This window comes from Larkinella knui, assembly GCF_003858645.1.
Lineage (GTDB): Bacteria > Bacteroidota > Bacteroidia > Cytophagales > Spirosomataceae > Larkinella > Larkinella knui.
The window spans coordinates 115343-173013 of sequence record NZ_RQJP01000008.1 but is presented as its reverse complement, the minus strand read 5'-3'; the positions used below and the strand labels follow the sequence as shown (position 1 = coordinate 173013).

Below are 57671 nucleotides of genomic sequence, written 5' to 3'. Positions count from 1 at the left end.
GGGTTGAAAGCTTCAATGCAAGGATAATGATGATTGATATTAATAGTTGTCCCGATAACGGCTATACTGATGTCATAGAGTATTTTAAGGCGAAATTTTCCCAGAAATCGATTTTTCGATTCGTTTGTACGCATCCGCACAAGGATCATATTACTGGAATCAACGAGTTGTTTAACAAAAGCGGAATTTCCATCAATAATTTCTGGGATGTAAAAAATGAATTTTATCCCGAAGACTGGGAAAATGACCCTAGCCCTGAAGATTGGGAAATGTACGAGAAAATAAAAAATGGCAAGATTAGCGGTTTGACTGTTCGGAACTACACCAGTGAAACTAATCCAGTACAATGTTGGAATGAAGACGAAATTCAAATTTTAAGTCCATCCAGTGAATTGATAACGTATGCCCACACAAAACAGGATGGTACAAAACGTAGCGGTGAAGCAGTTTGCCTCAACGAAATTTCCAGTGTTCTTCTTATGAAAGTTAATGCCAGAAAGATTGTTTTTGCCGCCGATGCAGAGGGCAAAGCTTGGGAAGAAATCATAAGTAAAAAAAGGAAAGAAATTGAGAATGTACATATCCTCAAAGCCTCACACCATGGAAGAGAAAGTGGTTTTAACGAAGAAGCTGTAAAAATTATGAATCCTGAATACATTTTATTTTCTAATTCTACCGATGCCGACAAAAATCATGGGGCAGAAAAGCTTTATAAAAAAGCAGCGCCCAAAGCACAAATTCTTAAAACATCAATATATGGTAATTTAATCGCCGAAATTAGTTATTCTGCAACTATTGCAACAAAGTGGACAAATGATTAGGGATAAAATTAAATAGTACTAACTGACACCACCCATCAAGTAGGTGTTACGCGAAACACTCAAAAATTTAACTTAATTCTCATCTGTATGGACTTTGATCCAACCGAATTTATCAGAACGCTAGGCAGCATTGCAAGCATATCAAGTGCTTATCTTGCTTGGAAAAAAGCATTTATTGATGGAACAGTTGGAAAAAGAGATCAAGATTCAAAATTGCCAAAAGGGCAACTGCCACAAGAGGTAAAGCAACAGATATTAAGGTTTTCGATCAGAGCAGGAAGTGTAAATCCGAGCGATTTTCGAGCGCTACAAGCTTTATCATCTGATATTTTCGAAACCGCCACTGAGCGCTTAAAGCAAACACATCAGCGTTTTGTACAAGTGATTGCACATGGAGAACTAGCCCAAATCGAAGAAGAGGAATCAATTACACGACATGAGATGTGTTCCATCCTTGCCCTTATTTTAAGACATAATGGAAATAAATTTCCACCCGATGCAGAATTAGAAAAGTTCTGGAAAATGTTTCGTTGCACGCCACTCTATCCTGAATTTGGAATAAGAACGTTCTAGCAGGGGTTCTGACAAAATAAATAACTTTGAAATTTCAAGAAACTTTTAACAACAGAAAGTAATACAGTTTAATGAGGACATAAAAAAATAAATAAACTTTTTTGAAATCAACGATGCTAAAAACAATACCTGAAATTCTTAATAAACTACCTGGATATTCAATATTCTTGAAAGGAGTTTTAACCTTCAAAAATCAAGAATATTACATTGCTGGTGGGGCGATAAGAGATCTTATATTAAATAAAAGTTCTAACATAAAAGATATAGATATATTTGTTACTCAAGATATATATGATGAAGTATATTTTGAAAAATTTGTACACTATCTTAATGAATTTGGCAAAGTGGAATATGGCCCTTATGGTTCTCCTCGTTGGTTTCCTAATAAAGGCAATTTATTCTATTATGACATTGTTCCATATTATAAATTTAATGTGGGTTTAGGTATTGAAAATAATATTAATAAAATCTTAAACCAATTCGATTTTACTGCTAATGCAATTGCATATGATATTAAGAATAACATATTATTAGATCCAATTGATGGCATTAAGGATATAAACAATAAAATCTTAAAAGCAGTTAGATTAGACTTTCCAGATAGCTATATTTCAGATAAAATAAAATTATCAAGATTATCTGCCTTATGGTTTAGATTCATGCATTACTCATCAAAGTTAAACTTTGTCATTGAACCATTAACCTTAAGTTGGATAAAACAAAACGCTCATCGGATAAAAGAATTATCAACTTTTGAGAAATATTTTTTTTCTCCAACAATAAACGAAGATTTATTAGCGGTAATAGAAAATTAAAAGGAATGATGGTAGACTTAGCAGAAATCGAGAAAATAGCAAAGTTGGATTTAAATATAAATGCCGTTTATATTGAACCCATACAAATGGGAGTAATGACGTACAAGTATTTAATTAAAGAAAAAGATCGAGGAGAATATATTATTCGTTTTTACCCAGATAACTTACAAAGAGTAATAAATTTTGAACCTCAAATAATAAAACGTTTTTATTTATTAGGCGCAAAAGTTCCAAAAATACTTAGTGATTCACAAGGAAAGAAGGTTAAATACAATTACATATTATACAAAAAATTATCAGGTGATCCATTAATAAAAAGTATTGATAATCTTCCATTAGATTCGTTAAAATTAATAATTAGTAGTTTGTGCGACAATTTGGCAATAATGCGTAGATTGAATTTTAAAGGATTTGGGCCTCTAATATCAGATATATATGGGCAACATCCTACATGGAAGAGTTATATAGAAAGTAGTATAAAAGAAGGGGTTGAAAATTTGCATTTTCTAAGGTTAGGTAATTTTACGAATGAGAAGATTAAACAATATGTGAATAGCAATATATGCTCAATTACTAAGTTAATGTCAGAACCTAAATTAGTTTGGACAGATATTAATCCGGATAATATTATCGTAAATGATAGGCAACTAAGTGGCATAATAGACTTTGATGGCGTTATATCTGGAAATCCGATTATGGAAATTGGATATTTATATTGTCGTCAAGGTAATTCAAATTTTTTTAAATATTATCTTGAGAAGTGCAAATATGATGTAGAAATAAGGCAAGAGATCGTATATTTTTTTACCATATTTAGGGTTTTACAAATTGCAAAATATTGGCAATTTCCACTTCCTACTGGCTTAAAGAGAGATCCATTGGAAAATGTGTTTCCAGGATTTATTGATGTTATAAATAAAATATAATTCTAAATTTATGGAAGATGCTGTCTCATCAAGTGAATCAAAATCAGCAAAGGAAAATGAAAAGATATTGCCACAAAGGGCTCTTGCAATTTTAGCATTTTTAGTAATAGGTTTTACGTTATTAATCGTATGGTGTTTTTATCAATCTTTTAATAATCTCGAATCACTCAAAGCGGAAGCGTTACTAAAAAGAACTGATATAGTATTGAAGGAATACCCATCGTGGTTTTATTTCGATAAGAAGAATAGTAAAATCGTAACTGTCAAATTTATAACAAATGAAGACAAAAATAACCTATTAAAACTTATAGATATTAATAGCATTGCGTATCAAGATTTTAAGGAATCTGTAGATAGGTTAGCTTATGATTCTATTAGCTTAAGATCAAAAATACTTGTCTATCTACTTTTAATTGGAGGATTGGCAGCTACATTAGGAGTACAAATACGGACTATCTTTGATTTTATTGGTAGGGTTTGCTATAAGGAAAATTTAGATATAAATGTTTGGTGGCCATACTATCTACTTAGGCCGCTAATGGGATTTTTAGTTGGAGCTTTGGTAATTATTCTTTCAAAGGCAAAAATTTTAAGTGGAATAGCTAATGATGGTGATGAAAACTTGTTATGGATTGCAATATCGACCTTAGCTGGATTTGGCGTCGTTGATGTTGTAAAAAGATTAAGGACGGTTTCAAAAGCACTATTTGGGCGTGACGCAGACGATTAATCGATTTGAAAATTACTAGACATGGTATATTATTCTGCTATGTACAATTCAATTTAATAATTTTCTAGTTAACATAATTAAATTTATACAACAAAGAAAACACCACATTAAAATGCTAATAATCAAACGTTTATATAGAAACATCGGTTGTTTATAAGTGCCTTTCTACAACACAAGCTGTCTGGATGAAGGCCTTTTAATTCCCAATTTATGTCATGCTTTCATGCAAAATCAACACAAAAATACGTCCACCTAAACCTTGCTATTCATACCTGCACTCAATACGTTATGCCTAAGCGCTTGGCTATCCAACCCAGCGTTTTTATAGCCATATCAGGTGGATTTTTAGCAATAATTTCAGCTCGGTACTTATTCATCAGTACACTCATGTACAGCATCGTTCTCAAATTCATCTGGAAGTCCTTTCGGCGATTGTCAGTGACCTTATCCAGGACTTTACACACATCTTCAAAATAGTTTTCCATGTGTAAGGCCGGCTGGTGGGTATTCAATACCCGCACAATTTTAGCGGTTGGGTTTCTGAAACAATGGGTAACGCCTTTGGGAACCGTAAGCTGATCCCCTTGCCGGGCAGGCACCCATTTGTCATGGATATAGAACTCCATTTCCCCTTCCAGGATTTCATAGGTTTCAATGGCATCGGGGTGGATATGAACCAAGGGATCATGCATATTACAGCCGGGTAATAACTCCCAATGCAGTTCCAAAGATTTTCCCAAGGTGTCCGCACTGGCCTGCAGGACGGTAAACTTCATTCCTACAGGGGTCATATCCAGGATTTGCCCTTTGGTCGCCATCGTGATTTAGGATCGTTATGGACCGAATAACCGCAAACTAGTTTAGGTCTGTTCAATATAGCTAAAGTTGCCGTTTTTGTCGCTTTCACAAAAGGGCATCGCGTATCCATTCAATGCGGTGGCTGGTAGGACCTCCTGGAGCATCCAAATGAAATTGTAACCTGGCATCATCTCCGTAAATATTCAGGGTTGTAGTGGCGCAACCAACAAAGAGCACCCCGCTTCCCCTTTCCACTATTGGGTTGTACTAGAATGGCATACGGGAGAATAACTCGACAGTGAGAAAGCCGCAATAAGTACTGGCCACTTTTTTTAAAAGCACACGATTATTGCCTCGGCCAAGCTCTGGTAAACTGGCGGGATTTGTGAACCAAATGGCTGTTTCATAAACAAAAGCAGCTAACAAGGCTTAAACGCACATTTTTGGTAACCGAACCAGGGTAATAGGATAGCTTATTTCGGTCGATCTTTATCTAATCGTTGTGCACTCATGGCAAAGAATTTGTTACCTCTTCGGGTTCGATTGCCCATGGCATTTAAACGCTCAGCGACAGCCGCATACGTAAGTCCTTCTTTGCGATACAACCGGACCAATTCAGCCGCTTGCAAATTAGCCTGGTGTGTACGGGCGTTTTGTTGACGGATCTCCAAGCCCTTTTGCGTGATTTCCGGTGTTATATTGGGCATTCCCAGTTTATGCCCTTGGGCTTTTTTTGCCTGTAAAGCCGCTCGGGTCCTTTCCCCAATCAATTCCCGTTCGTGCTGGGCCAGCACGGCCATAATCCCCACGGTAAGTGTATTGGCATCCGGAATATCGCAGGCCACAAAATCGACCTCGGAGTTTCGTAGGGAAAAGATAAAGGAAACATTGCGGCTCAGTCGGTCCAACTTGGCAATCAGTAATCGGGCCCGGTGTTGTTTGGCGAAAGTGATGGCGGCCGCCAGCTGAGGGCGGTTGGCTTTCTTACCGGATTCGATTTCGATGAATTCGGGTAAAAGTTCATCTTCGGTTTTGAGGAACCGGTTGACAATTTCCCGTTGAGCCGAAAGACCCAAGCCACTCTTACCCTGGCCTGCCGTTGAGACCCGGTAGTAGGGTACGTATATCATACCTTATATATATAGGTGTTGGAAGCGTGAGAAAAAATGAACCACTCCTTCCCCTTTTCAATCCTTTTTGACTCTTGCAGGTGTTCCACGGATAAAAGTTAGGAAAAAATGGCTTTTATAACATTTTCGCATCGTGTATTGTGAAAACGTTATAAATCCCTAACCACGATGAAATGGACTTTGCGGGTCATGATTACTGCGATTTTCGGAATGGGGTTTCTTTGAACTACTCATCCAGCAGTCTTATTCTTTTATCCGGTTTTTTCATTCAGGTTTGACCATCCGAAGAATGAATTGCTAATCGGCTGAATCCTGGATCAAAACCTTTCCCAAAAGTAGCAGGGATTGACTCATTTGTGACAGCCTTTCCGGGCGTTGAAGCCGACCTTTGATTCATTCAAACGGACACAAAAATCAACCATCATACGCCATGAAAACGCTCATCAAATCCCTGCTCGTTGCCTTTACCTTAACAGCCGTTACCTTTTCCACTTCAGTTGCTGAAATCAATAAACCCATCGGAAAGCCCAGGAACGCAACCGCTTTTCAAAGCAGCATGTACACTACCATCGAAGGAAAAGTAAAGATTGCCGTCAAAAAACAAACCGGCGGAAAGGTGGAGGTACGACTGACTAACAGTACCGGCAAAGAGTTCTTCGTGCAATCGATTGGCAAACGCCAGGAAGCCGCCCGGCTTAGCTTGGATGTCAGCGCCCTGCCCGATGGTGTTTATCAGGTGACTATTTCCAATGGCGTTGAGACCACCACCCAGGAATTGACGCTGGCCACCACCCCGGTGGTCCAGGCGGCTCCCCGACTGGTGGCCTTCAACTAAATCTGACTCGTACTTGCTTATACCAAAAAGGCCGATCCTCTCCAGGATCGGCCTTTTTGGTGTATGCCCTAATCGATTAAACGAATACCGCTTCCAGTAGGCTCCTGAACCAAACCTGTATATTTAATTGGGCTAAACGACCGGTAAATTGCCGCCATCCACCGCGATATTCGTCCCTGTGATGTAGGAAGCCCTGGAACTGACCAGGAATCCAACCACCTCGGCCGTCTCTGCCGGGTCAGCCATCCGGCCCAGGGGCACGCCACCCACCCGTTGTAGTAAATTACTGGTCATCTGTTCGGTACTAATGCCTGCTGATGCCGCTAGTCCCTCGAGGAAATTTCTCATCGCCCCGGTATTGTTCAGCCCGGGCGACAAAGTAATAACCCGTACGCCTTTGGGCGACACTTCGCTGGCCAGCGACTTGCTGTAGGCATTGAGTGCAGCCTTGGCCGCACTGTAGGCCATCGTCGTATCCCAAAGCGGGAACATGCCGCTGGTCGAGGAGACATGAATAATCACCCCGCTTCCTGCCTGGATCATGTCGGGCAGGAAGGCCCGGTCGAGCCGTACGGCTGCAAGCAAATTGACCTGCAGTACATGGTCCCAGTCTGCGTCGCTAAGTACGCTGAACCCACCTGCCGGTGCCGTGTTGGCGCCAAGGTTGTTGATCAAAATGTCCAGGCTCCCGAATTGCTCCTGGACCTGAGTGACGACTTTCTGGGCCTCATCGGTCCTGGACAGGTCTGCCGCAATGAAGTGTCCGCCTTCCACGGCCTGATGCGGGATACTTCGCGCAGTCACGATGACCGTGGCCCCAGAGGCTTTCAATCTTTGGGCAATAGCCTTGCCGATCCCTTTTGTCCCGCCCGTCACCAGGGCAATTTTTCCTTCCAGCTCTAAGCTGGCTACTTGTTGGTACTCCATTGGATGTTAATTTTGAAATGATTGTTTCAGAATTTGTGCTGGGTTTAGCTGGTTCTTTTGTATGCTCAAGGCAATTGATCTGAGATTTTATTTTGTTTTTTTTGAAGCGGTCGTTTCAGAATAGGTCAAAAAAATTAACGCAGCAGTTGCCGGACCAGATAGGTGGCAAGCTTCTTGATCTTTACCGGATCTTGGTGCAGGATATAGAGCTCATACCAGCCCGTATAGGTGCAGATAATATGGTCGGCCACAAGGGCAGCATCGCAGTCCTGGTCAAGTTCGTCTTTTCGAACTGCTTCCCGGATAAGCCTGCTCAGGAATTGGTGGGTATAGTCATTATCCTCTTTAAGCAGGGCCTTGATACCCTTGTCTTCCGGGGAAACCTCAAAGGCAGTCTTGATTGCAAAGCAGCCTTGCACATCCTTGATCACCACATCCGCAACATCCTGGATAAAGCTCTCGAGCGCTTTTTTGGGCGATTTGAAGCTATTCGCGCGCTGCTCCAAAAGCAACCTTCTTTTGAGGGTATAATGTTTGACGCAATGGATAAAGAGCTGGTGCTTGTCACCGAGCGTATTGTAGAGGCTACTCGAATTGATTTGCATGGCATCGGTCAAATCCCGCATAGACGTCCCATGATAACCCTTTTGCCAAAAGACATCCAAGGCTTTCTCGATTGCTTCGTGCTGGTTAAATGCAAGGGTGCGTGCCATAATTATTAATTCCTTCGGGGCAAAGGTAGTTAAATTCTGAAACGATTGATTCAGAAAAGAAATTTTTTTTGCCAAACCCGCTGGTCGGGCTATTCGCGCTGGTATCCAATGAGAACGATTGACGCTGCTACCTCTAAGAAGCTGTTTGAATTAACAATTTCGAAACGAGAAAGCCGTCCATCGGGGTTTAAGTTGTGTGAAGCAACCTGAAAGTCATTATTGCCCAGTCACCAATAAGGAATCAACCTATTGATAGTAAGCTGGTTATTCATCATTGGCGGTGGATAGTGGAACGAACTATTTCTTGGCTGGACAATAACCGACGTTTGAATAAAGATTACGAGCGCACCATATTATCTTCGCAAACATTCATTTGGATTGCTCATAGCAGGCGTACTTTAAAACGAGTCTGGTAGTAACTCAAACAGCTTCTTAGAGTTTTTACGCTATAATTCAGGATCTACTGTGATTGATCTTGAGACGGAAGTGTCCCGGTTAAATCAAGGAATATTTTTATCAACCAGCTACTGGTTAACAAAGCCCTTTAAGTAACACTTAACCTGGCAAATTCAATGAAATTTGCGTTTATAGGGCGTATGGACCACACTTCTCATCCTTTTCATATTTCCTGTTAATTCAATTCAGAATGTATAACTTATTTGTAGGTAAATATCATAATGAAGTAGGTTATTGAAAAGTTAGTAGACACAGGACGTCAGCGTAAAACTTCGCTGCGGAGCGTTGTGAATGCCATCCGCTGGCTGGCTCAAACCGGCAGTCAATGGCGTAATTTGTCCACTCATTTTCCGGCCTGGCAAACCGTCTATTACTAGTTCCGCCAGTGGATACTCCAGCCCATTTGGCAAGCCATACTTGCGCATTTGGCGAAAAAGGAACGCCCGCGGCAAGGTCGGCCCCCGATGCCTAGCCGAGTCGCCGTCGATAGTCAGAGTGTGTGCAAAGGACTTTGGGTCAGGGATGACTCTGGTGTGGATGATTGATTCAAAACATATTTTTAAGAGTTGGCGGACGCACTTGTTTTCAGCTTGCGTCCGCCAACTCTTAACTCTTTAGCTCCAGTCGCGGTCGGCGGAATCGCGGGTGTTCCAGCTATCGGTTGGGGCAAACCAGGTGGCGCCTTTTTTAAGGAATTTCTTGGCAACGTCCTCGTTCAATTCAACGCCTAAACCGGGTTTGTCCGGCACTTTCACGAAGCCTTTGTCAACGATCGGCTTCATGCCGGTGACAATATCTTCCCAGCCGTCGACGTCTACGCCGTGGTGTTCCAGCGCCACGAAGTTTTCCGTAGCGGCCGCGCAGTGAACGTTGGCCATCATACAGATCGGCGATCCGGCAAAGTGCATGGCCATTGGAATCCCGTTCTCTTCGGCGTAATCACCAATCTTTTTCGTTTCGAGCAAACCGCCCGACGAAGCCAGATCCGGGTGGATCATATCGATGGCTCTGGCGTCGATGAGCTTGATAAATTCTGCTTTGCCGAAAATGTCCTCGCCGGTCAGTGTGGGCGTATCGATGGCGTCGGAAATCTGTTTCCACTGATCGGTATAAAACCAGGGCACCAGGTCTTCGAGCCAGGCCAGCCGGAACGGTTCCATGGCTTTGCCGATCTGAATGGCGGTATTGACGTCAAAGTGGCCGAAGTGGTCGGCCGCCAAAGGCGTTTCGTACCCCACAATATCCCGCACTTTACTGACGTGCAGGGCCAGGGCGTCGATCCCTTTTTTCGTCACCTGAATGCGGGTAAAGGGGTGTTTGGTCTGGGCATAATTGCCCATTTTACCGGGCTGCGAGTCATTCCACTGCTGCTTGACGCTCCAGTTTTTAGCGCCCACGAGCATGCCCGGCGTGTCGGCAATCATGCCGATACCGAAATCCATTTTCAGGAACGTGTAGCCCTGATCCCGGCGCCGAACCATGTGCTTGGCAAACTCGTCGTAGTCCTTGCCTTCGGGCGTGTCGGCGTAGAGCCGGATGTAATCCCGGTATTTGCCGCCCAAAAGCTGGTAGGCCGGTACATTATAGGCTTTGCCGGCCAAATCCCACAGGGCCATCTCCACCCCGCAGACACCCCCGGCCGCCCGGCTGTGTCCGCCAAACTGCTTGATTTGTTTGAAGATCTGCTCCACATTACATGGGTTTTTGCCCAGGATGCGGCTTTTCAGCGTGAGCGCGTAATTGGCACTGGCGCCATCGCGAACTTCGCCCCAGCCCACCAGGCCCTGGTTGGTATCGATTCGGATGATGGGGCTGGAAAAAGGAACACCTTGCAAAACGGCCACCCGCATGTCGGTGATTTTGAGGTCGGAAGGCTTCGATTCGCGTTTCACTCGCTGAGTGATGAACTCCATTTCACGCTCCGGTTTTCCGTCGAACAGCATGCCGAGCGACAGACCGCCCAGGGCGGAGTTCCGCAGAAAACCGCGCCGGTCGACGCCGGTCGACGAGCCCGTAAGGTGGGGTTGAACGGCCGTTGGAGCCGGATTCTTTTTAAGCCATTCAAGTAAAGGGTGAACTTTTTTCATGCGTTTAGATGGATTTAGGTATTACTATTTCATTCAGTCGGTTTTAACAGAAAAGCAAACTTCGGTCTGGATATAATTCAATTTATTGAGAAAGTTACTGAAAAAGCTTACTTTCCGATTTCTGATGTCTATTTTTTTCTAAACCTGCGCTCCGTCAGTATTTTGCTCGTGCCGTTGTCTTTATGAATAGATCCGTTTGGTAGCGTCTTCTGCCGGATCACTGGAATTTTAATTGTAGCACAGGCTGGATGTAATTTTACCGGTTATTTTCTATTCCTAAACAAAGCGATGATAAAGAAAACGTTAGTAGTATTGGCGATCACCTTTTCGGGAAGTTTGTTGGCCCAGGCCCAGCGCATCGGCTCATCGGTTGAATACGTTACCGCATTAACGGCCAACTGGAAAGGCGCGCGGCTGCCCGACGGCCGTCCGAATGTGCCTGATTTAGTGCTGGAACGGCTCCAGAATTGTACACTGGAGCAGATCTGGGGGTATCTGGGCAATAAAGGCTACCGCAATCAGGTCGAGAAAAACTGGATTATCCTCAAACCCGGCGAAACCATGACGGGGCGCGTCGTGACAGCGCAGTTTATGCCCACCCGGCCCGACCTCGATAGCCTGGTCAGAAAGCAGGGCAAAGCCGAAGGACGTTCGCAAAAAGGCGGTATCAACATCTGGCCCATCGATGTCCTGACCAAAGGCGATATTTACGTGGCCGACGGCTACGGGAAAATTAAAGACGGCACGCTCATTGGCTCCAGCCTCGGCAATGCGATTTACGGAAAAACCGGTAAGGGCGTGATTTTCTACGGCTCGGTTCGGGATATGCAGGAGCTGAAAGATACCAAAGGATTTAACGCCTGGGTCAAAGGCCACGATCCGTCGTACATCAAAGACATGACGCCAACGTCCATCAACGCGCCGATTCGCGTGGGTGAGGTGACGGTATTTCCGGGCGATGTCGTGTTTGCAAATGAATATGGCGTCGTGTTTATCCCGGCGCACCTCGTGGAAGGCCTGGTGTCGGCTTCGGAGATGACGGCCTTGCGGGATGAATTTGAACGCGTACTTTTGCAGCAGGGAAAATACCCATCGGGCGAGATTCACGGCGATTGGTCGGCCAAAATCAAGGATGAATTCCGGGCCTGGGTGGGCAAATACCCCAAAAAATTAGCCATCACACAAAAAGACCTTGACGCCTATCTGGCCAAGGAACATTAATTGAACCCCCGTATGAAAGTCAGGATTCCCATTTTAGCTTCGGTACTTGCGCTCGTAGTTGGTAACCATTGTGTCGTTGCCCAAACCATTCCCAAAGAGGAATTGACGTTTTTGACGTCGGAGTGGAAGGGTGAGCGGTTTCCCGACGGACGTCCTAAAATTCCGGACGCGCTGGTGGAACGGGCTAAAAAGATCGGAATCGATGACGCCTGGACGGTTTTAAAAAACGAAGGGTACACCAATCAGTTTGAAGGAGGCTGGAAGTTCATTCACAACGATGTGGTGATTGCGGGTCGGGCCGTAACGGCGATGTTTATGCCGAGCCGTCCGGATGTGGAGAAAAACATCAAGGAGCGCGGCATTTCCAAACAGGGCCGCAAGGGCAATACCAACACCTGGCCGATTGAAACGCTGACCAAAGGCGATGTGTACGTGGCCGACGGTTTTGGTAAAATTGGCGGAGGAACCCTCGTGGGCGCTACGCTGGGAAATGCCATTTTCAGCAAAACCGGTAACGGCGTCGTGTTTAACGGGGCCGCCCGCGACTTGCAGGAATTGCAGAATATCAAAGGCTTCAACGCCTTCGTCCGCGATTTCCATCCTTCATTTCTGGAAGAAATGGTGCTGATGGGACTCAATACGCCGATTCGGATGGGCGGCACGATGGTGTTGCCGGGTGATCTGGTGATTGCCCAGCGGGAGGGCGTTCTGTTTGTACCGGCGCACATGGCCGAACAGGTCGTCACCACCTGCGAGTTTGTCACCCGAAAAGATCAGTTCGGCTTCGAGATGGTCAAATCAAACCGCTACACCACCGGCCAGATCGACAGCCAGTGGACCGACGAAATCAAATCGGAATTCCTGAAATGGCTGGGCCAGCATCCCGAATTAGGAGCCATGACCCGGCCGGAACTGGATAAGGTAATGAGCAAACGAACCTGGTAATTCCGGTTTTTGATACCATCTGGAACGGTCGGAGGCAACTTCGACCGTTCTTTTTGTTGGACTGTATACCGATTATTCACTTTTGTCGCATTTCTTCAATACCGGCAGCGGAATGGCGGCTACTTTTGCAGTTGTAAACAACAATCACCATGCAAAAGTCAATCATCAATCCCTGGAAATGGCAGGACCAGTTAGGATACGCCCAGGGCGTCGAAGTTTCCCACGCAACCCACACGTTGTACTGCGCCGGTCAGGCGGCCATGAATGCGGAAGGCCAACCCGTTGATGCCGATATGGCCGGACAAATCAGTCTGAGTCTGGATAATCTGGAAACCGTATTGCACCGGGCGAACTATGCGCTGGAGCACGTCGTACGGCTCAATTACTACACCACGTCCATTGAGCAGTTTTTTGCGGCATACGGTCAGGTTATTGCCCGACTAACGGCCGCGGGATGCGTTCCTGCCAGTACGTTAACGGAAGTAAGCGCCCTGGCATTTCCGGAACTGCTGGTCGAAATCGAAGCAACGGCGGTTAAATAAGAATGCTGGTCCGGTTTTATCAACGCGTGTGACCGGTTGCGAAAATGTCGCATTTTTTCAATACCGGTTTTGTTTGCCGGTTTATTTTTACGGCATCATTCGCGGCAACCCTATTGATTGACAACTAATGAACACGAGTTATCAGGAATTTAAACCATCACCGGCCCTGGAGCCCTTTGTTGAATGCTACTGGCTGCATCATTTTGAAGCCAGCGACAACGAGGAGTCGCCCGTCCAGCGTTGTCTGCCTTTTGGGACCCTGGAGCTGATTATACACCTGGACGACACCCGCGCTTTCGCGTTGTTCAACAACCAGTGGCAGAAACTCCCGCAAGCGTTTTTTGCGGGTCTCTATCAGGATGCCGTACACTGGAAGTCGGTGGGGACGACCCGCAAATTCGGTATTCAGTTGAAACCCGAAACGTTGCCTCAACTGTTCAATGTGCCGATTGCTTCGCTGTTCAATAATTTTACGGATATGGAAACCTTCTTCGGGAAAAACAGCAACCGACTCGTTGAAAACGTCTACGGTTTGCCCGACATCCAGGCCGTCATCAGGGTAGCCGAAACGTTTCTGCTGGCACAGCTCCGGAATTTGAATGCCGGGCGGAATTACGTCTATGAAGCCACCCGGCTGATCCGAAAAACAAAAGGCAATCTGTCGATTGAGGACCTGAGTGCGCATTTATACGTGAGCAAACGGCAGTTGGAACGCAGTTTCAAAGATCACTACGGAACCACGCCCAAGATGTATCAGCGGATTATTCGGTTCCGGAATGCCTATGAGTCGTTTCAGCAAAAACCGACACTTCCCAACTGGCTGGATGCTTCGCACACGTTTGGGTATTCGGATCAGGCCCATTTTATCCGGGAATTCAAAACGTTTACCAGTGACGTTCCCACCATGGTATTTAACGGGCAGGGGCAGTATTATCGCCTTCCTGGTCGGCAACTGATCCGGACGCACGCGTAAGCGGCCACTTTTCTGCCGTTCCCGCTGGAACCGGCGCTTTTTCAACCACTTTTTTCAATGATTATACGGTCGGCTCGTCTTGGGCCGACCGCGAGAATCTCTTTTTCACTAAAAATCAAAAAACACGATGAAATGGGTTTATCTGGCGGCTATTGCCGCCATCGGGCTGACTTGTGCCTTTACAAAACCGTACGAAGCAGCCAAATCATTACCGCGTACTTCCACTGTTCCGAAACATCCGGCTCAGGATGAGCTTGTTAAGCGCGGTGAATACCTGGTTACGATCATGGGTTGTGCGGATTGTCACGCCCCCAAGAAATTGACGCCCCGAGGCCCCGCACCCGACATGGACCGCTTCCTTTCCGGTTACAACAGCGCTCAACCGCTGGGCGAGTACGATAAAAACCTCGTCAAAAGTGGTCAATGGGTGCTGTTCAATGGCCAGAATACCGCCTTCATCGGTCCCTGGGGCGTCTCGTTTGCGGCCAATCTGACGCCCGATGCAACCGGTATTGGCAACTGGTCGCTGGAGCAATTCAACAAAGCCATGCGGCAGGGGAAATTGAAAGGTCTCGACAACAGCCGCCCGCTGCTCCCGCCGATGCCCTGGCCCAATTACGCCGGGATGACCGATGCGGACATGAAAGCAGTTTTCGCGTTTCTGAAATCACTCAAGCCGGTTGCCAATGCGGTTCCCGCCCCCATTCCGCCCGCTCCCTGATCCCGCCAACAAGCCTGACCAATCACCGATCAATTTTAATCACACCAAAAACAATGAAAAAAGTAGCCTTATTCTGCGGTATTGCTTTGACAACCTTACTTCTGAATTGTACGAACGATCATTTGGATCCCGCACTGGACACCTACCGGCTTGATGAAACGTCGGTGGCGATTTGGAAGGGAAGTCTGCGAACCGGTTACTTTAATGAAGGGGCCATTACGGTCCAAAGTGACCTGCTGACGGTGAAAGACGGAAAAGTAACCGGCGGCTCGTTCACCATCCCGGTTTCTTCCATCGTGAATTACAACCTGCCCGATTCACTTAAACACCAGTTGGTGCACCATCTGCAAAGCGCCGATTTTTTTAACATGGCCTTGCATCCCACCATTACCTACACCATCACCAGCCTTGCGCCGTATGCGGGCGGGGCCGGGATTCCGGGCGCTAATTACCAGGTGAATGGCAATCTGACGATGCTGGGCACGACCCATCCGGTCAATTTTCCGGCAAAGATCAATCTGGCTGCGAACCAGTTATCGGTAGAAGCAACGCTCACGGTAGACCGGACCAGGTGGGGAATCACCTTCAGTTCGGACCCGGCGCTACCGGATGCACAATACATCCTGCCCGACATCGACATTCACTTAAAACTCGCCGGGAACAAACCGTAAGTGTAGGGATGTTCTTTGGTCGCTAGTCTTATTTCTTTTCTCAAAAATGACCGACCAAACAAAAGACATTCTGCGCCGGGCCGCTTCGTTTTGCGCGTATCAGGAACGGACGCAGCGGGAAGTTCGCGAACGACTGAAGGAATGGGAGGTGTACGGCGACGAGGCTGAGGAGCTGATTGTGTGGTTGATCGAACAGAATTACCTGAACGAAGAGCGGTTTGCCAAAACGTTTGCGGGGAGCAAGTTTCGCGTAAAACGCTGGGGGCGGCACAAAATCCGGCAACACCTCAAACAACGCGGCATTACCGGCTACAACCTCGAACAGGCCATGAAAGAAATCGAGCCGGACGATTACCGCCAGACGCTGGTCGATTTGCTCGAAAAAAAGAAGCGTAGTTTGCAGGGCGAAAGTCCGCTGGTTCTGAAACAGAAACTGGTTCGGTATGCCATCAGTAAGGGCTACGAAAGCGAGATGGTCTGGGCGGTATTGGGGGAGGAGTAAAGAGCAGAAGGGGAAGAATAAAGAGCAGAAGGGGAAGAATAAAGAGCAGAGACAAGAGAGTAGAGACTTTCTCACAAGCTGTTTGAGGTAACTAACAAGCCCTGGAAGGGCGGTCTGTTAATAGAAAAAAGCCAATTAAACGCCGGGTAGCTCCGGAGGAGCGGCCTGGGGCTATTTATAAGTAGCCCCTCCGGTGTTAATTCAAACCCATTCTTCCGGTTTGCCGTGTCGCTACTCGCTGGTCTCTGCTCTTTATTCTTTTTTCAAACCAAAGTACTCGTAAAAATAGTCCGGCGCCTTAAGATTCAGCCAGTTAGCCCGGTTTTTGGCCAGATCGTCGTACGTTAACGCCTTGATCCGGGTGGGCGTGAAGTCCAGCACCGCTTCCGGTTTTCGGCGGGTAACGATGCCCAGGCCCTGGTCGGTGTCCAGCACGAACACGTTGAGATCGGGGCGCTGGCTGCGCAGGTAGACGATGGTTTTCCAGACGTCGCCGTTCCACGGCCCTTCCACCCATTCATCGTAGGGCACGGCGGCACCGGGCGTAAGCGGATTGCAGTCGTGCATGATGATCACGCCGTCGTCGCTCAGGTAGCGGAGCGTATTTTCCACGTCGCGCAGGGCGTAATGGTATTCGTGCATGCCGTCGATGAGCGCCAGTTGCAAAGGCGTTTTCCCAATCACCCGGTCGGCATCTTCCTCAAAAAAATCATCGCTGGTTTTCTCGAAATACTGGTTCGACAGGTTCGAGGGGTTAAGAATCGCTTTGCCCACGCGCCGGAGCGTATCGAACGCAAACGCCGGATCGACCGCTAGTTTGAACGAGCTTTTGACTTTGAAAAAAATGTGACCATTGGCCACCCCGATTTCCAGGTAGTTTTTAAGCTTTTTCTGGCCCATCAGGGCTTCAATGACATCCAGTCGATTCATACCGCGGGATAAATTACAGAACCAATTCCAAAAAAAAGAGCCTGTTGGGGCAACCAGCAGGCTCAATTTATAAAATCAAACTAGATTTCGAGTTAAAAATCAGCGTCAAACGTGATTTTCTGATCTTCTTTCTCTTTCGTAGACGACATCACGCCTGCTTTCTGGTATTCACCCACGCGCTTCTCGAAGAAGTTGGTTTTGCCCTGCAACGAAATCATATCCATGAAATCGAACGGATTCGTGGAGTTATACACTTTCTGCAAACCGAGCGACACCAGCAGGTGATCGGCCACAAATTCGATGTATTGCTTCATCAATTCGGCGTTCATGCCGATGAGCGAAACCGGTAACGATTCGCTCACGAATTCCTGCTCGATGCTGACGGCGTCTTTGATCATCGCGTAAACCTCCGATTCCGGCAGTTTATTCTTGATGTGCTCGGTATAAAGCATACAGGCGAAGTCGCGGTGCAGGCCTTCATCGCGCGAAATCAGCTCGTTCGAGAACGACAAACCGGGCATCAAACCGCGCTTTTTCAGCCAGAAAATGGAGCAGAACGAACCGGAAAAGAAAATCCCTTCCACGGCCGCAAACGCCAGCAGACGCTCCACGAATGAGCCGTTTTCGATCCACCGCATGGCCCAGTCGGCTTTCCGCTTCACGCACGGAATGGTGTCGACCGCCCGCAGCATCTTGTCTTTCTCGACCGGATTTTTGATGTACGTATCGATCAGCAGCGAATAGGTTTCCGAGTGGATGTTTTCCATCATGATCTGAAAACCGTAGAAGCATTTGGCCTCCGCATATTGCACCTGCGACAGAAAGCCAACGGCCAGATTTTCATTGACAATACCGTCCGAAGCGGCAAAAAACGCGAGCACGTTGGAGATAAAATGCCGTTCTCCGTCGTTCAGATTTTCCCAGTCGCGCTGATCCTGCGAAAGGTCGATTTCTTCAGCCGTCCAGAACGACGCTTCATGCTGCTTATACATTCTCCAGATGTCGTGGTGCCGGATAGGGAAAAGAACGAACCGGAGTGGATCATCTTGCAGGATCGGTTCGATTGCTTCAGGTTGAGACATGATGCTTATAGACTTATTGGGATGAGTAACGTACGAAAAAACTAAAATGCGAGCTAACAAAGTTATCGGATTGGCGGAGGAATGCAACCGAAAAAATGAATGGTGAAAGTAAGTCGTCAACTGCTTTCTGAATAACTGCATAGCTATCAAATAGTTGTTGAATCTGAAAAATAATAAGTTCTTAGAAATCTGCTAAAATTTGATTTTTCGCCTTTCAAAACACTCATTTGTAGTCACATCCCAATTTCCAGTGTTTTTATGTCCGAGTTGCCAGTGCCCAGTTCCCCGCCGGTCAGCGCCGTGATGATTACCTTCAACTCCGCCCGCATTCTGCCGGACGTTCTGCGTGCGTTAACCTGGTGTGATGAAATTGTCGTGGTCGATTCGGGGAGTTCCGACCAAACCCTGTCGATTGCGCGCCAGTTCGGTTGCCGTGTCCTCCACCGGGATTTCGATGGCTTCGGTTTGCAGAAAGGGTTTGCCGTCAGTCAGGCCCGCAATTCCTGGGTGCTGGTGGTCGATGCCGATGAGATTGTGACGGACGAACTCCGGGCGGAAATCCAGCTGCGACTGTCGGAGGTCGAAGCCGGAAAGATCAATTTTCGTGGTTTCGAAGTGCCGATTTCACTGGTCTTTCTGGGTCAGCTGATGCGGTATGGTGGCGAATATAAAATGCCCCACCTGCGGCTTTTCGACAAGCGGTTTGGCAACTACAACACCGCCCGGGTTCACGAAGACGTTGTGCTGAACGGATCGGTTGGCAAACTGACCCACCACATGCTCCACGACAGTTACGGCAGTCTCCACGAATACTTTGAGAAATTCAACCGCTACACCACCGCCGGCGCCCGCGATTTGCAGAGTCAGGAGCAGGGGCACCGGGGTTCTGTCGGCCAGATTGTTTTCCGGCTCCCGATCACCTTTTTGAAGGAGTATGTCATCAAGCGAAATTTCCTGAACGGCTATCCCGGTTTCATCTGGTCGCTGTTTTCGGCGATGTATCCGGTGGTAAAATACGCCAAACTCCGGGAGCTGCGCAGCAAACGACGTGCTGAACTTGCGGGTCAGGATTTGCAATCCTGACCCGATGCCTGGAAGGTGCCGCGCGGGCCTGGAATTGAATGGGTTTTTTGGTTAGTGAAAAACATAAGCTACAGTAAATGCAGGTTTTAAACCAACATCCAGATTCGCAAAAAAACGCTTTCTGGCCGATGCCGTAGCAATATCAGTCTCAATATCCGGCATTTTGCTGTAGCCTGCCGATAAGCCAAGAAGACTGCCTTCCACCAGCCAGTTCTTTCCAAAAAGGTAAGCTAGTCCCAAATTGCCTCCTCCATAAACGGTATTGGTTGCCGGAGCACCCGCCATGATCCGGTTGTAGCTTACATAACCTTGCAGATAAGGAGTTAATCGGGTGGGCGCAAAATACTTTTTCACATACGGGCGAATACCGGCTAGCATTGGTTTGTGGTTGCCTTTGCTGGCATACCCTGATGCTTTGGAAATCTCAAGAATACCGCCTTGTAATCCCACATAGAGACCCGCACCAATCACCAGCCGATCGCGCACGAAAACTCCGGAAGCAATATCGATAAAGGTCGACGGTTCTCGATAATCGTTTCCGGTTTTTCCATCATACGAATAGCCTTTTTTTAGAACCGAACTAAACGTTCCCGACATGAGCCAACGCCCTTTTGCCAAAGGATACTGCGATTCAGGTATTGCGGTAGTACCGACAGCCGTTTCTGCACCCGCAAGCACAACCAGACCTATCTGTAACGAATTGAATGAGACCGGGAATAAAGCAGATTGGGCGGCAATTTCTACGCCTAACCGGTTCGTTATGGGGTAAAGGATGCCAATCTGGCTTTGCGGGGTCATTTGCCGAACAGTGGAACGCTCGTCTTGGTAGAAGACGTAATTGAGCTGTTGGATGGATGAAAATTTAGTTACTGATAGATTTACCCCGCCACCCGCATAAGCGATAAAAGGGGCTATTTTCCAGTATTTCCGTACAAAGGGCATCAAAGAGACTGATTGGGACCGCGTATCGAGCTTAAATCCTTGTGCGTTTTCCACTAGTGAATAATTGCCAGTCCACCCACCCTGAAGGCTGAAGCCAAGAGCCAGCCCATCGCGAATGAAAACGCCCGCGTTTGCATTTACTTTCAATTCATAAACCGGATTCCGGATAATAGCCTGCCAATAGCGACTGAACTGGCTGCTTACATGGGCAGTCCAGATGCTCTGATTTTTTTTGATTTGAGCCATTGCCGACAAAGAGAGCAACCACAAAAGGCAACATAGACAATACTTCACGGTGAGGTAGATTTAAGGGAAGACCGTACTAAAGTAAGCTAATAGGGGTATTGTTTCATGCATATTGCCAGTTATTTGACGGGCCGGAACTACATTAAGTTGTTCTGTGCCTTTAGCAGAGAACCGAGTCAAATCTTTGAGAAATCTTTGGCATTTTGACCCGATGCCTGGAAGGTGCCTTGCGGGCCTGGAATTGAATGTTTCTTCGTTATAAATAATAGTAACTTATTGATTATAAACCGGTAATCTATCAGAAGACTGGCCGGTTTTTTGCATCATTACTTTGGATAAAATGAACCGATCCCGAACCATTTTGACATGGAGACGTTACTATGAGAGTTATTTAGAGTAGGTTTGAGGGGTAGGATGAGGAGCCTGGAATCCTGTTTTACGATTTTATGAAACTTTTTAAATGCACGCATTGCGGAGAACCGATTTATTTCGAAAATACCCGTTGTACGCAGTGTGAATATCCGCTTGGGTTTGTGGCTGAGCAACTGGAACTGCTGCCACTGGTCGCCGAAAGCACCGATACGTTCCGGGTGTATAATCAGGGCGAAACGCTTTACCGGTATTGTGCCAATCACCAGTACGGCGTTTGTAACTGGGTGGTGGAAGACGGAAAGTCGCGGTATTGTGAAGCCTGTACGCTGAACCGGACCATTCCGAATTTGAGTAAACCGGCGTATTTGCAGCGTTGGAAAGTGATCGAAACCGCCAAACACCGCCTGATTTATTCGCTCCGGCGCATGAAACTTCCGGTCATTGGCCGATCGATCGATCCTGAACGCGGACTTTCCTTCGATTTTCTGGCCGATGGAACCCAGAAACGAATCCGAACCGGCCACATGCGGGGCCTGATTACCATCAACATTGTGGAAGCCGACGACATTGAGCGGGAAATGACCCGCCAGAAAATGGACGAGCCGTATCGCACGGTTCTGGGCCACTTCCGGCACGAAATCGGGCATTATTACTGGGATCGGTTGATCCGGAATTCGGACCGGATCGATCAGTACCGGGAGCTGTTTGGCGACGAACGCCAGAGTTACAAGGATTCGTTGCGGAATCATTACGAGCAGGGCCCTCCGGCGGGCTGGAATCTGAATTACATCAGTGCCTACGCCAGCGCCCATCCGTGGGAAGACTGGGCCGAAACCTGGGCGCATTATCTGCACATTCTGGATACGCTCGAAACCGCCTACGAATTCGGGCTGAGTGTCCAGTTTCAGCCCGTTATGGACTCGATGAGCCTGATGCAGGAAGAGAAAATCGATCCGTATGATCCGGAAAATTTCAAAACGCTAATGGATTTGTGGGGGCCGCTGTCGTTTGCCATGAACAACCTCAACCGCAGCATGGGCCACCCGGATCTGTATCCGTTTGTGATACCGCCTGGTGTTCTGGAAAAACTCAGCTTCATCCACCAGATTTGTTACCAGGCCCGGAAGTAATACCGCCTTCCGGTTTTTACACCGTCAATCGCCGGTAAAATCCTTCTTCCAGTTCCAGCAAATCCCGGTGCGTGCCGCGTTCGACAATCTCCCCGTTCTGCACCACCAGAATCTCATCCGCGTGCTGAATCGTGCTGAGCCGGTGGGCAATCACCAGCGTCGTTCGGTTGGCCATCAGCCGCGTCAGTGCTTCCTGCACCAGTTTTTCCGATTCCGTATCCAGCGCCGACGTCGCTTCATCCAGAATCAGAATCGGCGGGTTTTTCAAAACCGCCCGGGCAATGCTGATGCGCTGCCGCTGCCCGCCCGACAACCGCCCCCCGCGGTCGCCGATCACCGTCTGGTACCCTTCCTTCTGGGCCATAATGAACTCGTGGGCGTTGGCAATTTCGGCCGCCCGCATCACGTCTTTTTCCGTCGCGTCGCTGCCAAACGCGATGTTATTGAAAATCGTATCGTTGAACAGAATGCTTTCCTGCGTCACAATGCCCATCAGATTGCGGAGGGAATGCATTGTACAATCGCGCAAATCCACGCCATCGATCAGAATCCGGCCGTCGGTAGGATCGTAGAAACGCGGAATCAGGTCGGCGATGGTTGATTTTCCGCCCCCCGATGAACCAACTAATGCGATGGTTTTTCCTTTTTCGAGCGTAAAACTGATGTCTTTCAATACCGGTCGGTCGGGCAGATAGGCGAAGGAGACCCGCTGCACTTCGATGTTCCGCCGAAAACCGGGCAGCTCCATCGCATTGGGTTTGTCCTGAATAACCGGCACGGTATCAATCAGTTCCAGCACCCGCTCGCCCGACGCAATCCCGCGTTGTGAACCGCTGAAGGCGTTGGAAATCTCCTTGGCCGGGCGCGTTACCTGCGAGAAAATCAGCAGGAACGTGATAAAATCGGCCGCCGATAAATCCGATTGATTGGTCAACACCAGCGAGCCACCGTACAGCAGAATGATGGCGACAACCAGGATTCCCATGAACTCGGAAAAGGGTGACGCCAGTTCGCGCCGGTTGGCCAGCGAGCGGACCGCGTGGCGATAGCCGTCGTTTTCAACCTGAAATTTTTTAGTCACAAACGGTTCCGCATTGAAGCCTTTCACGACGCGCATGCCGCCGAAAGTCTCATCGAGCAGACTCAGAATACCGCTCAGCCGCTGCTGGCCAGCCTGGGCGTCCTGCTTCATCCGCCGGACGAGCATGGCGATAAAACCGCCCGAAACCGGAATAACCAGCAGCGCGAAAAACGTCAGATTGACCGAAATGCTGAACAGCGTGATGACATAGGCAACCAGCAAAAAAAGCTCTTTGGAAACCGCCGAGAGGCTATTGGCGATGGAATTCTCGACTTCCTGAACGTCGGTGATGGTGCGGGCGATGAGGTTGCCTTTGCGTTCGTTCGAGAAGAAACCCAGGTGCAGTTGAATGGCTTTGGTAAAAACCGTCTCGCGCAGCCGGGCCACCATCCGGGCCTTGAATCCCTCCAGTTGCCGGACCGACAGATACTTGAATACATTGTTGAGCAGGACCGTTGTCACCACAATCACACACACAAATTGCAGGGCCCCGATTTTGCCGTATTGCCGGAAAAAAAGCGCGAAATAGTATTGGAAAACCTCGGTAGGGGAGGTTTCGAGCGATAGCCTGGGAGCGGGTTGGTTCAGGAGCGCCTGCAGCTGGGCCGGATCGACTTTATCGAAGAGAACATTCAGCAGCGGAATGAGCAACGTAAAGTTCAGCACCCCAAACACGCTGGCTAACAGCGAGGTTAGCAGGAACGGGGCCAGAAATTTGCCCAGCGGTCTGGCGTACGATAATAAGCGAAAATAGGTTTTCATTGCCTGCAAAGATAGCGGCTGAAACTGGGATTACCCAGTTTGAAAATAATGCCTAAGATTTAGAGGTATATCGCTAATTTTTGTATACTTGCTTTCATGAACAGCAACCAGCAGTTACTTAAAGGCAGTTTGTCCGTCATAATCCTGAAACTACTGGAAGAACAGGAGCGCATGTACGGCTACGAAATTACGCAGAAAGTGAAGGCGTTGACGGCGGGCCAGATGGCTATTACCGAGGGCGCTCTTTACCCGGCCTTGCACAAACTTGAGGCCGAGGGTCTGTTGACGACCGAAACGCAGGTGGTGGAAGGGCGCGCGCGGAAATACTATTCGCTGACGAAAGACGGCCACAGCGAAGCCGTCAGCCGGATTTCGGAACTGGGCATCATGCTGGAAAACCTGCAACGGCTTTTGACCTTAAAACCGGCAATTTGATATGGCACTGACACCCGATCAACTCACCGCGATCGATCGCCATTTGCGCAAAGAAAACTGGCTCCTCAACGAAGACCTGATTGCCGAGCTAACCGATCATTACGCCAACGGCATTGCTGACCAACTGGCAACCGGCGTTCCGTTCGAGCTGGCGATGAGTGACATACACAAAGGATTTGGCGGCCGGAAGGGCTTGTTGAAAATGGAGGAAGACTATCAGGCTACTCAGGCCAAAGGAAACATGCGGTTGCTTCGGACTATCCTGGTCAGCTATTTCAGCATGCCACGCCTGGGAATTACCATTCTTTTTAGCCTGGTTATTTATGGCTTGAACGTAATGTTCCCGCTTTTGTTGAAATCGGATTATACCGGATTTGCTCTCGCCACGATCGCATTCATTTCGTATTGCTTTGCTTTCAGACGATTACTGTACTGGAATAAAACCGGATTTGGCCGAAATGATCTGGCTAATCTAGTCTTACAGGGATTTAATGCTTTGTTTTTAAGCTTCTTTTATCTGCGGTTATTTCTGCCGGATAAAATCTTGTTGAACCTGCACCCGGCTTTGACTACGTTACTCGGTATCGTGTTCTTCTTATACGAAGCAAGTACCCTCGAACTCCTGATGCAACACAAATCCAACCGACTGAAACGTGTAAAATCTTAGTTCCATGCTCACTCCACACCACCTCACCATCCTCCGCCACGACCTCCGTACGCTGGCCCATATCGAGTACGAAGAAGTTGAAAACGAGCTTCTGGACCACTATGCGACGCTGACGGAGCAGAAAATGGAAGCCGGGCAGGACTTCGAACACGCCAGTGCCTATGCCTGGGCAGAGCTGGGAGCCGGACCCGGTTTGAATACCATTCAGCGGGATTATGAAAAGAATATCCGAAAACAGGTTTCAAGTCGGCATCTGGAAATTCTGAAGAGTTATTTCCGCTGGCCGACGGTGGTGATGACGTTGTTGATTGGAGGTTTAGTTCATAAAATGACTCCCAGCATACCAGTTCGATTTATTTTAGCAGGTATGCATATTACAATTTTGATTCCATTTGTTATTATGGGAATTTCCTATCTGAAAAGCCAAGATTTAGGTAACGATAGCCGAAAGATTACCTGGACGCATTTGAACGCACGGGCGGCTTTTTTTGTGAATATTTTTCAAGCTTCACTTAGCTTGCAATTTCAAGGTGATGGTTCAGCTAAGGTGCTCTTTTTTCAGAACCATGCTGCTATTTTAAGTATAGTGGAAAGTATTGTGATTATTTATCTGCTCAGTTTCCTCCAACTCTACCGCGAAAATTTCAGCTACAAAACCGCCCGCTAACGTACCACCGGACTTGAGTCCGGAAGCATCGGATTGAGGAGACAAATTGAGTATGCCGGCGCTTCCGGACTCAAGTCCGGTGGTACGCTTACTCAAAATTCTCACGGTTCTACACCTTTATGCGGCCGATTTCACGTTATTTGTAGCATACAATCTTGTAACCAAACGCATGTACCATCGCTTTCTGGCCGCCGGCCTGCTTTTAACGCTTTCTTCCTGCGGGATCATTTCGCCCAATTCTTCTTCTTCCGACCGGTTTTCGACCAGTCCGGAGAAGTTTCCCATTCAGGCAGGACAGGTCGACGAAGCATCCGGAATGGTCGCCAGCCGCACCATGGATGGTCGGTTGTGGGTACAGGAAGACAGTGGCAATCCGGCCGAAATCAATCTGTTAACCACCAATGGAAAGCTGGAAAAACGGTTTCCGGTCCCGGGAGCCTCGAACCGCGACTGGGAAGATCTGGCCATCGGGCCGGGGCCGCAGGACGGCGTTTCGTACCTGTATCTGGCCGACATCGGCGACAATCTGAAGCAGAACGACGTCAATTACATTTACCGGTTTGCCGAACCTAAAAACACCAACGAATCGGTCGGCGGTGTCGAACGGATCAGTTTCCGGTATTCCGATGGTGCCCGCGACGCCGAAGCGATCCTGCTCGACCCGCAAACCCGCGACTTGTGGATTGTCAGCAAAGCGGAAGAAAAAGTGCATCTGTACCGATTGCCGTATCCGCAAAGCACTTCGGATGTTATCAAAGCCGACTATTACGGCGAAATCCCGCTGAGCCTGATTACGGGCGGAAGCGTCTCGTCGGATGGCAACGAAATCGTGTTGATATCGTATCTGGGTGCCTACCATTGGCGTCGGAAAAGCGGCCAGTCTGTTGCGGATGCTTTGCAGAAAAACACCTACAAATCGCTGGCAACCGATCCGCTGGGCATACAAAGCGAAGCGATTTGCTTTGATAAAAACAGCAACGGCTATTATACGCTGCCCGAAAAAGGAAATCAGGCGTCCGTAACTTTGAACTACTACAAACGGTTATAAGGCGTTGAAGAACGGGCAATAATCCGCCGGTTCTAAACACGTAAACACCCTATCGTTTTGTCCAGAACTGCTGCTATCGTTGGAGCCGGTATTGCCGGTATTGCAGCCGCTATTCGGCTGGCGGTCAAAGGCTACCAGGTCGATGTGTTCGAAGCCAATGCGTATCCGGGCGGTAAGCTGTCGGGGTTTACGCTGAACGGGTTTCGGTTCGATGCCGGGCCGTCGCTGTTCACCATGCCGCAATTGGTGGAAGAACTTTTTCAACTGGCGGGTCGTAACCCCAACGATTATTTCAGGTATAGCCGTCTGGATGAAACCTGCCGGTATTTCTGGGACGACGGCACTCACCTGACTGCCTGGGCCGATCGCGATTCGTTTGCCCGCGAAGTGGAAACCCAACTAGGCGAACCCGCCAGTCACCTGCTGGCTCATCTGGACGACAGCGCGGCCAAATACCGCATCACCGAAAAGCTTTTTCTGCACCGGTCGCTGCATAAACTATCGACCTGGTTCAACCGCGATGCGCTCCATGGGTATCTGAATTTGCCAAAACTGGAGATTTTCAAAACCATGAACCGGGCCAATGAGGAGCGGTTTCAAAACCCCAAACTGGTACAGCTTTTCAATCGCTACGCGACTTACAACGGCTCCGATCCGTATCAGACGCCCGCCACGATGAACATCATTCCGCATCTGGAATATAACATCGGTGCTTTTTTTCCGAAAGACGGCATGATCGGCATCACCAACAGCCTGGTTCGGCTGGCGGAAGATCTGGGCGTGCGGTTTCACTTCAACACGCGAGTGGTGGAGCTGGTGACGGAAGGCGCACGGGTAACGGGTGTCAGGAACGAAAATCCGAACGGAAAAACGGAACGCTTCGATCTCGTTATTTCAAATATGGACGTTGTCAGTACGTTTCGCCGGTTGTTGCCCACCGCCCGGCAGCCGGAGCGGATTTTACGCCAGCCCAAATCCAGCTCCGGGCTGATTTTTTACTGGGGAATCCAACGGGAATTTCCGGAACTGGGCTTGCACAACATCTTTTTCAGTTCCGATTACCGCGCCGAATTCGACCATATTTTCAAGCAGAAAACGCTGTCGGATGACCCGACGGTTTACCTCAATATTACCTCCAAACACAAGCCGGACGATGCGCCACCGGGCTGCGAAAACTGGTTTATTCTGATCAATGCGCCGAACAATTCCGGCCAGGATTGGGAGGAGCTGATCGCTAAAACCCGGCATAACGTCATTCGGAAACTAAGCCGCAACCTGGGCGTGGATGTTGCTCCGCTGATTGCCTGTGAAGCAATTCTGGACCCCATCGCCATCGAAGCCCGTACGTCGAGTTCGCAGGGCGCGTTGTACGGTAACAGCTCCAACAACCGGTTTGCGGCTTTTTTGCGCCACGCCAATTTCTCGCACCAGTTTCAGAATCTGTACTTTGTCGGCGGCAGTGTGCATCCGGGGGGCGGTATTCCGCTCTGTCTGTTGTCGGCGAAGATTGCGACGGAGTTGATTTAAACCGTCGGGTAAACGGGCGGCTTGCCGACCGAAAGGCTGAAAACCGTATATTGCGTTTTTGCAGCGAAACCCGATGGCATGGATACCTCGTACCTGATTATCATTTTCAGTTTATCGGTTCTCATTTCGTACGTTTTCGACTTGCTTAGCAGTCGGTATAAAACGCCGTCGGTGATTCTGCTGCTGGCGTCGGGCATGCTCATGCGGCAGGTAACGAATTATTTCGCGTTCCAGCTGCCGTATGTCGATACCATTCTGCCGACGCTCGGCACCCTGGGGCTGATTCTGATCGTTCTGGAAGGTGCGCTGGAACTGGAACTGACGGGCGACAAACTGGGCATGATCCGCCGGGCGTTCTGGGCGTCGCTTTCGTCCATTTTGCTAACCTCGCTGCTCATGGCCGCCCTGTTTTACGTGCTGATGGAAGCGTCTTTTTTCAAGTGCCTGGTAGCCGCCATGCCCTTCGCCATCATCAGCAGTGCGGTGGCCGTTCCGGGGAGTAACAACCTGAACCAAACGAGTCGGGAGTTTGTCGTCTACGAATCATCGCTGTCCGATATTCTGGGGGTTATGATTTTTAACTTTCTGGTTTACAATGCTTCGGGTGGTATCCTGTCGATTGTGTCGTTTGCCAAAGACACCATCATCATGGTGATTATCTCCCTGATCTGTTGCTTTTTTCTGCTGTATCTGATCAGTAAAATCAGCCATCGAATCAAATTTCTGCCCATTATTTCCGTCCTGTTTCTGGTCTACGCCGTCAGCCGGATTTACCAGCTTTCCCCGCTTTTGCTCATTCTGGTGTTTGGGTTATTCCTGAACAATACCGAACTCTTCATCCGGGGGCGTCTCGACCGGATCTTCAAAAATGAGTTGTTTGAAAAAGAATTGGATCAGTTCAAAAACCTGACGGCCGAAGGGGCCTTTATTGTCCGGACGTTTTTCTTCCTGCTCTTCGGATATGCTTCCGATGTATACACGCTCATCGAGCCTGATGCGCTGATTGTCAGTTTCTTATTGCTCTTGATTTTGTATGCCGTACGTACGGGCGTCTTGCGTCTGTCGTTGCCGGGAAGCATCAACCCGGTGGTTTTTATTGCTCCCCGCGGGTTGATTACGGTTTTGTTATACCTCAGTATTCCGGACAACCTCAAACTGGTCGGTTTCCGCGACGGTATTCTGATGGCGGTGGTGTTGCTGACCGCGCTGGTGATGATGGCAGGCGTAGTCAGCTACCGGGAAGACGTACCCACGGACTAAAGTCCGTGAGATTCGAGGCACAAGCTAAAGTCTGGAAATAGTAAAAATCTCACGGACTAAAGTCCGTGGGTACGTTGCTCCGATACGCCAGAAAACCGTACCACTTCCGTGTTTTCCAATACGTCAGATTGCGTTCATTATCAAAGGCTTCGCGTTCGAAACTAATGTTCCGGTAGGCTTCGTAATGACTGGTATATTGCCAGCGCCGGACGAGGTATTCCAGCAAATACCAGACATAGAACGGTAGAATTCCCAACTCAAGTTGCTGGCGAAGATGAATGCGTTCGTGGTGAAGCAATACCGCATCCGGTCGTTTCGTTCGTACCAATACGAAAGGAAACAAAGCCATTCCACTGACCCATAAAAACGGTATTCGTACGATGATCATGCGTTATTTTAAAAGGAACCGGAAACTTCGGTATCTCTACCGGTTCGCTCCCTGTTTTTTTTCTGTTTAAACTGGGAAAGTAACAAAGTTAAACCGCTCACCATTCATTTTCAGCCTTTTGACAAACTTTAACAGCCGGTTCTTTACGATCAGTTTTACTCAAAAAAAAACATTGTATATTTGAGAAAGACCGGGTTGCCGGTGTACCATATTCTACATTTTAGTATACATTCTATGAAAAGAACCGTGCTTTATGTTGCGTTAAGCCAGTGCCTGCTCTGGTCGGCGGTGGCGCAAACGCCTAAGAAATCGACCCCAAACCGGCCCGCTCCCAAACCGGCCGCAACGGTTTCGACGGCTCAGAAAAGCCCTTCGACTGAGTCGACAGCGCGCATCAAATTTACCGAATATGATCTGCCGAACGGGTTGCATGTGATTCTGCATCAGGATAATACCACCCCTTTGGTTGCCGTAACGATGATGTACCACGTGGGCTCGAAAAACGAACAACCCGGCCGGTCAGGTTTTGCGCACTTCTTCGAACACCTGATGTTTGAAGGGTCCGACAACATCAAACGGGGTGAATACATGAAGATTGTGAAAGGCGCTGGGGGCCAGTTGAACGCCAACACGTCCAACGACCGCACGTTCTATTACGAAATACTGCCTTCCAATAAGCTGGAACTCGGTTTGTACATGGAATCGGAGCGGCTTTTGCACGCTAAGGTGGACGAAAAAGGCGTCGAAACCCAGCGCGAAGTGGTGAAGGAAGAACGTCGGCAACGGTATGAAAACCAGCCGTATGGCAGCTTTTTTCCGCAGGTATTGAGCCACGCTTTCAAAGTGCACCCGTACAAATGGGCACCCATCGGTTCGATGGAAGACCTGAATGCCGCCAAAATTGACGAGTTCCGGGATTTCTACAAGGAGTTTTACATTCCGGGAAATGCGATTCTGTCCATTGCCGGCGACATCAATCCCGATGATACCAAAAAGCTGATCGAAAAGTATTTTGGGGAGATTCCGAAAGGAACGAAAACGCCGTACCGCCCGAACATCAAAGAACCGGTGCAGAAAGCGGAAGTGCGGGATATTGTATACGATAACGTCTCGTTGCCGGGCGTATTCCAGGCCTACCACATGCCGGCGCAGGGGGATCCGGACTACTACGCGCTGGACGTTTTGCAAACCCTGCTGGCTGCGGGCGAAAGCTCCCGGATGAACAAGGAACTGGTTGATAAACAGCAGAAAGCGGTCCAAACCGGCGTGTTTCCCCTTTCCACCGAAGATCCCGGTCTGTTTATCTCCATCGGAATTGCCAACATGGGCGTCAAGGCGGAAGATCTTGAAGCGGGGATGAATGCCGAGATCGAAAAACTGAAGAAAACGCTGGTGACCGACGCCGAATTTCAGAAAGTGAAAAACCAGATTGAGACCAATTTCGTGAACCAGAATGCGGGCGTGGCCGGTATTGCCGAAAGTCTGGCGAACTACAAAATGTATCTGGGCGATGCCAACCTGATCAATACCGAACTGGAGCGTTACAACAAGGTGACGAAGGAGGATCTGCGCCGGGTGGCCAACAAATACCTCACGAAAGAAAACCGGGTGGTATTGTATTACCTGCCGAAGGCGATGGAGCCGAAGAAAGAGAATAAAGGGGATTAATCAGGGATATTGACTCACGAATATCGAATAATGAAATCTGACGATCGAATGATGAAAGCAAAATATATGTTGGCTGCGGGCCTGGTCGCTCTCAGTCTGTCGACCCAGGCGCAAACGCTGGATCGGTCAAAATTGCCCGCCGATGCTCCGGCTCCGACCATTAAAATTGGAAAACCGGTGTCCTTTACGCTCGCAAACGGGTTGAAAGTGTTTGTGGTACAGAACAACAAACTGCCCCGCGTGGCTTTCAGCCTGCTGTTCGACTACCTGCCCATCCGCGAAGGTGACAAGGCGGGTTACGTCAGCATTGCCAGCCAGCTGATCAAAACGGGGACCAAAACCCGGACGAAAGACCAGATCGACGAAGCCGTTGACTTCATCGGGGGGAGTCTTAATACCTCGCCAACGGGGGTTTATGCCATGTCGCTGAAAAAACACACGCCCAAAATGCTGGAAGTGATGTCGGATGTGGTTCTGAATCCGAAGTTTACGCAGGAAGAACTGGACAAGCTGAAAAAGCAGACGAAATCGGGGCTGGCGTCTCAGAAAGACAGCCCGGCGGCCATTGCCACGCGCGTGAGCAGCATTCTGGTGTACGGCAAAGACCACCCCTACGGCGAACCGGATTCGGAAGAAACCGTTGACCGCATTACGCTCGACGATTGCCGCAAATTTTACGAAACCTATTTCCGGCCTAACATCGGTTATCTGGCCGTAGTAGGCGATATTACCCCGGAAGAAGCGCGTCCGATGGTGGAGAAGTACTTTGGTAAATGGCAGCCGGGCGAAGTGCCGAAGCCGAGCTATGAAACGCCAAAACCGCCCGCCAAAACCACCATTGCGATCGTCGACCGGCCGAGTTCCGTGCAGTCGGTGGTGTACATCACGCATCCCGTCGTATTGAAACCGTACACGACCGAGTCGATTCAGGCCAGTCTGACCAACGACATCCTGGGCGGTGGCGGTGGCAATGCGCGTCTGTATAACAACCTGCGTGAAAAACACGGATACACCTACGGGGCGTATTCGACGTTGACGAGCGACCGGCTGGTGGGCCGTTTCCGGGCCAATGCCAACGTGCGGAATGCGGTGACCGACAGTGCCGTGGCCGAGTTTATGACCGAGTTGAAGGCCATTCGCAACTCGAAACCGACTCCCGAAGAATTGAAGAGTACGAAAAATACCTTTGCCGGAAACTTCATTTTTACGCTCGAAGACCCGGAAACGATTGCTGATTTTGCGATCAATACCGCCCGGTATAAGTTGCCGGAAGATTTTTTTACCAATTACCTGAAAAGCGTCGATGCGGTAACGGAAGAGCAGGTTGAATCCTCGGCCGCCAAACTGATCGATCCGGATCACGCGTATATTGTGGTGGTTGGGAAAGCCGCCGAGGTGGCCGACAAACTGAAGCGGTTTGGCGACATCACCTATTACGACGTCAACGGCACCAAAGTGGAAGCTCCGGCTCCGGGCAAACTGACAACGACGCCCGTTGGCGTGACGGCCGATCAGGTGATTGCCAAATACATTGCCGCCATTGGGGGCAAGGAGGCTATTGCCAAGATTGCGGATATTACCCAAAAACTGACCACCGAAATCCAGGGGACCAAAGTGGACATTGAAAGCAAGCAAAAAGGGCTTAACAAGTTCATGCTGGCCGTATCGGCGCAGGGCCAAACGGTGCAGAAAGTAACCTCCGACGGAACGAAAGTGAAAATGGAAGGGGCCGGTCAATCAAAAAATATTGATGCCGATGAAGCCAAAATGGAAATTCTAAAGAGTGCTTCTTTCTCTGAACTTCTGTATCCGACCGTGGGCGCAAAAACGACGCTGGTCGGGACGGAAAAAGTGAATGGCAAAGACGCCTTTAAAATTGACGTGACTCTGGGCAAAAAAACCGTATCCGAATTTTATGATACCGAGACGGGATTAAAAGTGCAGCAAACGGCCGTTGAGCAGACTCCTCAGGGTGAAATGGCCATCAATACCGGCATGAGTAATTACAAGGAAGTAAACGGGGTCAAGTTTCCGCATACGCTGACCCAGAACTTCGGGCCAATGACGATGAAAATGGAAACCCAGTCGCTGGTGGTCAATACCGGGCTGGACGACAAGGAGTTCGCAGTACAGTAGCGGGCTTGCGGTATACGGTTTTCGGTGGCTGACGCGTGCTTTCGGTGCGTCAGCCACCATAAACTAAACAACACAGAAAACCGGCTTTTTGGGCAGACAGGCAGATTCATGTGCGGTTAAAGAGAACATGCTCTTTGCTGGCACAGCAGCATTAATGAATATAAATAAATGGCCGCTTTACATACGATTTCAATAGGACCTGAAAAAGGAATAACCCTGCTTGAATTTTCGTATGACACTGATTCTATACTAGAAATAAATGAACGTTTAGGGCCATTCTCTAGTGATATTACTTTTAAATATAGCCATGTTAGAGATTCTTTGAGTGAATTCTGGAACAAGACCGAAAAAGCGTGCATGGCTGACTGCTGTGGAATCAGTGCTTTTGTACTGTGGCCGGAAGAGATTGTGGAAGTGGTCAAATTTATTGATATAGAGACACTTGTTAGGCAGCTAGAAAGAGTAAAAGAGCAGGTACTTGGTAGCGATGCCCAAATAATTACCTATCGTCGGCTCAATTACAATTTTGCCAGACGTTCTTTTTTAGAGTTGATGGATTATTTGCTAACAGAAATTAAACAGTGGATTTAGAAGTATATACCAAAAGAACCGCTGACTTGCCGTCGAGAATTGATAGGGAGTGAAACTACGACTGGATCACCCAATGTCGCTCCATTTCGTACGGAAAAACGATGATCGGACCTGGCCGGATCATCCGGGAAAAGCAGGTAAGTAGCTAATTCATTAATTTGGCTACAACAATCCCAAATTTAGCTACGTTTGCCCGTTGGTAATCGCGGACCTTTGTCCAAACCAGCACAGCATACGTCCATGATATTATTAACCGGAGCCACAGGTCAGCTAGGCACTGCCGTTATCAACCAACTACTGCAAAAAATACCGGCCAGCCAGATTGCCGCCTTCGTGCGAGACGAAGGAAAAGCCACCAACCTGATTAAACAGAACGTAACGATCCGCGTCGGTACCTACGACGACACCGCTGCCCTTGGCCGCGCCCTGCAAGGGATTGAGACGGTTTTGTTGATTGCGGGTACGGACGAGGAAAACCGCGTTCGTCAACACCAGAATGTTGTCGATGCGGCCCGAAAAGCGGGTGTTCAGCGGTTTGCCTATACGAGTCGGGCGCTGAAAGACCCGGCAACGCTGGTCAACCGGTTAATGGCTGGTCACTTTCAGACCGAGGATTACATCAAAGCCAGCGGGCTGCCCTACACGCTGTTTCAGAACATCCTGTACCTGGATGCGATTCCGCAGTTTGTGGGTGGCGACGCCGTTTTCGAGCGCGGGATTTCCGTACCGGCCGGCCAGGGTAGGGTGGCCCTGGCCTTACGCAGCGAACTGGGCGAAGCGATAGCCAATGCGTTGGTTAGCCACGATGAAGGCAACAGAACGTACCGGTTGACGGGCAGTGAGTCGTACTCGTTTGATGAGATAGCCGCTGCCCTGACCAGCCTATCCGGCAAAACCGTCGCTTACACGCCAGCGGACCCCGCTACTTTTGAAACACAACTGATCGGACGCGGTTTACCTGAGGTCGTGGCCCGGCGAATCACCGGGTTTATCACTGACATCGCCAATGGGCAGGAAGACATCATAAGCCCTGACCTGGAAAAACTGCTGGGCCGAAAACCGACAGCACTCCAGGAAGGATTAGCGAGAATGTATAAGCAGTAACCTAGAGTAGCCAATAAATCCATTCAAGTATGCCAACCGAGCCGCTTCTCCGAATCGAAACCATCTCTGCGTATCATCAGTTTGTTGGACTTCCCAAGCCCGGCCACCCGCTCATTAGTGTTGTCCGGTTTGACGAAATTAGACCACACCGGGTTGACAACCCGAAAAGCTTTGTGAACAACTTTTATTCGATTGCGCTGAAACGAAATTTCAACGGCCGGATGAAATACGGGCAACAGCAATACGATTTTGACGAAGGCGTGATGATTTTTTTAGCGCCCGGTCAGGTACTGGCGGTTGCGGCTGACGAGGTGTATGAGCATACGGGGTGGCTATTGATGATTCACCCTGATTTTCTGTGGCATACACCCCTGGCCAAAACGATTCGGCAGTACGACTTTTTTGACTATTCGATTCGGGAAGCCCTGTTTCTGTCTGAAAAGGAAGAAACTATGATTGTTGGCATCATCCGGCAGATTCAGGAGGAATACCAGGCGCCGATCGACAAATTCAGTCAGAACATCATCATTGCGCAGCTCGACGTACTGCTCAATTATGCCGACCGGTTTTATCAACGGCAGTTCATCACCCGGAAGATTACCAACCACCAGATTCTTGACCGGTTTGAGGCCGCGCTTGAGGCTTATTTCGTGAGCGATGAGCTATCGAAAACCGGGTTGCCAACGGTCGGCTATATGGCCGAACAACTCCATCTGTCGCCCACATACCTGAGCAGTTTGCTGAAGACGCTGACCGGGCAAAATGCTCAGCAGCAGATTCACGAAAAACTCATTGAAAAGGCCAAAGAAAGGCTCTCGACCACGACCTTATCCGTCAGCGAGATTGCCTACGGACTGGGTTTTGAGCATCCCCAGTCATTCAGTAAATTATTCAAAAGCAAGACGAATTTCTCCCCACTGGAATTTCGCCATTCGTTCCATCAAAACTGAGTGGAATTACCGCCCAATGGGTCGGATTCCCGACTTGCGAACGTCGGCTACGACGATAAACCGGTAGCGGGGGTCTTTATCAAACGAGTCTTTTGAGGAGCGGTAATGCCGCTGGGCGCGCTGGCGGGCTTCGGTAAACAGTTTCCGGGAGGCTTTCCGACGCCGGACCGACATGATTTTCCGCAAATCCACATCGCCGATCATCGACGTTTCCAGACAGGCCAGGTCTTTGTGTTCCGCATCCCGGTAATAGCCCAGAACACAGTGGTCGGCCAGCAGCACCAGAACGGGATCGATGTGAATGGAACGCAGCACGGAGGCCATCAACACCATGCCATCGACGCAATTGGCCTGCCGGTTGTTCCAGGTCTGATCGATGGTCCGGATACGCTGGCTGTACAGGTTTTGCGAGATACCCGTGCTCGAATTGGTCGAGATGGAACTGTAGCGGATGCCCCGTTTCTGAAGCGCATACCAGATCGAAAAAACCTGATCGTCGACCCGTTTTTTGTCGCCGGTCTGATACCCGTCGAACCCATCCACAATGTCGTTTTGCAGGGCCTGGCTCAACACCTCATCCACAACCGGATCGTCTTCGTTGATGTAGGCCACATACATGTAATTCAAATCAATGTCACCCGTGCCGGTTTCGTCGTCTTCCCAGTAATAGGGACAGTCGTTGACGGAACGCATCGTGGCGACAACGGTACTATGGCTGATTTTTTCGTTGTCAATGTAAGTGGTAACCGTAAAATTAACCGGCGTGGGCTGCAACAGCCCGCGTAGTTTTTCGAAATTCCAGGGGATTCGGGGGGTTACTTCGTAGTCTTTATCGGGTTCCTGCAAAATGCCTTCAAAGACAGCCGCATCGCTAAAGGGAGTCGCACCGACTTCGACCCGAACCGACGTATTTAAACCCGGATTATGGAACAGAACCGACACATTGCCATCGCCATCCCCCAGTTTATAATTTTTATTTTTTCCTGATAAAGCCGCACGCGCCAGCAAATAGGAAGGGAAAAGTTGCTGCTCCATGCCAACCACCACGGATATACGCTGCCGGTTTTCCCGGACAGCGGTTGCCGAAGAAGATACGTGAGCCAATGCCTCCCCGTTGGTTTCAACAGGGGCCAACTGCGAATAACCAAGGATGGAAAACAAATAAAATACACTAAAAGTCAGTGCATTACGCAATAATTTCATTTCGGTTAAAGCAGTTACGATAGAATCTACGGTCGGCTATGCGAATTAACAAATTATTACCAATTTAGTCAATAGATACGGTGTCGTCCGTATCAACATTTTTTTGTACTATTGCACCGATTCTCAAATCGTATGCGCACCGTTCTGGCTTACGTCCTGTTGATTGCCACCCTACTGCCTGGTTTCAGCCAGTGGGGAACGATTGCGTATTACCATGCCAATAAGGAGTATATTGCTAAAGTGTTGTGCGAAAATCGCGCCAAACCGGAGCTGCATTGCGACGGCCAATGTTACCTGGCGAAAAAACTGCATGCCCAACAGGAACAGCAGGACAAGGCGACCACCGAGCGGGTACAGAAAACGCCTGATTTCCAGTTATTTTACCAGTCAGGCTTACCATTTTCCTTCCCGGCAATGGTTCCGGCATCCGCAACAATTTTGCCGGATTACCTTCTAAAGTCATATCTTTCTCCTCCTTCTTCCCGGTTTCAGCCTCCGCAGGTTTGATGGTTTCTGTAAAGCCCTGAAGACCGCTCCGACGGTCTGGCTTACTCAGTTGATTTTTCGGGTTGACCATGGGACCAAGTCCGATGGTTGGCGATCAATTCCATCCAACTTACGCTAAACATGCCATTTTTATACCGGCTGGTTGTCACGGTTTTCGTGATAATGGCTCCATTTCGGCTATTTGCCCAATCCACCATCCAGGGAACTGTTTTTGATGCCCAAACCAAAGAACCTTTGGCGGGGGTTTCCGTTTCGTCAGAAGACCGTAAAACCGGTACGATTACCAATTCAAACGGTGAGTTTTTATTGCATTCCGCCACCGGAAACGTCTGGGTTTCGGCGGTGGGTTTTCAACCACAGGAAGTGAAATTATCCGAAAAACCGCTGCGTGTCGCGCTGCAACCCGCCGTAGAAAATCTGCAAACGATCGTTGTAACCGCCAGTCGTGAAGCGCAGAAACGGACGGAAGCGCCGGTGGCCATTTCGCGGCTATCGCCCACACTGATTGACGAAACCAAGCCCACGTTGCTGGCCGAGCTCATTAATAAAACGCCGGGCGTGGTGATGCTCAATTACAACAACGAGCAGCACGGCATGGGCATTCGACAGCCGTTTGGCACCAATGCCTACTTTCTGTACCTGGAAGACGGGGTACCGATCCGGCCGATGGGCGTTTTCAACCACAATGCCCTGATTGAAATGAACGTCTTCACCATCAGTTCCGTGGAGGTGGTGAAAGGCCCGGCTTCGTCGCTCTACGGGCCGGAAGCGGTGGGGGGCGCCATCAACTTTATTACGCAGCGACCCACCGCCGTGCCCACTTTTCGCGTCGGTATTCAGGGCGACCAGTGGGGCTACGGCCGCGTGCAATACGGTGGGGGAGGCATGTTGACCAAAAAGCTGGGGATTTACGCGGGCGGTTTTTTTGCCCGGCAGCGCAATAGCTGGCAAACCCGCTCCGACTACGACAAGGTATCGTTCAATGGTCGGGCCGAATATGCGTTTACCGATCGTACGAAACTGACGGGTACGGTTTCCTATAACGACTATAACTCACAAACGGGCGGGAGTGTCGATAGCATCGCTTTCTACAACCGACACTATACCTCGACCTCGGATTTTACATACCGCAACGTGAAGGCAATCCGCTCGCGGCTGACGCTCGATCACCACTGGAAAAACGGTTCGGATAGCTACGTAACGGCTTTTTACCGCGATAATTCGATTGGCCAGAATCCGAGCTACGGCATTCGCTGGACCAGTGGTGCCACCAAAGCAACGGGCCAGATCAACGTCAATGCTTTCAGCAGTTACGGTCTGATTGCCCAGCACAGCCAGCGGTTGCCTTTCTGGAACGGCCGGGTGATGGCCGGGTTGACTTTTGATGAATCGCCAACGACGTATAATGCCTACCAGATTGAACTCGAAGCGCAGTTGCGGCCTGATAAAAAGTCGGTGGAACAGTACAAATTAATTAAGGAACGGCCTGATCTTCAATTGGCTGACTACTCCGCCGATATTCATAACTCGGCGGTTTATGCCCAGCTCGACCTGAATCCGTTGCCGGCGATGCGCGTTTCGCTGGGCGGGCGGTTTGACCAGATGGCTTTCGATTACGACAATTACCTGGACAAAAGTACCGGGCGAAAAGCGTATAGCCAGTTTACGCCCAAAGTGGGATTGACGTATGATTTGGGCCATGATCGGGGTTTGTATGCCAACTACAGCAAAGGCTTTTCGCCACCGGGCCTGACGTCGATTTTTACCAAACGCGTCAACGCGCAACCGGGCGATCCCTTGTTTTATTACAACCTGCAACCGGCTTATTTCAACAACTACGAAGTGGGCGGCTGGGCCTCGCTGTTCAACCGGAAGATGTACATCGACGTGGCGCTTTACCAGATGGACGGCCGTAATGAACTGCTCAACATCCGTCTACCCGACAACAGCACAGACTACCAGTCGGCGGGAAAAACGCTGCACCGCGGCATTGAATACAGCCTGACATACCGACTCTCGAACGAGTGGTTTTTCCGGTTTGGGGGCACCAATTCCATCCACCGGTTTGTCGATTTTGCGTTGAGCACCAAGGCGTCGGATGTCGTAAAAAACGTGAACGGTTTCGATATGCCGCAGGCCCCGCGCTGGGTGGCCAATACCGAATTGACTTATAAACCACGCTGGGCCAGGCGGTTGCGGGTGTCGGCGGAATGGCAGCGGATCAGTTCGTGGTATCAGAATCAGATCAATACCGTTTCGTACGATGACCGGGGCGCGTTTGGCGGGCGGGGAATCAGCGTCATCAACCTGCGGGCCGGGTATTCGTTCCGGCGGTTCGAGGTGTTTGCCAACCTGATGAATGCCACCAATGAACTCTACGCAACAGCGGCAACGCGGGGCAACAATGCCACCGACCGCACCACCTACACGCCGGCGGCTCCGCGGACGCTGGTGGCAGGGATTCAATATAACTTTTCAAAATAGCATCCGAAAACCGTTTTTACCATGAAAAACAGCATTCTGATTACAGCGGCTCTTTTGTTCGGATTTGCCGGGCGGCCCACCAAAGAAATCCGGCTTTCGAACCCTCAATTTGTGGGGGCAACTCCCCGGCTGACCACCGACCACCGGAATAATCCGGTTTTAAGCTGGACGGAAAAAGAAGGCGATAAAGTCCATTTTTATTTTTCGATCTCGGAAGACGGCGGGCGGACGTTCGGTGAAAAAATTCGCGTTAAGTCGCCGACGGTTTTTTCGACCCACGCCGAAGGCATGCCCAAAGTGGCGTTTAAAAAAGACGGAACCGTGCTGGCCACCTTCGAGGTGTCCCGGCCAACGGCTGAAGCACCCCGGGCCGGTGATGTCTTGTATGCAACCTCGACGGATGGCGGGCAAAGCTGGACCGAGCCCAAAGCCGTTCACCGCGACACCACCCCGGGAAAAGGCCACTCCTTCAGCAACGTAAACCGCCTGCCGAATGGCGAAATCGGGATTGCCTGGCTCGATGAAAAAACCGCCAATAAAGAAGGCCGAACGGTGAAATTTGCTCAAACCGTGGCCGGTGGCGGTTTTGGAAAAGAAGTGCTGGTGGACGACAACGCCTGCCAGTGTTGCCGGACCAACGTATTTGTTGACAACCGGAATCAGATTCACATTGCCTACCGCGATTTGCTGGACGACGGTGCGCGCGACATCAGTCATGCGGTTTCGACCGACGGTGGGCGGACGTTCACCAGTCCGAAAGTGGTTTATAATGACCAATGGAAGGTTAACGCCTGCCCGCACACCGGCCCCGATGTGGCGCAGGTGGGCAACGAACTGTTTGTGACCTGGTTTTCGGGCGGTGAAAAAACGCCCGGTATCAAAATGGCCCGGCTGGGGTCGGCTCAACTGGTGGCCGGAATCGTATCTGAACGGACCAAACATCCGCAGGTAGCTTCCGTGAATGGACAGCTGGTTTGGGTGTGGGATGAGTCGATGGAGGTCAAAAATGTGGCTGGCGAAAGCCGGTTTATTTCGCGAATCGGGATGCGGAAGATTGCCAACGGCACGGCTTTACCGGTTACCTACCTGACACCCACGGACGTCAATGCCGCTTTTCCGGTTGTGCTGGCAACAAAAAAAGGTCTTTTAGTCGCGTATGAACAGAAGAAAGACCAGCAAAACAGCGTTATAGTTAGTAGGTGGATTGAATCTTTTTAAGCAACGTTCCTTATGAAAAACGCCCTTCCCGCTTCAGTTATGAGCCTATTCCTTTTCTTAACGGTTCTGGCCGCCTGCCACAATGATCCTCTGGAACCGGAATACGGGACCGTTCAACTGAAATTTGCCAACGTCGTCGGCGCGCAGGATCTGAAATTAGACAGCACCAGTTACACCAACGGCAGCGGAGAACCTTTTACGGTTACGAAACTGAACTACTTTATCAGTAATATTAAGCTGAAAAAAGCAGATGGTTCGGCGTATGTTGTTCCGCAGGACAGCAGTTATTTTCTGGTATCGCAAAGCAACCCGGCGTCGCAGTTGATCACCCTCCGCAACGTTCCGGTCGATGACTATACCGGCATTGATTTTGTCGTGGGGGTAGATAGTTTACGAAATACGATGGAAATCGGGAAGCGTACGGGGGCGCTGGACCCGGGCGGTGCAGCAGCGGGAATGTACTGGGATTGGAATTCGGGCTATATTTTTCTAAAATTGGAAGGGACATCGGCCAAAGCACCGGCCGACGCGACGGGCAAACACAATTTTATGTACCACATCGGTTTATTTGGCGGGTATAAAAAAGAGTCAAAAACTATTAATAACTTGAGAACGATTCAGTTAGCCTTTGGAACTGGCCCTGCTCATGTGATCGTTAATGGAACAACCGGAGTTCAAATCAAGGCCAATGTGCTGAAAATATTTGACGGCGTCAAGCGGCTCAGCATTGCGGCACACCCGGATATTATGGTATCGGACTCATCGGAAATTGTCGCTAATAATTATGCAAAAATGTTTAGCGTGGGCACCGTTCAGGTAGATTGATATGACGCGTTGGCAACATGTTGGAATACTGGCGGCAATCGTCTTTTACGGCGTCATGGTCGGCTGTCAGAACGACTCGGGCAAGGATGGGCCTATTGAGCCGGAACCGAAACCGGTCGAGTTCAAGGCGACGCCTTACAACTGGAAAAAACCGGCCAATTTTGACGATCCAAAGTATGATTTTACCAAAAATCCGCTGACGGTCGAAGGCGTAGCCCTGGGAAAAACCCTGTTTTATGACGGCATTTTATCGCGCGACGGCTCCGTCACCTGCGCATTTTGCCACCAGTCGTTTTCCGGTTTTGCACACAACGACCATGCTTTGAGCCATGGCATTGGCGATAAAATTGGAACCCGCAATGTGCCCGGTATTGAAAACGTAGCCTGGAAAACCGCTTTTTTCTGGGATGGCGGTATTGCCGATCTGGATTTACTTCCCATTTCGCCCATTCAAAATCCCGTTGAAATGGGCGATTCGCTGGCGAATGTGCTGAAGAAAATTCGAACCAGTGGTCAGTATCCGGCCCTGTTCAAAGCCGCCTTCGGAACTGAAGACGTAACGACGGAGCGGTTTTTGAAAGCCTTGTCGCAGTTTATGCTGACGATGGTTTCGGCCAATTCCAGGTATGACAAATATTCTCGCAAGGAAACCGGTGCCGCATTAACGGATCAGGAAGCACGTGGTCTGGCGTTGTTCAAACAGAACTGTTCGGGTTGCCACACCGGCGAACAATTTACCGACCAGAGCTACCGGAACAACGGCTTGCGGATGCAACTCGCCAATAGCAAGGATTTCGATCTGGGGCGGTATCAGATTACGCTGAATTTGAACGATTACAACAAATTCCGGGTGCCGAGCCTGCGGAATGTGGAGCGGACCTCGCCGTATATGCACGATGGCCGCTTCCAGACGCTGGAACAGGTGCTGGATCACTACATCAATGATGTTCAGGATACGCCCCAACTGGACCCGTTGCTGAAGAAAAACGGCAAAACCGGAGTGGCGCTGACGGCTGCCGACAAATCGGATGTCATCACTTTCCTGCGGACCTTGACCGATAATGACTTTATTACCGACCGGCGGTTTCAGCCGGACTGAAAGCCGTTAGTTTCTGTAAAAAGCCTGATTTTCGCGGGTAACAATGTCAATCGGCATGTATTGCTCCTTGTCGATAGCCTTTGAGAAAATCAAAAACTGATACAGCGTCATGATGCTTCGGTAGCCCTGATCTTCGGGTTGGTGGCAGATCAGGAAGTCGATCAGGCCGTTGTCCAGGTATTTCGCGTTTTCTTTCACCAAGTCGTAACCAATCAGCAGCGGTTTTGGGGCCGGATTCATCTTTTCGAGAAAACGGGCGACCAGAAAAGACCGGGAGTTGGTTACAAACAGGGCATCGATGGCCGGATTTGACTCAAATAGCGGCTGAAGATTCCGAAAAACGGATTTTTCGTCGGTCTGGTGAATATCGACCCGCAGAATCGGATAGGGCTTGAGATGATCGGTAAAATATGCTCTGAAACCTTCTTCCGTCTCTTTGTAGGTGTAACTTTCGATCGCTGTAGCAATATTGACTACCAGCAGCTGGCTTTTTTCGCGGAGCGCATACGTGCTTAATTTCCCGGCCAGATAACCGCTCTGAAAAAGGGGCGGGCCGATGTAGGACAGATTTTGCTGGTCGGGAAGAGTCGAGTCGATAAAAACGTAAGGGATGCCTTTGGTGTTGCAGGCTGCGGCAAAGGTTCGTGCTTCCTGGATAAACGTGGGTGCCAGCACAATACCGTCAACGGCTGACTCCAGAATGGCGTTGGCCTGATCGATGAACGACTGCTTGTTGCTCAGATCAAAAAAGAACGAATCAACTTGTAGTCCATACTGGCTGATTTCCGTTTTGGCGCGCTGAATTCCCCGCAAAGGCGCGTCCCAGAACTCGGTTTCTTCGGTTACGGAGGGAATTAAAACGGCCAGTTTAATAATTTTGCCGGAAGCCAGACGGCGGGCCAGCATATTCGGCTGGTAATTGAGTTCCTCAATAATTTTTGTAATCTTTTCCCGCGTTTTAACCGACACTCCGGCCCGGTTGTGGATCACCCGATCGACGGTGGCAATCGTTACATTAGCCCGGCGGGCAATTTCTTTTACTCCCTGTAGCTCTTTCTTCTTCATAGACTGGTTTCCGAATCGAAGCAATAACCCGCCCTTCGCCCAGGATGGTTCCTGGTTCCTACGTCGACTCTTTCGGCGAAAGATACTTTTTTTGCTCTTTGTCGCAATAGGTACGTTACTAGGCCGTGGATGGCTACTCCTGTTGTCGCTCGCGTGTCGCGAGTGATTTTCTATCCAAAGGGCCTCCGGCCCGAAGATGGCTAGTGGAAAGGTGTGCCCACTTTACGTGACCGTGGATCGGGCCGGAGGCCCTTTGGATAGGAATCACTCGCGACACGCGAGCGACAACAGGACAACAGGAATAACGAAGGCCGTAGAAAGGCTGGATCAAAGTAACCGGGATGCACTGTCGTTGTCGACGAATAAAATGGCGTCTTCGTGCAGCCGCAGGATGGTAGAAGGGTACTGTTCACTTACCGGCGACTGGAGCGTGTGGTAGATTGCCTGCGCTTTTTTAATACCCGGAACCATGCAAAAGACGTGGGGTGCCTGCATCAGGGCCGGAACCGTCAGCGTCAGCGCGTGCGTCGGAACCTCATCAAACGCATCAAAGCATTGATCATTGACCTGTTGCTGGCGGCAAGCCTGGTCCAGATCGACAACCTTGACCAGAACCGGGTCGTTAAAATCGGCGACGTGCGGGTCGTTGAAGGCAATGTGACAATTTTCGCCAACGCCCATGCAAACCACGTCGACGGGATGTTGGCGCAATAAATCACTGTATCGCTGGCATTCGGTTGCCAGATCCGGGGCATTGCCGTTGAGGTAGTGAACCGTTTGGAAAGGCAGCCGGTCAAAAATCCGTTCTTTCAGGAAATTGCCGAACCGCTGCGGGGCCTCTTCCGCCAACTGGACGTATTCGTCCATGTGAAAAGCGTGAATCCGGCTCCAGTCGATGTGTGCCTCCTGACACAGAGCCGCCAGAAACTCCTCCTGCGAAGGGGCCGCGGCAAAAATCACGGAAACCGTATCCTGTCGGGCTAGTAAGCTTCGCAGGCAATTGCCGACGGCCTGCGCGGCACTCTCGCCCAATGCATTCCGGTTGTCAAACCGGCGAAAATCAAGTTGGTTGGTATTCGATTGACTAATCATTCGGATGGATTCTAGTTTTCTTTGGATAGGTTTAAAAGGCGGGGATGCTTTCACGCTGGTAGACAATCCGTCCTTCAACCATTGTCAATTGAACCGAAATAGCAGCATCAAAAAACACCAGATCGGCGTCTTTCCCCGGCGCCAGAACGCCTTTCCGATCCGCAACGCCCATGATGCGGGCGGGGGTGCTGGTAATCATGCGGATGGCGTCGAGCAGCGGAATTTCGGCCAGGTTGATCATGGTTCGTACCAGGCGGTCGGCAGTTGCGACACTTCCCGCAAACGCCTGACGATCCGGCATTTTGGCAACGCCATCTTCCACAATCACCTCGATGCCGTTGTGAAGGCTGCCCAGGATGCTGTTGCCCGGTGGCCGGCCCGCGGCCCGCATGGCGTCGGTAATCAAAGCCGTTCGTTCGGGGCCTTTGATTTTGTAAGCCAGTTTGAGCAGTGGAGCCGGTAAATGAACGCCGTCGGCAATCAATTCTACATCCATTTGGTCCAGCAGATAAGCACTTTCGACCACACCGGCATAGCGGAAACTGTTTCGGCGGGTAACGCCCGACATGCCGCTGTAGAGGTGCGTGGCCAGTGAATAGCCGTTTTCGACGGCGGCCAGCACGTCCTCATAAACCGCATCGGTATGCGCAACGGCGGCCAGCACGCCCTTCGAGCGGAGGTATTGTCCAAATTGCAGGGCTCCCTTCAGTTCGGGCGCGGCACTCCAGCGGGCCACGGACGATGAACGCGCCAACACTTCCTGGTATTCGTCCGGGTCCGGGTCGCGAATGTAGCGCGGGTCCTGGGCTCCGCGCTGGCTCATGGCAAAGTATGGGCCTTCGAGGTGCATACCCAGAAAACGGGCACCGGCGGTATTTTTGGCGGTGGCTTTTTCGTAAATCTCCAGCGTGTTGAACAACTCCTGGCGGGTGCTGGTCAGGGTGGTCGGTACCATCGCGGTGGTGCCGTACCGGGCGTGGAGTTCGGCAATGCGCAAAAAAGCGTCTTCGCTGCCGTCCATAAAGTCATGCCCACCCCCGCCGTGCACGTGCAAATCGATAAAACCGGGCGACACATAGGCTCCGGCCGCATCTAGTTCCAACGCGTCAGGCACGTCAATAGCGCGGTCGCTGACTTCCGTAATCGTGTTTCCGGTAATCAGGATCGTTCCGTTGGGAATGAGCCGGTAGGGTGTCAGAATCCGGCCGTTGATAATCTTAATCCGTTGTGGTGCCTTGCCAGTGTTGTTCATGTACAGGTGTTTTAGCCGCCCCGAAAATCCCCCACCGGCGAATGCGGTGCCCGTAAAAGGCATAATACGCTAAATATAAATAGCAGGGAAACAGAACCCAGTAAGCCTCCCGAAGACCGTACTGATCAGCGAGATAACCGTAAACCAAAGGCAGAATGGCATTGCCGCTCAGACCCATGATCATCAAAGCCGCCCCAACTTTCGTAAACCGCCCCAGCCCATCGAGGGCCAGCGGCCAGATGCTGGCCCAAACCAGCGAATTGGCGAGTCCCAGCAGCACGATAAACCAGATGGAAACGTCGGCCTGATGGCCTAGAAAAAATACGCTGCTTTTCGCGAAAATAATAAGCAGGGTGAACGTCAGCCCCAATACCGTACAGATTCTGAACACGTTGACCTGACTAATGCGTTTGGGAATCAGAATAATGCCCAGCAGATAACCGCAAATGGCGGCAAAAAGCGTGTACGACGGAAACGTTTTGGCCTCCAGCAGCGAAATGCCCATCGAACTGGCGTACCCAATGATCGTATCGATCGAGATCACCTGCGTTCCGACGTGCAGAAAAATGGCCAGCGCCCCCAGCACCAGATGCGGAAATTGGAGGACCGACGTTTTTCCGACGTTGGCAGCCGCCACTTCGGTGGTTTCCTGCTCGGTATTGATTTCGGGCAAAGGCGAGTAACGAACCAGAATTCCGAGCCCGATCAGTACGCAACCCATGACCGAGTAGGGGACAATCACCCGCCGAACCAGTTCGTCCAGCGCCTGGGCTTTTTCGGTGAGCGACATGCCCGGCAGCTGACTGAAGAGGTCCGTATCCGTTGCCCGCAAAATAACCGCAGCAAACAGAATGGGGGCCAGAATACCGGCCCCTTTGTTGCCGATGCCCATGATGCTGATGCGCTGGGCGGCCCGCTCTTTCGGTCCCAAAACCGTGATGTACGGATTGGCCGCCGTCTGCAAAACCGCCAGACCGACACCGATCATGAACAGGCCCAGCAGAAAAATCTCGTAGGTTCGGGTCAGCGCGGCCGGTACGAAAATGAATGCACCCAGCGCCATAATCCAGAAACCGATCATCATTCCTTTCTTGAAACCGGTGGCTTTCAGCAGGTACGACGAGGGCACCGACATGACGAAATAGGAGATGTAAAACGCAAACGTGACCAGATACGACTGGAAATTGGTCAGTTCGCAGGCAATCTTGAAATACGGAATCAGGATAGCGTTGACCCAGGTCACGAACCCGAAAACGAAGAACAGCAACCCGATTAAGGCAATGGAAATTCGCGTATCCCGCTGACTCAGCGACCCTACGTCAACCGTCTTGGTTTGGTTTTTCATCGTAGTGCCGGTTTAAACGGTTGGTTCCCAGCCCCGCTGGTAATCACGTTTCCAGTATTGTTGCGCCTGGCGGTTGTTCTTGATGTGCCCGTTGGTCGGATCAATTTCCAGCGTACCGCCCGACCGCAGGGCGATGTTGCCCAACTGACAGAGCAGCGTACTCTGGTGACCACCCAAAATATCGGCGTTCAGGGCCGTCCCTTTTTTAATGCCGTCGAAGAAGTTCTGGATATGAATCGCGTCCAGGGCCTGAGAGGGGTTCATTCGGTCGCGGGCGTTGATCACCAGGTCATTCTTGACTTCCTTCACCAGCTTGTTTTCCAGATCATAAATTTTGTAGGCATTTCCCCCGTCGATCTGCAACGAACCCGTATCGCCGTAGAAAATAACACCGACGCTGCTGCCTTCCACGGTTCGCCCGTTGCAGCTCCGGCCTTCCCAGGTCATAGCGGTATTGTTTGGAAATTCAATGTTAATGACCTGCGTATCGGGCGTTTCCCAATCGTCCTGGTAGCGATACCGCCCACCCGACGACGTTACCCGGTTTGGGTAGTCGACGTTGAGACCCCAGCGCATGAGGTCCAGCATGTGCGTACCGTTGTTGAGGGCTTCACCCGTTCCCCAGTGCCAGAACCAGTGCCAGTTGTAGTGCAACAGATTGTCCTTGAAAGCCTGCCGGGGCGCGGGTCCCTGCCACAAATCGTAATTCAGCCACGACGGAACGGCGGCTTCTTTGCCGACGCCGATGGAGGGCCGGTTGTTGGTATACCAGCCTTTGGCAAAATAAGGCCGTCCGATTACGCCATCCCGAACCGCCTTGACGCCGGCGGCCACATTGGGCCACGACCGGCGCTGGTTGCCCATCTGAATGAGGTTTTTGTACTTTTTAGACGCAGCCACCAGAATTTCGCCCTCGTTCGGGTTATGGCTGCACGGTTTTTCCAGGTATACGTGTTTTCCGGCTTTGGACGCCAAAATGGCCGCTGGTGCGTGCCAGTGATCCGGCGCAGCCACCACCAGCGCATCCAACTCTTTGTCTTCCAGTGCCTTCCGGAAGTCGGGAATGGCTTTGGGTTTGGATTTCTGAATACCTTCCACGGTGGTAATGCACTTGTCGGCGGCACGGGTGTCGACATCCGAAACCGACCGGACTTCGCAGTTGGGTTGCAGGGCGTAATTGGTGGCCAAAGCCAGACCCCGGCTGTTGACACCCATCATCCCCACCTGAATGCGTTCGTTGGCCCCCAGAATGCGGGCGTAACTTTTGGGACTAAAACCGGGAAGCATACCGCCCAGACTCAAGGCCGCCGTTCCGGCCAGGGTTTGGCCCAGAAACGTTCTCCGCGACTGAGGATTAGGAACGGTGTTTTCTGTCTTGATTTTCGATTGGGTCATTTTACAAATTTTTGAGTTGGAAAAGGGTGGCCAACTGGGATTCCGTATCACAGATTGGCATTCTCAATTTAGGAAATGGGTTAACTGAGCAGGAGGGGGCGGCCCCGTGGGCCAATAAAAAAGAGATTATGACGACTTCTGGGCTTTTTTCATGACACTGGCCAGTGTCACTGCGGCTCCGCCCTGGCGCTTGCTTTCGTCGGCCGCTTCCATAAAGGCGAAGATTTCAAGCGTTTCTTCGGGCTTCACGGGCGTTTCTCCGGTTTCAAAAAAGTGAATAATGTCTTTCAACAACGGATTGTAACCACCGTAGGGCCCCAGCGTCACGTTGCCGTTTTTGGTGTAAACCGTGCCGCCGTACTCATGCTTACCGGTTCGGGTTCCGCGGAAGGTACCAACGCGTCCGTCGCTCCAGGTGCCAATTACAATATCGGTGTCGGGGGTATTGACCCGAATCACGCTCTGGCAACCCGGCCCCATGGCCGTAAACAGCGTTTCAACGCCGTGGACCCCATACCAGAACAAATCAGGATGCGTTTTTTCCAAAACCGCCGGGCTATACGTGTCGGCTCCGACCACCTGGCTCTTATCCAGGCCCTGAATGCCTTTGATATACCGGAGCGACGAAGCCGAAAAAACCGGTATGCCTTTCTTCTTTGCCATCTCAAAAATAGCGATGGCGTCGCTCAGGGAAGCCGCAATGGGCTTGTCGATAAAAACCCGCTTGCCGGCCGCAAAAACTTTGGCGGCCTGTTCCCGGTGCAGCCGACCGTCGTTGGTTTCCAGCAGCACGACGTCCACTTTACTCAATAAATCGTCGATGGAGTTCACGATTTCAACGCCAAGCTTTTTGACTTCCTCGATGTAGCCGGGAATTCGCTTGACGCTCGATTCAATATCGTTGCTGCCTTTGGGGTAAGCCGCCACGACCCGGTAGCCAAGCCAGTCGGGATTCGGCGTCGGATTGTTCAGTTCTTTCGCGAAAGCAGTGCTGTGCGACGTGTCCAACCCGATAATCCCTACTTTTTTTCCTTCAAATTTCCCGGCAGGAGCCGAACCGAGGGTAGCAAATGGTTGGAGATACGCCCCTAAACCAGCGGACGCGGCTAAAATGGAGAAGTCTCTACGGGTAAGCGTATTTGCCATATAATATTCCAGTAAGGGATCTGTTTATAAAAACGTGTACGTACCCGAAAGGTGAGACTCAAAATTTAATAAAGCAAATAAATTGTGATTTTATTAATCGAAATGTGAACGATAAGATTCGTCTCTTACCTACCCGTTTTAAGTGCCAGCGACACGCCTGGAGTTCTCAGAATCCCGTTTTGCCAGTAACATCGGCCCCCTCCGGGGTCAATAATCTCCTGGTTCAAGTTAATCAGAAAAATTGGTTTTGCCGGTTGTTGGAGAAGTGTAGTCGCAAGTGCAGGATATAAAACCCGTATTCAGGATAGATTGGCCTCTAGTTGAAACCGTGTCTAGAAACCGTTTAAACGGTTTTGGAATTCTGAAACCGCTGCCTTTTCGAAGCAGCGGTTTGATGATTAATGGGTGTGGCGTAGTCGGTGAAGCCGGATGTTCGTGAGATGGGTCAAAACAAGCCCCAGCGAAGCCGCATAACCGAGGTATTCAAAGGCTTCGTTGACGTCTTCGAGCACAATAGCAACCGCAAATACAGTCAGGAAAAACCAGAGGCAGGCTTTCACGGCCGGGGTGGTAAAATGCCGGGTGGCAAAATAGACGGCTACAATATTGACACCAATGAATAGATAATCGAGGCTCAGGTAGCCAAAACGGACCGTATCGTTGGTCAGGAAAGACGAAGAAACCAGCAGGATGGGCGTAATCAGGCAGTGAATGATGCACAATACCGACCCACTGATTCCAATGTAATCGGCCTTTCTGTTGAGCGTTTTCAGTTTCATAGTCTTCAGCATCCTCGTTGAACAGCACAAAATAAACGCATCCTTTTGTACTGACCAAGCTTATTTGCAATTATGTTGCATTTATTTTTGCAACCTTGTTGCGAATATCTATTTTTGCGGGTGAACGGACAAAAACAGTCGGGAAACACGCTAAAACAGATCGAAAATGAAGGCAAAAGGAATACGTCAATGGGTGTGGGTGGTCATGTTGGGGGTGGCTATGGGGTTGGTAACGGGTTGTAATGACAAAGCCGATGAACCGGAACCCGCCGACGAAAACGAATTGATAACGACGGTCAACCTGAAATTTACGGAGTCGGGCACCACGACGGTCCAGACATTTTCGTACCGCGATCCGGACGGCGACGGTGGACAGGCACCCACAAAATTTGACAGGATTGTGCTGAAAGCCAACAAGACTTACGATCTGGCCGTGGAGTTACTGGACGAAAGCAAAACGCCGACCGACGATGTTTCGAAAGAAGTGGCCGAAAAAAGTGGTGAACATTTGTTTGTCTTTACGCTGACGCCGGCTTCGTTAGCAACCTATTCCTACGGTGACAAAGATGCCAAAAACCTGCCGATTGGCTTGAAAGGCACGGTAAAAACGAACGCAGCCGGGACCGGAAAACTGAAAGTTCAGTTGCGTCACCAGCCGAATGCCAAAGATGGCACACCGGCACCGGGTAGTGACGATGTGAATGTCGATTTCGATTTGACAGTGCAATAAGCACAAACGAACCACGAACGATCAGTTCGTTATTTTACTCAATACCATATACCCTTTCAACTTGCCGTTCTTATTATACGTCTCGGTTTTAATATCGAACAGGACATCGTTGGCCCGGTAGCTGATCGAACGGAACGTAACCCGAATCGGAATGCCCATCATCCGGTTGGCCATATTGGTATCGGAACTGATTTTGTAGACGCTGAACGTTCCGGCGGGGGTCGTCAGGCTTTCTTTACTTTCCACCTGCCGGTTTACGACGTTGATGGTCATGTCCATCATTTTAGCGTCTTTGCTGTAGACTTCGGCTTCCATTTCGCCATCGGCCAGTTTTCCACCTTCGGTCAGCTGTTTCGGATAAATCAGTTTGTTGGTCTTGACCTTCACCGCCATGCCTTTGGCGGCATCGTTCGCAGCCAGGGCCATGCCCGATAAATCGGCAATGAGCTCATTGCCCGTGCAGGTGTAGGTGACGGCCATTTCCGGGGCGGCTTTGTCTTTTTCATCGAACGACTGCATCACCACGCCGATCAGCGTTGAACCGCCTTCGGTTTTGACACTCTTAATGGTATAGACCAGTCGGCCGGATAGCTTGTCTTTGGCCGTGTAGGAAAGCATTTCGTAGGTAGTTCCCGGCTTGAATTTCAGCCCCATACAGTCCTGAGCCTGCGAAAAAGAGGTGGTCAAACCGATCAGTAACGCGAGTAGTATACTTTTCATGAAAAGAGAAGTTTAGTACAAAACCGTAAGGTACGGAGATTTTGTGTCGAAGGAACAAATGATTGAGTAAACGGACGTTACACCCACGCCATACTGACGACCCCGATGAGCATGATGAGCTTGCAAAGTGAACTCAGGTAGGAAAAATCCCGCCGGGTGTCGGCCCGAACCAGGCGGTAGACGAGCCACGCAATCGGGACCAGCAGGATGACGAACATCCAGAACAACTGCGCGTTTTGCAGCGAATGGGCAATGGTGAACAACGAAAGAATGAAGGTGGCGATGATGATATACAGCAGCTGTTTGGTTCGGCGGAGTCCCCAGACGATGGGCAACGTCCGGCAACCGAAGCGGGCGTCACCTTTCACGTCTTCCATGTCTTTGATGATCTCCCGCACCAGCGTGATCACGAAGGAAAATAAGGCGTAAATCAGCAGTAAATCAACCTGTTGTCGGTAATAAACCGCTAAAACGATCAGCGATAAAGCCGTCAGGAAGGCAACGATAAAATTACCGATAAACGGTTGCCGCTTAAATTGGGCCGAATAAAACCACAGCAGCGTTACCGACAGGACATTGACGACAAAAACCCATTTGCTGAGGTAAAAGCCAATGACAACGCCCAGAAAATTCAGCCCCTGGTGCGCCCCCATCGCTAGTTGCCGTTTCAGATACCGCCCGATGATGACCCGTTCCGGTTTGTTGACAATGTCGATTTTAATGTCGAAGTAATCGTTGATGATGTAACCGGCTGCGGCAATGCAAACCGTTGAGAGTGAAAGCAAAAAAAGTTTGGGATCCAGCAGCAGACCGGTCCAGTTGTCGCGGGGGCCGATGAGGGTGACGCGGGCAAAATATTGGGTACCCACGATAATCAGCAGGTTTTGTACCCGGATCAATCGCAGAAAACCTAAAATGAAGACGTAAAAGGGTGGAGTGGCCGCACGGTCCGGACGCCCCTGAACTTTCCGGGTCATAACCGACAGGATAGAATTCAATGGGTCAAAGATACAGTTTCCGGCCTGAATCCTCGGCTCTGTTAAAATCTTTCTCCGCCAAATCGAATAAGTGAACACAAATGGCCGAAAATGATGTTATGGAAACTGATTGCAGGTACGACAGATCGAATTTGTGTCCGTCTAACGCCTTCCAATCCTCAGTCCCTCAATCATTTACTACTGTATGAAAATTGGCATAGTATGTTACCCGACTTTCGGGGGAAGCGGTGTTGTGGCGACTGAACTGGGTAAGGCCCTGGCAAAAGCCGGCCACAAAATCCACTTTATTACCTACCAGCAACCGCCCCGTCTGGATTTCTTCAACGAGAATGTTTTTTACCATGAAGTAAATATACCGACCTATCCGCTGTTTCAGTTTCCTCCCTACGAAACGGCCCTGGCCAGCGCCATGGTGAACGTCGTACAGTACGAAAAGCTGGATCTTTTGCACGTTCATTACGCCATTCCGCACGCTTCGGCGGCTTACATGGCGAAGATGATTCTGCGGGCGCAGGGTCGGCATGTGCCTTTTGTTACCACGCTCCACGGAACGGACATTACGCTGGTGGGCAAAGATGCTTCGTACGAACCGGTGGTTACCTTCAGTATCAATGAATCGGACGGTGTGACGGCGGTTTCGGAGCACCTCCGGCAGGAAACACTGGATCAGTTTGCCATTCGCCGGGACATTGAAGTGATTCCTAATTTCATCGATCTCGATCGCTTTAAACGGCAGAAAAAAGATCATTTCAAAATGGCCATCTGCCCGAACGGCGAGAAGCTGATCGTCCACACGTCCAACTTTCGGCGGGTGAAACGGATCGACGACGTGGTGCAGATTTTCAATAAGATTAACAAGCAGATTCCCAGTAAGTTGCTTCTGTCGGGCGATGGGCCGGAACGGGCGCGGATCGAAAAGCTCTGCCGCGACATGGGCATTTACGGGGATGTCCGGTTTCTGGGCAAACTGGATGCCGTCGAGGAGGTTTTGTCGGTCGCGGATCTGTTCCTGATGCCTTCCGAAAATGAAAGCTTTGGTCTGGCGGCTCTGGAAGCGCTGGCCTGCGAAGTACCGCTGATCACGTCCAACGCCGGGGGCCTGCCCGAACTGAATGTGCAGGGCGTGACCGGTTTTCTGAGCAACGTCGGTGATGTGGATGATATGGTGAAAAATGCCTTGTATATTCTGAACGACGACAACCTGCCGACCTTCAAACACAACGCACTGGAGCGGGCGAAGGAGTTCGAAATTTCGCGCGTTTTACCGCTCTACGAAGCCTATTACGAAAAAGTGGTGCGGGAAAGTCAGGTGCTGGCTTGAAATAGCGGTTTTTGACGGCTTTTTTCCCGGACAACTCGTATCTTTGTAGCAAATCAAGGACTTATGAAATTCGGTGTAGTAGTATTCCCCGGTTCTAATTGTGACGACGATGCGGTAGACGCCCTGCGGGATCAGCTCAAGCAGAACGTTGTCAAACTCTGGCACAAAGACCACGATCTGCAAGGGTGTGATTTCATCATTTTGCCCGGCGGTTTTTCCTACGGCGATTACCTGCGTACGGGCGCCGTGGCCCGGTTTTCACCCATCATGAACGAGGTGATCAAACACGCCGAACGGGGCGGTTATCTGATGGGCATCTGCAACGGTTTCCAGATTCTGGCCGAAGCGCGGCTGGTGCCGGGCGTTCTGCTGCGGAATACCAACCAGAAATACGTTTGCAAGAATATTTACCTCCGTCCGCAATCGAAAAGCGTGCTGCTGACCGCCGGTTTGGACGATCGATCCTATAAAATTCCCATTGCCCACGGTGAAGGCCGGTACTTCGTCGATGCCGATACCCTGAATGAACTGAATGACAACGATCAGATTATTTTCCGGTATTGCGACGAAGCGGGAAACATGACCGACGAAGCCAATCCAAACGGAAGTCTGGACAACATTGCCGGTGTGGCCAACGAACGTAAAAACGTTTTCGGACTGATGCCGCACCCCGAACGGGCCGCTGATCCGCTGTTGGGCAATACCGACGGACGGCTGATTCTGGAGCAGTTGCTGAATACGGTTCTGGTATAACGATTTTGTTCTTTTATGACGCGTGGAAAAGTCGGCTCATGGCCGACTTTTTCTGTTTATAACCCTCACGCTACCAAATGCCCTCACTTTTCTGAAATGACTATCATTACCATACAAGTTTTGTTGGGGGTATTTTGGGGGTATATTCGCTTCATTCTGATAAAATAGTCCGGCTATTTTTCATTTGTGCTTATTTCATGGTTTCCGCAACGGGATGTCGGCATCCGCGCCCGGCGGAATAATTTATGTATGCAAGTTAGCTGCATTAGTAACTTGGCCTGGAAAATGCTGCTATTTATGCATGGAAATCTCACCGTTGAACTAGTATGCCAACTCCTTTAAATGAGTTAAAAAGATTAAAGGCTTTATACCAATACCAGGTTCTGGATACATTGCCGGAGCAGGAATTTGACCGCCTGACCGAACTGGCATCGCTGATTTGCCAGGTTCCTATTTCATTGGTATCGCTGGTGGATGAGCATCGGCAGTGGTTTAAATCGCGGGTGGGGCTGGAGATGGCGGAAACCAGTCGGGATATCGCTTTTTGCCAGCATGCTATTATGGGTGGTGATATTTTCGAAGTAGAAGATGCCACGAAAGATACACGCTTTAAAGAAAATCCATTAGTAACCTCCGATCCTCATATCCGGTTTTACGCCGGTTATCCATTAACCGATCCCGATGGATACGCCTTGGGCACGCTTTGTGTGCTGGATCGTATTCCCCGAAAGCTCACCCAAACTCAGCAAAGAATATTACAGCTCCTGAGTGAATCGGCCATAGCCCTCCTTGTTGAACACAAAAAGAAACAGGAGTTGAAGCACCTGGAAAACTTCTTTGCGCTTTCCAATGATTTGATCTGCGTGGCAGGAGCCGACGGGTATTTAAAAAAGTTAAATCCGGCTTTTCATCAGGTGCTGGGCTGGGATGAATCCTATTTGCTGCGTACGTTATTTTTTGATCTCATCCATCCCGATGACCTGTTGGCAACCCAGCAGGAAATAGCGCAGTTGGCATCGGGCAAAACGACGATCAATTTTGCCCATCGGTTTCGCTGCCGGAATGGAACCTATCGCAATCTTCAATGGGTAGTTACTCAGGAACCTTTAACCGGTAACCTGTTTGCCATAGCCCGGGATGTTACCGAAGAAAAGCAAAGAGAACAGCTTCTGAATCAGTCAGAAAGCAAATTTCGCTCGTTTTTTGAAAACTCCCAGGGACTCATGTGTATCCATGATCTGGACGGGAAACTGCTGACGGTCAACAGCGCAGGGGCGCATGTAC

56 protein-coding genes (2 of these 56 running past the window's edge) are annotated in these 57671 nt (G+C 49.8%); 36 read left to right on the top strand and 20 right to left on the bottom strand.

Annotated features, from left to right (window positions below):
* The 5 genes from EHT87_RS31020 to EHT87_RS31000 all read left to right on the top strand — a co-directional run.
* On the top strand, positions 1 to 821 hold the 3' portion of the coding sequence (locus EHT87_RS31020; protein ID WP_124910694.1) for a ComEC/Rec2 family competence protein. 76 nt of this gene lie to the left of the window's left edge; only the last 821 of its 897 coding nucleotides appear in the window; its start codon lies off the left edge, out of view; it ends in the stop codon at positions 819 to 821.
* 87 nt (positions 822 to 908) lie between these two features.
* Positions 909 to 1394 (top strand): hypothetical protein, encoded by a 486-nt coding sequence (locus EHT87_RS31015; RefSeq protein WP_124910693.1) that lies wholly within the window; start codon positions 909 to 911, stop codon positions 1392 to 1394.
* Positions 1395 to 1507: 113 nt separating this feature from the next.
* On the top strand, positions 1508 to 2209 hold the full coding sequence (locus EHT87_RS31010) for a Gabija anti-defense Gad2 family protein (protein ID WP_124910692.1): 702 nt from the start codon (positions 1508 to 1510) through the stop codon (positions 2207 to 2209).
* A gap of 5 nt (positions 2210 to 2214) precedes the next feature.
* Positions 2215 to 3135, top strand: coding sequence for a phosphotransferase (locus EHT87_RS31005; RefSeq protein ID WP_124910691.1), 921 nt, complete (start codon positions 2215 to 2217; stop codon positions 3133 to 3135).
* Positions 3136 to 3145: 10 nt separating this feature from the next.
* On the top strand, positions 3146 to 3865 hold the full coding sequence (locus EHT87_RS31000) for a hypothetical protein (protein ID WP_124910690.1): 720 nt from the start codon (positions 3146 to 3148) through the stop codon (positions 3863 to 3865).
* A 278-nt stretch (positions 3866 to 4143) separates the two neighbouring features.
* Here EHT87_RS31000 and EHT87_RS30995 read toward each other — a convergent pair whose 3' ends face one another.
* Positions 4144 to 4683, bottom strand: coding sequence for a cupin domain-containing protein (locus EHT87_RS30995; protein WP_124910689.1), 540 nt, complete (start codon positions 4681 to 4683; stop codon positions 4144 to 4146).
* Between the two features lie 453 nt (positions 4684 to 5136).
* Complete coding sequence (locus EHT87_RS30990; RefSeq protein ID WP_124910688.1) at positions 5137 to 5793, bottom strand: recombinase family protein; 657 nt, start codon at positions 5791 to 5793, stop codon at positions 5137 to 5139.
* A gap of 430 nt (positions 5794 to 6223) precedes the next feature.
* Here EHT87_RS30990 and EHT87_RS30985 point away from each other — a divergent pair, with 430 nt between their 5' ends.
* On the top strand, positions 6224 to 6628 hold the full coding sequence (locus tag EHT87_RS30985) for a T9SS type A sorting domain-containing protein (protein WP_124910687.1): 405 nt from the start codon (positions 6224 to 6226) through the stop codon (positions 6626 to 6628).
* Positions 6629 to 6760: 132 nt separating this feature from the next.
* Here the strand turns inward: EHT87_RS30985 and EHT87_RS30980 are convergent, their stop codons facing one another.
* Together EHT87_RS30980 and EHT87_RS30975 are read right to left on the bottom strand one after the other, a co-directional pair.
* Complete coding sequence (locus EHT87_RS30980; RefSeq protein ID WP_124910686.1) at positions 6761 to 7555, bottom strand: SDR family oxidoreductase; 795 nt, start codon at positions 7553 to 7555, stop codon at positions 6761 to 6763.
* Between the two features lie 134 nt (positions 7556 to 7689).
* Positions 7690 to 8268 carry a TetR/AcrR family transcriptional regulator gene (locus tag EHT87_RS30975; protein WP_124910685.1) on the bottom strand — a complete coding sequence of 193 codons (579 nt, stop codon included), beginning with the start codon at positions 8266 to 8268 and terminating at the stop codon, positions 7690 to 7692.
* A gap of 743 nt (positions 8269 to 9011) precedes the next feature.
* On the opposite strand from EHT87_RS30975, the gene EHT87_RS31930 reads away from it, so the two are divergent.
* On the top strand, positions 9012 to 9101 hold the full coding sequence (locus EHT87_RS31930) for a transposase (protein ID WP_185716397.1): 90 nt from the start codon (positions 9012 to 9014) through the stop codon (positions 9099 to 9101).
* A gap of 237 nt (positions 9102 to 9338) precedes the next feature.
* On the opposite strand, the gene EHT87_RS30960 is transcribed toward EHT87_RS31930, so the two are convergent.
* The gene (locus EHT87_RS30960) at positions 9339 to 10811 is read right to left on the bottom strand and encodes a mandelate racemase/muconate lactonizing enzyme family protein (protein ID WP_124910684.1); all 1473 of its coding nucleotides are present in this window, start codon (positions 10809 to 10811) and stop codon (positions 9339 to 9341) included.
* Between the two features lie 288 nt (positions 10812 to 11099).
* Between EHT87_RS30960 and EHT87_RS30955 the strand changes: the two genes are divergently transcribed.
* The 7 genes from EHT87_RS30955 to EHT87_RS30925 all read left to right on the top strand — a co-directional run bounded on the left by EHT87_RS30955 (position 11100) and on the right by EHT87_RS30925 (position 16386).
* Positions 11100 to 12032, top strand: coding sequence for an RraA family protein (locus EHT87_RS30955; protein WP_124910683.1), 933 nt, complete (start codon positions 11100 to 11102; stop codon positions 12030 to 12032).
* A 12-nt stretch (positions 12033 to 12044) separates the two neighbouring features.
* A complete protein-coding gene (locus EHT87_RS30950; protein WP_124910682.1) occupies positions 12045 to 12977 on the top strand; it encodes an RraA family protein in 933 nt (310 codons plus the stop codon).
* A gap of 149 nt (positions 12978 to 13126) precedes the next feature.
* Positions 13127 to 13519, top strand: coding sequence for a RidA family protein (locus tag EHT87_RS30945; protein ID WP_124910681.1), 393 nt, complete (start codon positions 13127 to 13129; stop codon positions 13517 to 13519).
* A 127-nt stretch (positions 13520 to 13646) separates the two neighbouring features.
* The gene (locus tag EHT87_RS30940) at positions 13647 to 14492 is read left to right on the top strand and encodes a helix-turn-helix transcriptional regulator (protein WP_124910680.1); all 846 of its coding nucleotides are present in this window, start codon (positions 13647 to 13649) and stop codon (positions 14490 to 14492) included.
* A gap of 127 nt (positions 14493 to 14619) precedes the next feature.
* Positions 14620 to 15213, top strand: a complete 594-nt coding sequence (locus EHT87_RS30935; RefSeq protein WP_124910679.1) for a c-type cytochrome — start codon at positions 14620 to 14622, stop codon at positions 15211 to 15213.
* A gap of 53 nt (positions 15214 to 15266) precedes the next feature.
* Complete coding sequence (locus tag EHT87_RS30930) at positions 15267 to 15884, top strand: YceI family protein (protein WP_124910678.1); 618 nt, start codon at positions 15267 to 15269, stop codon at positions 15882 to 15884.
* Positions 15885 to 15930: 46 nt separating this feature from the next.
* Positions 15931 to 16386: a regulatory protein RecX gene (locus EHT87_RS30925; RefSeq protein WP_124910677.1), complete on the top strand. Its 456-nt coding sequence runs from the start codon at positions 15931 to 15933 to the stop codon at positions 16384 to 16386.
* A 252-nt stretch (positions 16387 to 16638) separates the two neighbouring features.
* On the opposite strand, the gene EHT87_RS30920 is transcribed toward EHT87_RS30925, so the two are convergent.
* Both EHT87_RS30920 and EHT87_RS30915 read right to left on the bottom strand, forming a co-directional pair.
* Positions 16639 to 17316, bottom strand: coding sequence for a class I SAM-dependent methyltransferase (locus EHT87_RS30920; protein ID WP_124910676.1), 678 nt, complete (start codon positions 17314 to 17316; stop codon positions 16639 to 16641).
* Positions 17317 to 17408: 92 nt separating this feature from the next.
* Complete coding sequence (locus tag EHT87_RS30915) at positions 17409 to 18398, bottom strand: ribonucleotide-diphosphate reductase subunit beta (RefSeq protein ID WP_124910675.1); 990 nt, start codon at positions 18396 to 18398, stop codon at positions 17409 to 17411.
* Between the two features lie 258 nt (positions 18399 to 18656).
* On the opposite strand from EHT87_RS30915, the gene EHT87_RS30910 reads away from it, so the two are divergent.
* Entirely contained in the window at positions 18657 to 19481 is an 825-nt protein-coding gene (locus EHT87_RS30910) for a glycosyltransferase family 2 protein (RefSeq protein WP_124910674.1), read from the top strand.
* Between the two features lie 51 nt (positions 19482 to 19532).
* On the opposite strand, the gene EHT87_RS30905 is transcribed toward EHT87_RS30910, so the two are convergent.
* A complete protein-coding gene (locus tag EHT87_RS30905; RefSeq protein ID WP_124910673.1) occupies positions 19533 to 20669 on the bottom strand; it encodes a hypothetical protein in 1137 nt (378 codons plus the stop codon).
* 446 nt (positions 20670 to 21115) lie between these two features.
* Here EHT87_RS30905 and EHT87_RS30900 point away from each other — a divergent pair, with 446 nt between their 5' ends.
* A complete protein-coding gene (locus EHT87_RS30900) occupies positions 21116 to 22171 on the top strand; it encodes a zinc-binding metallopeptidase family protein (RefSeq protein ID WP_124910672.1) in 1056 nt (351 codons plus the stop codon).
* Between the two features lie 16 nt (positions 22172 to 22187).
* Here EHT87_RS30900 and EHT87_RS30895 read toward each other — a convergent pair whose 3' ends face one another.
* The gene (locus EHT87_RS30895) at positions 22188 to 24014 is read right to left on the bottom strand and encodes an ABC transporter ATP-binding protein (RefSeq protein WP_124910671.1); all 1827 of its coding nucleotides are present in this window, start codon (positions 24012 to 24014) and stop codon (positions 22188 to 22190) included.
* Positions 24015 to 24110: 96 nt separating this feature from the next.
* Between EHT87_RS30895 and EHT87_RS30890 the strand changes: the two genes are divergently transcribed.
* The 6 genes from EHT87_RS30890 to EHT87_RS30865 all read left to right on the top strand — a co-directional run bounded on the left by EHT87_RS30890 (position 24111) and on the right by EHT87_RS30865 (position 29618).
* Positions 24111 to 24449: a PadR family transcriptional regulator gene (locus tag EHT87_RS30890; protein ID WP_124910670.1), complete on the top strand. Its 339-nt coding sequence runs from the start codon at positions 24111 to 24113 to the stop codon at positions 24447 to 24449.
* 1 nt (position 24450) lies between these two features.
* The gene (locus tag EHT87_RS30885; protein WP_124910669.1) at positions 24451 to 25116 is read left to right on the top strand and encodes a hypothetical protein; all 666 of its coding nucleotides are present in this window, start codon (positions 24451 to 24453) and stop codon (positions 25114 to 25116) included.
* Positions 25117 to 25120: 4 nt separating this feature from the next.
* Positions 25121 to 25783 (top strand): hypothetical protein, encoded by a 663-nt coding sequence (locus EHT87_RS30880; RefSeq protein WP_124910668.1) that lies wholly within the window; start codon positions 25121 to 25123, stop codon positions 25781 to 25783.
* Positions 25784 to 25952: 169 nt separating this feature from the next.
* Positions 25953 to 26831, top strand: coding sequence for a PE-PGRS family protein (locus tag EHT87_RS30875; protein ID WP_185716396.1), 879 nt, complete (start codon positions 25953 to 25955; stop codon positions 26829 to 26831).
* A 57-nt stretch (positions 26832 to 26888) separates the two neighbouring features.
* Complete coding sequence (gene crtD / locus EHT87_RS30870) at positions 26889 to 28358, top strand: 1-hydroxycarotenoid 3,4-desaturase CrtD (protein ID WP_124910667.1); 1470 nt, start codon at positions 26889 to 26891, stop codon at positions 28356 to 28358.
* Between the two features lie 78 nt (positions 28359 to 28436).
* Positions 28437 to 29618 carry a cation:proton antiporter gene (locus EHT87_RS30865; RefSeq protein ID WP_124910666.1) on the top strand — a complete coding sequence of 394 codons (1182 nt, stop codon included), beginning with the start codon at positions 28437 to 28439 and terminating at the stop codon, positions 29616 to 29618.
* Positions 29619 to 29667: 49 nt separating this feature from the next.
* Here the strand turns inward: EHT87_RS30865 and EHT87_RS30860 are convergent, their stop codons facing one another.
* Positions 29668 to 30006: a hypothetical protein gene (locus EHT87_RS30860; RefSeq protein ID WP_124910665.1), complete on the bottom strand. Its 339-nt coding sequence runs from the start codon at positions 30004 to 30006 to the stop codon at positions 29668 to 29670.
* A 234-nt stretch (positions 30007 to 30240) separates the two neighbouring features.
* Here EHT87_RS30860 and EHT87_RS30855 point away from each other — a divergent pair, with 234 nt between their 5' ends.
* The 5 genes from EHT87_RS30855 (at position 30241) to EHT87_RS30835 (ending at position 36455) form a co-directional block, all read left to right on the top strand.
* Positions 30241 to 31674: a M16 family metallopeptidase gene (locus EHT87_RS30855; protein ID WP_124910664.1), complete on the top strand. Its 1434-nt coding sequence runs from the start codon at positions 30241 to 30243 to the stop codon at positions 31672 to 31674.
* Between the two features lie 48 nt (positions 31675 to 31722).
* The gene (locus EHT87_RS30850) at positions 31723 to 33810 is read left to right on the top strand and encodes a M16 family metallopeptidase (protein ID WP_124910663.1); all 2088 of its coding nucleotides are present in this window, start codon (positions 31723 to 31725) and stop codon (positions 33808 to 33810) included.
* 168 nt (positions 33811 to 33978) lie between these two features.
* Positions 33979 to 34401, top strand: a complete 423-nt coding sequence (locus tag EHT87_RS30845; protein ID WP_124910662.1) for a DUF6331 family protein — start codon at positions 33979 to 33981, stop codon at positions 34399 to 34401.
* 240 nt (positions 34402 to 34641) lie between these two features.
* Positions 34642 to 35505 (top strand): SDR family oxidoreductase, encoded by an 864-nt coding sequence (locus tag EHT87_RS30840; protein WP_124910661.1) that lies wholly within the window; start codon positions 34642 to 34644, stop codon positions 35503 to 35505.
* Between the two features lie 29 nt (positions 35506 to 35534).
* Positions 35535 to 36455: a helix-turn-helix domain-containing protein gene (locus EHT87_RS30835; protein ID WP_124910660.1), complete on the top strand. Its 921-nt coding sequence runs from the start codon at positions 35535 to 35537 to the stop codon at positions 36453 to 36455.
* A gap of 6 nt (positions 36456 to 36461) precedes the next feature.
* Here EHT87_RS30835 and EHT87_RS30830 read toward each other — a convergent pair whose 3' ends face one another.
* Entirely contained in the window at positions 36462 to 37658 is a 1197-nt protein-coding gene (locus EHT87_RS30830) for a hypothetical protein (protein WP_124910659.1), read from the bottom strand.
* Between the two features lie 132 nt (positions 37659 to 37790).
* On the opposite strand from EHT87_RS30830, the gene EHT87_RS30825 reads away from it, so the two are divergent.
* The 5 genes from EHT87_RS30825 (at position 37791) to EHT87_RS30805 (ending at position 43791) form a co-directional block, all read left to right on the top strand.
* The gene (locus EHT87_RS30825; protein ID WP_124910658.1) at positions 37791 to 38165 is read left to right on the top strand and encodes a hypothetical protein; all 375 of its coding nucleotides are present in this window, start codon (positions 37791 to 37793) and stop codon (positions 38163 to 38165) included.
* Positions 38166 to 38285: 120 nt separating this feature from the next.
* On the top strand, positions 38286 to 40649 hold the full coding sequence (locus tag EHT87_RS30820; protein ID WP_124910657.1) for a TonB-dependent receptor: 2364 nt from the start codon (positions 38286 to 38288) through the stop codon (positions 40647 to 40649).
* 21 nt (positions 40650 to 40670) lie between these two features.
* Positions 40671 to 41867, top strand: a complete 1197-nt coding sequence (locus EHT87_RS30815; RefSeq protein WP_124910656.1) for a sialidase family protein — start codon at positions 40671 to 40673, stop codon at positions 41865 to 41867.
* Positions 41868 to 41906: 39 nt separating this feature from the next.
* Complete coding sequence (locus tag EHT87_RS30810) at positions 41907 to 42692, top strand: MbnP family protein (RefSeq protein ID WP_229321503.1); 786 nt, start codon at positions 41907 to 41909, stop codon at positions 42690 to 42692.
* Between the two features lies 1 nt (position 42693).
* Positions 42694 to 43791, top strand: a complete 1098-nt coding sequence (locus tag EHT87_RS30805) for a cytochrome-c peroxidase (RefSeq protein WP_124910654.1) — start codon at positions 42694 to 42696, stop codon at positions 43789 to 43791.
* A 6-nt stretch (positions 43792 to 43797) separates the two neighbouring features.
* On the opposite strand, the gene EHT87_RS30800 is transcribed toward EHT87_RS30805, so the two are convergent.
* From EHT87_RS30800 to EHT87_RS30770, 7 genes are all read right to left on the bottom strand, one after another.
* Positions 43798 to 44856: a LacI family DNA-binding transcriptional regulator gene (locus EHT87_RS30800; protein ID WP_124910653.1), complete on the bottom strand. Its 1059-nt coding sequence runs from the start codon at positions 44854 to 44856 to the stop codon at positions 43798 to 43800.
* Positions 44857 to 45183: 327 nt separating this feature from the next.
* Positions 45184 to 45948 carry a glucosamine-6-phosphate deaminase gene (locus EHT87_RS30795; protein WP_124910652.1) on the bottom strand — a complete coding sequence of 255 codons (765 nt, stop codon included), beginning with the start codon at positions 45946 to 45948 and terminating at the stop codon, positions 45184 to 45186.
* Positions 45949 to 45979: 31 nt separating this feature from the next.
* A complete protein-coding gene (gene nagA / locus EHT87_RS30790) occupies positions 45980 to 47200 on the bottom strand; it encodes an N-acetylglucosamine-6-phosphate deacetylase (RefSeq protein WP_124910651.1) in 1221 nt (406 codons plus the stop codon).
* The gene (locus tag EHT87_RS30785; protein ID WP_124910650.1) at positions 47166 to 48545 is read right to left on the bottom strand and encodes a sugar MFS transporter; all 1380 of its coding nucleotides are present in this window, start codon (positions 48543 to 48545) and stop codon (positions 47166 to 47168) included. The genes nagA and EHT87_RS30785 overlap by 35 nt, the downstream gene beginning before the upstream one ends.
* Before the next feature lie 12 nt (positions 48546 to 48557).
* Entirely contained in the window at positions 48558 to 49940 is a 1383-nt protein-coding gene (locus EHT87_RS30780) for a Gfo/Idh/MocA family protein (RefSeq protein WP_124910649.1), read from the bottom strand.
* A 126-nt stretch (positions 49941 to 50066) separates the two neighbouring features.
* The gene (locus EHT87_RS30775) at positions 50067 to 51086 is read right to left on the bottom strand and encodes a Gfo/Idh/MocA family protein (RefSeq protein ID WP_124910648.1); all 1020 of its coding nucleotides are present in this window, start codon (positions 51084 to 51086) and stop codon (positions 50067 to 50069) included.
* Between the two features lie 398 nt (positions 51087 to 51484).
* On the bottom strand, positions 51485 to 51865 hold the full coding sequence (locus EHT87_RS30770; protein WP_124910647.1) for a MerC domain-containing protein: 381 nt from the start codon (positions 51863 to 51865) through the stop codon (positions 51485 to 51487).
* Positions 51866 to 52031: 166 nt separating this feature from the next.
* Here EHT87_RS30770 and EHT87_RS30765 point away from each other — a divergent pair, with 166 nt between their 5' ends.
* Complete coding sequence (locus EHT87_RS30765; protein ID WP_124910646.1) at positions 52032 to 52595, top strand: hypothetical protein; 564 nt, start codon at positions 52032 to 52034, stop codon at positions 52593 to 52595.
* A 21-nt stretch (positions 52596 to 52616) separates the two neighbouring features.
* Here EHT87_RS30765 and EHT87_RS30760 read toward each other — a convergent pair whose 3' ends face one another.
* Both EHT87_RS30760 and EHT87_RS30755 read right to left on the bottom strand, forming a co-directional pair.
* A complete protein-coding gene (locus EHT87_RS30760; RefSeq protein WP_124910645.1) occupies positions 52617 to 53315 on the bottom strand; it encodes a TapB family protein in 699 nt (232 codons plus the stop codon).
* A 77-nt stretch (positions 53316 to 53392) separates the two neighbouring features.
* The gene (locus EHT87_RS30755) at positions 53393 to 54292 is read right to left on the bottom strand and encodes a geranylgeranylglycerol-phosphate geranylgeranyltransferase (RefSeq protein ID WP_124910644.1); all 900 of its coding nucleotides are present in this window, start codon (positions 54290 to 54292) and stop codon (positions 53393 to 53395) included.
* A 205-nt stretch (positions 54293 to 54497) separates the two neighbouring features.
* Here EHT87_RS30755 and bshA point away from each other — a divergent pair, with 205 nt between their 5' ends.
* The 3 genes from bshA to EHT87_RS30740 all read left to right on the top strand — a co-directional run.
* Positions 54498 to 55634, top strand: coding sequence for an N-acetyl-alpha-D-glucosaminyl L-malate synthase BshA (gene bshA / locus EHT87_RS30750; RefSeq protein ID WP_124910643.1), 1137 nt, complete (start codon positions 54498 to 54500; stop codon positions 55632 to 55634).
* Positions 55635 to 55697: 63 nt separating this feature from the next.
* Complete coding sequence (gene purQ / locus EHT87_RS30745) at positions 55698 to 56387, top strand: phosphoribosylformylglycinamidine synthase subunit PurQ (RefSeq protein ID WP_124910642.1); 690 nt, start codon at positions 55698 to 55700, stop codon at positions 56385 to 56387.
* 326 nt (positions 56388 to 56713) lie between these two features.
* On the top strand, positions 56714 to 57671 hold the 5' end (the start) of the coding sequence (locus tag EHT87_RS30740; RefSeq protein ID WP_124910641.1) for a response regulator. Its footprint extends 2942 nt past the window's final position; only the first 958 of its 3900 coding nucleotides appear in the window; the start codon lies at positions 56714 to 56716; the stop codon falls past the right edge of the window.

Coding starts and splice junctions, on each gene's coding strand:
- EHT87_RS31015 (WP_124910693.1), top strand. CDS start 909: ATGGACTTTGATCCAACCGAATTTATCAGAACGCTAGGCAGCATTGCA.
- EHT87_RS31010 (WP_124910692.1), top strand. CDS start 1,508: ATGCTAAAAACAATACCTGAAATTCTTAATAAACTACCTGGATATTCA.
- EHT87_RS31005 (WP_124910691.1), top strand. CDS start 2,215: ATGATGGTAGACTTAGCAGAAATCGAGAAAATAGCAAAGTTGGATTTA.
- EHT87_RS31000 (WP_124910690.1), top strand. CDS start 3,146: ATGGAAGATGCTGTCTCATCAAGTGAATCAAAATCAGCAAAGGAAAAT.
- EHT87_RS30995 (WP_124910689.1), bottom strand. CDS start 4,683: ATGGCGACCAAAGGGCAAATCCTGGATATGACCCCTGTAGGAATGAAG.
- EHT87_RS30990 (WP_124910688.1), bottom strand. CDS start 5,793: ATGATATACGTACCCTACTACCGGGTCTCAACGGCAGGCCAGGGTAAG.
- EHT87_RS30985 (WP_124910687.1), top strand. CDS start 6,224: ATGAAAACGCTCATCAAATCCCTGCTCGTTGCCTTTACCTTAACAGCC.
- EHT87_RS30980 (WP_124910686.1), bottom strand. CDS start 7,555: ATGGAGTACCAACAAGTAGCCAGCTTAGAGCTGGAAGGAAAAATTGCC.
- EHT87_RS30975 (WP_124910685.1), bottom strand. CDS start 8,268: ATGGCACGCACCCTTGCATTTAACCAGCACGAAGCAATCGAGAAAGCC.
- EHT87_RS30960 (WP_124910684.1), bottom strand. CDS start 10,811: ATGAAAAAAGTTCACCCTTTACTTGAATGGCTTAAAAAGAATCCGGCT.
- EHT87_RS30955 (WP_124910683.1), top strand. CDS start 11,100: ATGATAAAGAAAACGTTAGTAGTATTGGCGATCACCTTTTCGGGAAGT.
- EHT87_RS30950 (WP_124910682.1), top strand. CDS start 12,045: ATGAAAGTCAGGATTCCCATTTTAGCTTCGGTACTTGCGCTCGTAGTT.
- EHT87_RS30945 (WP_124910681.1), top strand. CDS start 13,127: ATGCAAAAGTCAATCATCAATCCCTGGAAATGGCAGGACCAGTTAGGA.
- EHT87_RS30940 (WP_124910680.1), top strand. CDS start 13,647: ATGAACACGAGTTATCAGGAATTTAAACCATCACCGGCCCTGGAGCCC.
- EHT87_RS30935 (WP_124910679.1), top strand. CDS start 14,620: ATGAAATGGGTTTATCTGGCGGCTATTGCCGCCATCGGGCTGACTTGT.
- EHT87_RS30930 (WP_124910678.1), top strand. CDS start 15,267: ATGAAAAAAGTAGCCTTATTCTGCGGTATTGCTTTGACAACCTTACTT.
- EHT87_RS30925 (WP_124910677.1), top strand. CDS start 15,931: ATGACCGACCAAACAAAAGACATTCTGCGCCGGGCCGCTTCGTTTTGC.
- EHT87_RS30920 (WP_124910676.1), bottom strand. CDS start 17,316: ATGAATCGACTGGATGTCATTGAAGCCCTGATGGGCCAGAAAAAGCTT.
- EHT87_RS30915 (WP_124910675.1), bottom strand. CDS start 18,398: ATGTCTCAACCTGAAGCAATCGAACCGATCCTGCAAGATGATCCACTC.
- EHT87_RS30910 (WP_124910674.1), top strand. CDS start 18,657: ATGTCCGAGTTGCCAGTGCCCAGTTCCCCGCCGGTCAGCGCCGTGATG.
- EHT87_RS30905 (WP_124910673.1), bottom strand. CDS start 20,669: ATGGCTCAAATCAAAAAAAATCAGAGCATCTGGACTGCCCATGTAAGC.
- EHT87_RS30900 (WP_124910672.1), top strand. CDS start 21,116: ATGAAACTTTTTAAATGCACGCATTGCGGAGAACCGATTTATTTCGAA.
- EHT87_RS30895 (WP_124910671.1), bottom strand. CDS start 24,014: ATGAAAACCTATTTTCGCTTATTATCGTACGCCAGACCGCTGGGCAAA.
- EHT87_RS30890 (WP_124910670.1), top strand. CDS start 24,111: ATGAACAGCAACCAGCAGTTACTTAAAGGCAGTTTGTCCGTCATAATC.
- EHT87_RS30885 (WP_124910669.1), top strand. CDS start 24,451: ATGGCACTGACACCCGATCAACTCACCGCGATCGATCGCCATTTGCGC.
- EHT87_RS30880 (WP_124910668.1), top strand. CDS start 25,121: ATGCTCACTCCACACCACCTCACCATCCTCCGCCACGACCTCCGTACG.
- EHT87_RS30875 (WP_185716396.1), top strand. CDS start 25,953: ATGTACCATCGCTTTCTGGCCGCCGGCCTGCTTTTAACGCTTTCTTCC.
- EHT87_RS30865 (WP_124910666.1), top strand. CDS start 28,437: ATGGATACCTCGTACCTGATTATCATTTTCAGTTTATCGGTTCTCATT.
- EHT87_RS30860 (WP_124910665.1), bottom strand. CDS start 30,006: ATGATCATCGTACGAATACCGTTTTTATGGGTCAGTGGAATGGCTTTG.
- EHT87_RS30855 (WP_124910664.1), top strand. CDS start 30,241: ATGAAAAGAACCGTGCTTTATGTTGCGTTAAGCCAGTGCCTGCTCTGG.
- EHT87_RS30850 (WP_124910663.1), top strand. CDS start 31,723: ATGATGAAAGCAAAATATATGTTGGCTGCGGGCCTGGTCGCTCTCAGT.
- EHT87_RS30845 (WP_124910662.1), top strand. CDS start 33,979: ATGGCCGCTTTACATACGATTTCAATAGGACCTGAAAAAGGAATAACC.
- EHT87_RS30840 (WP_124910661.1), top strand. CDS start 34,642: ATGATATTATTAACCGGAGCCACAGGTCAGCTAGGCACTGCCGTTATC.
- EHT87_RS30835 (WP_124910660.1), top strand. CDS start 35,535: ATGCCAACCGAGCCGCTTCTCCGAATCGAAACCATCTCTGCGTATCAT.
- EHT87_RS30830 (WP_124910659.1), bottom strand. CDS start 37,658: ATGAAATTATTGCGTAATGCACTGACTTTTAGTGTATTTTATTTGTTT.
- EHT87_RS30825 (WP_124910658.1), top strand. CDS start 37,791: ATGCGCACCGTTCTGGCTTACGTCCTGTTGATTGCCACCCTACTGCCT.
- EHT87_RS30820 (WP_124910657.1), top strand. CDS start 38,286: ATGCCATTTTTATACCGGCTGGTTGTCACGGTTTTCGTGATAATGGCT.
- EHT87_RS30815 (WP_124910656.1), top strand. CDS start 40,671: ATGAAAAACAGCATTCTGATTACAGCGGCTCTTTTGTTCGGATTTGCC.
- EHT87_RS30810 (WP_229321503.1), top strand. CDS start 41,907: ATGAGCCTATTCCTTTTCTTAACGGTTCTGGCCGCCTGCCACAATGAT.
- EHT87_RS30805 (WP_124910654.1), top strand. CDS start 42,694: ATGACGCGTTGGCAACATGTTGGAATACTGGCGGCAATCGTCTTTTAC.
- EHT87_RS30800 (WP_124910653.1), bottom strand. CDS start 44,856: ATGAAGAAGAAAGAGCTACAGGGAGTAAAAGAAATTGCCCGCCGGGCT.
- EHT87_RS30795 (WP_124910652.1), bottom strand. CDS start 45,948: ATGATTAGTCAATCGAATACCAACCAACTTGATTTTCGCCGGTTTGAC.
- nagA (WP_124910651.1), bottom strand. CDS start 47,200: ATGAACAACACTGGCAAGGCACCACAACGGATTAAGATTATCAACGGC.
- EHT87_RS30785 (WP_124910650.1), bottom strand. CDS start 48,545: ATGAAAAACCAAACCAAGACGGTTGACGTAGGGTCGCTGAGTCAGCGG.
- EHT87_RS30780 (WP_124910649.1), bottom strand. CDS start 49,940: ATGACCCAATCGAAAATCAAGACAGAAAACACCGTTCCTAATCCTCAG.
- EHT87_RS30775 (WP_124910648.1), bottom strand. CDS start 51,086: ATGGCAAATACGCTTACCCGTAGAGACTTCTCCATTTTAGCCGCGTCC.
- EHT87_RS30770 (WP_124910647.1), bottom strand. CDS start 51,865: ATGAAACTGAAAACGCTCAACAGAAAGGCCGATTACATTGGAATCAGT.
- EHT87_RS30765 (WP_124910646.1), top strand. CDS start 52,032: ATGAAGGCAAAAGGAATACGTCAATGGGTGTGGGTGGTCATGTTGGGG.
- EHT87_RS30760 (WP_124910645.1), bottom strand. CDS start 53,315: ATGAAAAGTATACTACTCGCGTTACTGATCGGTTTGACCACCTCTTTT.
- EHT87_RS30755 (WP_124910644.1), bottom strand. CDS start 54,292: ATGACCCGGAAAGTTCAGGGGCGTCCGGACCGTGCGGCCACTCCACCC.
- bshA (WP_124910643.1), top strand. CDS start 54,498: ATGAAAATTGGCATAGTATGTTACCCGACTTTCGGGGGAAGCGGTGTT.
- purQ (WP_124910642.1), top strand. CDS start 55,698: ATGAAATTCGGTGTAGTAGTATTCCCCGGTTCTAATTGTGACGACGAT.